Origin of the sequence: Sphingobacterium sp. R2, from assembly GCF_040760075.1 — a bacterium.
In the GTDB taxonomy this organism is placed as follows: domain Bacteria; phylum Bacteroidota; class Bacteroidia; order Sphingobacteriales; family Sphingobacteriaceae; genus Sphingobacterium.
The window spans coordinates 1845486-1903156 of sequence record NZ_CP142884.1 but is presented as its reverse complement, the minus strand read 5'-3'; the positions used below and the strand labels follow the sequence as shown (position 1 = coordinate 1903156).

Below are 57671 nucleotides of genomic sequence, written 5' to 3'. Positions count from 1 at the left end.
CTCCAACAATATTTATTTTGATTTTACAAAACTGGTCGATTTACATTTCCTAAGTTGGGTCGATCTTGGCGTCGTCGGCATCGGTATTCTGGCTTTAAGTATCTACATCGACCTTGTGCTATTTTTCCTTAAAAAATTAGAGTTAAAACCAACGCAGTTACTCAACATTCAACTGGCATGTGTCGTCTTTGTCATTTTGATCATTTCCTTTTATATAGAAAAAAATAGCCTAGTCAACTTACTGCTTGCGCTAATAATCCTTATTAAATCATTTGGTGAGAAGTATTTCAATCGGCATATACTTACAAACTACATCGCGGTACTGATACTTTGGGCAATCATAAGTGCTATTACGCACGCCCGTTTCTACCAGGAAAGAAACTTGATTGACATGAAGATATTGTTGGGCAACCTACAGTCCGAAGATGATGTGAATGCCGTTTCGTTATTCTCCGATATTGAAAGTAGTCTGGCAAACGATCAAGAATTAAAGCATCTATTTAATATCAGTCTACCCTACACAAACACTGAGGGCATCAACGACTTCATTAAGAAAAAATACTTCAGCGGCTATCTCTCCAAGTACGAATTCAAAGCCTATTATTATGATCAGAACAATAATCCACTTAATGCCACAAGCCAGAATAAGCTCAATGAGTATCGGGAAAAAGTGATCAATAAGTCGATAAAAGTAACTCAAAACTTCTATCGTGCTGGCGGAGAACTGGGTACACATGAATACTTTTCTATCATTCCCGTGGCGATTGACCAAAATAGAATCGTCAACGTTATTATCAATCTCTCCAATAAAGACTTCAGTTATACGGTCCCTTATCCCGAAATCCTTACCGATATGCGGATCAACAATTCACAGTACTATAATAAAGGAGATTATTCGATAGCCCTTTATAAAGCAGGTTCTCTAATAACACAGTTTGGAAAATACACTTATGAAAACAATTTAAGAGGTCTAAAAGGTACTCCTGGAGAATATATTGAGATTCTAGATAAAGATGCATATCTGCACATGGCCTACATCGCCAATAAATTTTCAACCTATATTATCAGTAAACAAAAACCTTCTTTTTGGGATTATTTAGCGACTACATCTTTTCTATTTCTGGTGTTCTTTATGATTTTTATGCTTTACCACTTCATAAAATCACTCTATATTTTTCTTAAAAACACCAAGCTTACTTTCCGGAATTTAAGGTATCAGTTCTACAGAATTGTGAATAAGATACAATATTCTACACGTATTCAAACATCTATTATCTCCTCGGTCATACTCGCTATTCTCATTTCAGGTGTAATTTCTTATATAAGTATCAATAAACAACTTTATAACAACAATAAAACAAGTAAAGAGCGTTTTATAATCGAACTTGGCAAACGGATGGAAAATATGCTGACCTATACGGATGAAATTTCCACCGAAACTCAACTCATCAGCATTCTGAAGACATTGTCCGAAACAATTTCCAAGGACTTCAATCTTTATTCAAAATCAGGTAGATTGCTGTATAGTTCACAGCGTAGAATTTACGATTTGGAGCTTTTCTCTACATTCATCAATCCCGCTGCACTGAAGAATCTATCGATATTAAAAAAGTCAGAGACAATTGAAGACGAGCGGATAGGTACTTTCCAATTTGAGACGAGCTACGCCACCATCAGGGACAAAAATTACAATACACTGGCGTATATTGGTATACCAAACTTCTCCCTTCAAAAAGAAGAAAATATCAATAAAAATCTTCTTTTAAATACGATAGTAAATATTTATTCACTGATCATTATTGGCTTTGGATTTTATGCCACGTTTGTTGCCAACAGTGTCACCAATCCACTGAGCATCATCAGTAAGAAAATTTCACAGCTGCGCTTGGGACAACCCAATGAGCCATTATTTTGGCAGCGAAATGATGAAATAGGCACATTGATCAAAGAATATAACCTCATGATCATAAAACTTGAAGACTATGCCAATAAAATCAAAGATACGGAGCGGGAATCCACCTGGCGTGAGATGGCTCAGCAGATAGCGCATGAAATTAAAAATCCACTGACACCAATGAAATTGGGTATTCAGCAACTACGCAGGTCTTACAAAGATGATGACCCTAAATTTCCAGACAGATTTAATAAATTCTCTATTTCATTTATCGAGCAAATCGATGCGCTGACGCATATTGCATCCGAATTTTCGCATTTTGCAAAATTTCCAAATACCATAATGGAGAATATCAATATCGTTGAAAAAATAATAAAGTCGATTTCGTTATACAATAATACACCGAGTGTTAGTATCCGTCTCATCAATAACGCTGATCATAAAACATTGATTGTAAAAGCTGATGGTAATGAACTCTTGCGGACATTCAATAATTTGATAAAAAATGCAATCGAGGGTGGCTATGGGCGAAAAAACATGAAAATCGAAATTTTCATTGAACGCTACTCGGATAATTTTGTTAAAATAGATATCAAAGACAATGGATATGGAATTCCGAAGGAAATGCAGGATAAAATTTTCCAGATAAATTTCACCACAAAAAGTTCGGGAAATGGTTTAGGATTGGTACTTGTCAAGAAAACAATCGAAGCAAGTAACGGCCAGATCTATTTTGAGACCGTAGAAGGCGAAGGCACGACATTTCATATCCTGCTTCCCTTACAGCTGACAGAATCTTAATAGTGATTAGAAACAACAGCGATAACAGAAATTGGAGAAACCAGGTATATCGAGCTTATAGCCTAATATTGATGGTATTCAATACATTAAAGTGACTTGATAGCCATGACCCTATTGTTTAAGGATCGATGTATTACGGATTTGTATTTCATTAAAAAAGCTCTTTACAACCATGTAAAGAGCTTTTCTATTCGTTTATCTCCTTTTAACGTAACACAATCGTTGATCGTCCCATGATTGCATTATCTTCATATAACAATACCGTATAGGCACCTTTAGAAAATCCCTGCTCTGCCGCCCAATAAATGATATAATCTTCACCCTTGTTGGTAAACAAAATATTATGTTTAAATGTATACTGCAATTTCTCGCCATGTACATAGAAAATATTATCGTCCTGCACGACTAGATTTCCTTGTGGATCGATAATTCTGACATATATATCACGTTCTCCATTTTTTGCTAAAGGATTATCAGCAATGGTAAAACTGACTTTTAACTTGTCAATTTTCTTAGCACGTTCTTCTACTAATTCCTTTCCATTTTTTTTGACTTCAAGGCCATTTATACTAATGCTTGAAACTTTCAGGGCAGAAGCTGTTGCAACCTTCTCTTTCAATTCAGAATTTGAAGTCACCAATGAAGTAATTTGCTTTTCCTTTTCGACTACAGATTCATTCAGATTAAGATTTTGTTTAGATAAAATTTGATTTTCCTGAATCAGCCTTTGAACATTTACACGATAAGTATCAACCTGTTTTTTAAGCCGATCGATCTTTAGCTGCGCGTCATCGATATCCTTAGGAGTAATACTTTTATTTTCGAGCTTCTTACGAAGCACCGCAATCTCCATTCTGGAATCCTGCTTTTGCAGTGTCATCTCTGGAGTCAATTGCACATTTTCTACATCGATTTTATCCAATTCAGCTTCAATACGATCTATCTGCACCTGAAGATTCTCTTTTTCAACTGTAAGCGTATAAACCTTTTCACCGTTGGTTTTAAACTTAACATAAAAATATATATTTGTTGCAAGTAATGCCGCTATCGCAATGATAAAGAAGTAAATCTTGGAAGAATCTTTCTTTTTTTCTTCTTCTTCTTTCTTACTCGAAACAACGTCTGAATTTATCATAATATACTGTCATATTCATAGTATAAATCTATACTATTGAATGTTTAAACAAAAATTATTCCAGTTTTATTTTCTGCTACAGATTGTAACTTATTCAAAATAATTTAAAGTTTCAAATCCTCCTTTTTTCAAGTATTCTTCCTTCCTCATCAAGTGAAGATCAGATTGTACCATATCTGTTACCAGCATTTGGAGATCATATTTTGGCTTCCATCCGAGTTTTGTATTTGCTTTTGTGGGATCACCAATAAGTAAGTCGACCTCAGTCGGCCTATAATATGTAGGATCAACTTTGACAACAGTCTGACCAAATTTAATCACTGACTGATCGATATTCAACTGCAGCAAACGCTCTTCATCAATATCAATAATAACCCCCTTTTCTTGTTCTCCTTTTCCACTAAATTCAATCTCAATACCCAATTCAGCAAAAGCCATCCGTACAAACTCTCTAACGGTAGTGGTCACACCTGTGGCTATTACAAAATCTTCCGGTGTTTCCTGTTGAAGAATCAACCACATCGCTTCCACATAATCCTTCGCATGCCCCCAGTCGCGCTGCGCAGACAGATTACCAAGGTATAGCTTATCCTGAAGTCCAAGAGCTATCTTTGCAACGGCTCTGGTGATTTTACGTGTCACGAAGGTTTCTCCCCTTACAGGGCTCTCATGATTAAACAAAATACCGTTACAGGCATACATCTTATAAGCTTCGCGGTAATTTACAGTAATCCAATAACCATACATTTTGGCGACAGCATAAGGACTACGGGGATAAAAAGGTGTTGTTTCGCTTTGTGGAACCGCTTGCACCAAACCATAAAGCTCAGAAGTAGACGCCTGATAAATCCGGGTTTTCTCAATCATTCCCAATAGCCTAACCGCTTCAAGAATACGTAATGTACCGATACCATCTGCATTTGCCGTATATTCTGGGGTGTCAAAACTAACTTTTACGTGAGACTGTGCAGCAAGATTATAGATCTCATCCGGTTGTGTTTCTTGTATAATACGAATTAAATTGGTTGAATCAGTCAAATCGCCAAAATGCAAAGTAAAATTTCTATTGTCAAGATGAGGATCTTGATAAAGGTGGTCAATACGATCTGTATTAAACAAAGAACTTCGACGTTTTAAACCGTGCACTTTGTACCCCTTTTTTAATAAGAATTCTGCTAGATAGGCACCATCTTGTCCTGTTATACCCGTTATTAAAGCAGTTTTGGTGTGTTGTTTAGCCATGTTTCTCTCTAGATTATGCAATACCCGACGAATCACCAGGTATTTGTCCCATCATCATACTTACGTTAAGCGTATCCATCCACAAGATTCTATGCATAAACTGCTTCAAAATGTTGTGATTCCCCCCAGCTATAGCGTAAATAATCATAATGAATTGGGAATGTAAAAGTATTAAATTTTAAACAAAAAAAGCCATAGGAAATCCTATAGCTTAATGTTTTTCTACTTTTATCGTTTAAGGTTAATTAGCGCGCGTGAAATTAAAGACTAAATACGCCTCTCCATTAGCAACGGTCAACGGCATACGCATAACTAATTTATTCCCATCCGAATAAGATAAATCCAAACGATAACCTGTCGTTACATTCTTCGCTTTGTCTCCTGCATAGATTTTTTTAAACTGAAACTGAGGTTCTCCCAGACCTTTTCCAGGATTATAGATCGACCAAAAGATCTCACGTGATGCACCTGGAGCGCACAGCGTTCCCTGAGCATTAAAGGTAATTGACCCCTTACCATTTCCTATAAAGTTCCATGTACTGCCTACAAAACATTCTGCAGGCGCCTCTTCAAAAACACTTTTGATTGTGAATGAAGATGGCAAATTCTCTCTATCGATTGTATTCAATGTCCAAGTTCCTTTAACGGCAGATTTCCAATCAGAAGCGCTTGGACCAGAAGCTGCACTCGTATTGGAAGAAGGATTTCCAGTGGATGTACCTTGCTTTTGTGCTCCACAAGAAAATAAGGTCACGGTAGCAAAAACAGTTGCTAATGATAAAACGAATCGATTCATATGTATAAATTTTAATTTCAAATTGTATTTTTGGAGTAAATTAAATCACAAATCATGCAGATTACAGCCAAAAATCATACCATAAGCAAAATAATAGCGAAAACGCTATTGCGGCTATTCGTCATTTTATTAGCCTTTGCTACTTATCCGCTATTTTTAGGACAGGAAGCAAAAAGCAAATTGGATCAGATAAGCCTTGCATTTACAAATAAGATAGCCCTTGTCGCTCCTATTTTATTATTTTGCATCATCATTGGATTAATGATTGCCGTACTCAAACACAAATATAACAGAATTGACCTAAATTGGCTATTTTCGCTCGCGACTATCTTTGGTATTTTGTATTTGATATTATTGTATTCAAGAATTTACCCAACGATTGCTTAAGCAAAATTGCACATCTCCGCAAAGTTTCTAACTTTGGATTCGCCAAATCGCCAATTAGCCGAGGAGGATTGAACGTATAACTTTATATGGATAGAAAAAAAGGGCTCAAAATAGCCAAAAATATAGCAAAGGTTGTTGTTACGGTGGGCGCCTTATATTGGGTATTCAGCAAGGTATCGGTAAAAGACCTCAAAGAAGCCATCATCCATTCCAACCCACTTTACCTATTCTTTGCTTTAGTCGCGTATAGTATCTCTATTTTTATTTCTTCTTCGCGCTTATTAACATTTTTAAAAGCAATCGGCCTGGATGTCACCGAAAAATATAACTTAAAATTGTATCAACTTGGTTTATTTTATAACCTTATCCTACCTGGTGGTGTGGGCGGAGATGGGTACAAGATATTCTTCCTCAGGAAACGATTTAATATTAAAGGAAGAAAATTATTCACGGCTCTATTTTTAGACAGATTAAGCGGTTTATGGGCATTATGCCTTATTATTGCAGCACTGGTTACCTATATGCCACAGCTGGGAATTCCAAACTATCTGACCATTATTTTATTTATTTTAGGGAGCATTCTCTATTATTTTATTGTCACCAAGTTCTTTAAGGAATACAAATCAACATTTTTAAAAGCTCATTTAAAAGCCATCGGCGTACAGTCGATGCAAGTGATCGCAGCAATCCTCATTCTTTATGCTTTAGGTTTTAGCGGCAAATTCTCCCCTTACCTGTTTTTATTTCTGGCATCTTCGCTCGTTTCAATCATTCCCTTTTCCGTTGGAGGCTTAGGCATGCGCGAACTTGTAATTATGTGGGGAGCGGGTATCTTTCATGTCGACTCACACAATGCGGTTTTAATCACATTGTTATTTTATATTATTTCTGCTCTCGTTGCGCTTTCGGGGATTTACTATATCTTCCATCCCAAAGCCATCGGAGAAGACAAATTGCCTACTGTCGAAGAAGTTGAACAAAGTCAAAAACTAGAAGAATAACATGGCAAATATTATTATTACAGGAGCCAGCAGTGGTGTTGGATTTGAAGCGGTATTGGATTTGACCTCTAAAAAGGACAACAACGTAATTGCATTGGCCAGATCAGCGGACAAACTAAGAAAGCTTCACGAAATTGCAGGCCAACTCAATTTTGACGGCGGAGCGTTGTATCCCGCCCAATTTGATATTGTCTACGACGACTATGCTACGTTAGTGCCCTTCATTCAGTCAAAATTTGATAAGGTTGATATTTTGATCAACAATGCGGGTGCACTTATCTATAAGCCATTTATGGAAACTGATGGACAAGATTTTGCTGAAATGTTACAGACCAATGTAATGGGGCACGTTAATATGATACAGCATGTTGTTCCCATGATGCACGCAGGATCACATATTGTAAATATCAGCAGCATGGGCGGTTTTCAAGGATCAATGAAGTTTTCTGGCCTTTCAGCATATTCAGCCAGTAAAGGAGCCTTATCGGTACTTACAGAGTGTTTGGCTGAAGAATTTAAGGAAAAGGGAATTAAGGTGAACTGTTTAGCGTTGGGATCTTCACAGACTGAAATGTTTGAAGCCGCTTTTCCTGGTGTTGAAGCCGGTACATTGGCCTTCGAAATGGGACGCTATATAGCGGATTTCGCTCAAAATGGACACCGCTATTTTAATGGAAAAATACTTCCTGTAGCAAATACAACACCTTAAGGCGAATAGATCTGGAAGAATTTAAATCCGTATAAAAAACAAAAAAAAGGTAATTTAATAAGCTATTAAATTACCTTTTTTTGTAGTAAAAACGAAAAGGATATACACTTAACTACTTGGTCTTCATCTGAAGCCACTTCGTTAAATCATCCATCAGTTGCTCATTAAAACTTTCTGAATTCTCAAAGTATTCTTCGATTTTACCTGTTTGAGTACTTTGAAAAAGGTGGTTTAAGTTTGGATAATCTTTAATTGTCACATCTGTTGTATTTAGGCGAAGACGCTGAAGGCTATAAATATTTTCATTTGCAGGTACCTGAACATCTTTCCCGCCAAAAGAAGCAAAAATAGGTACTTTCAGCTGCTTCAGATAATAAGCCGGATCAATGCTGAGAAAAGTCCTAAACCAAGGACTCATCATCGGACTGAGCTTAATTCTCATATCGGGAGTCAGTGGATTGTTGTTATTTTGACGAACAAGTTCCTTTTCCAAAATTTCAGCCAAAACCTTTGGTGGTTCATCCCTCATTAAAATAGTATATAATTTTCTGTTGTTTGCTTTATTAATCGTTAATGCAGCTTCTGACAAGCCACCCGCCTTCCCTAAAGCATAACTCTGTAAGATTAATAATGAGTCTCCTTTTAATACCGGTCCAGATAGAAGTGCAATATACTTTACATTATCATTCTCGGATGCGACTATTTCGGCAATTAAAGCACCCTCGCTATGGCCAATCATCCCGATTTTATCAACGTCAACGATGTTCTTTTTGCTCAAAAAATCAACTGCAGCATTTGCATCAGAAGCAAAATCGATCGTTGTCGCTAAATTCACTTCTCCTTTCGATCCTCCGATTTCACGGTCATCATAACGCAATACCGCAAAACCATTTTTAGTAAGATGGTCAGCGAGAACCTTAAATGGTCGGTGGCCAAACATTTCAGAATCTCTATTCTGTTGTCCACTACCATTGACCAATACTACTGCAGGAAATGGCCCCTTACCCTTTGGATAGGTTAAGGATCCAGTTAAAAAGGAATTACCTTTGTTATTTTTAAATGATACTTCCTCTTCCATATAGTTATAAGGAGGAAAAACATCCTGCTTACGAGACAGTCCACTTTGTTCATTTTCGCTCCTAACCAGAATCATCGCAGATTTAAAAGTTCCCTGCTTCATGCCGCCTTTCATCACATCTTTGTCCCGATCCAAAAAACCTGCATAAGCTAAACCGATATTTTTCACATCCATCCAAATAGAATCATGTTGGATCCGTATTTCGCTTATTGCAAATTTTTGTGAAGTTTGCATTGGACTTTCAAAGGTTCCATTCCATTTCCCTGTGCTATCTTGCTGTAGATTGAATACCAGTAGCAACTTCTGACCTGACACCTCAACCTCACCCTTCCAGGATCCATCAAATGTCTGCGCATGAGAACATGAAAAGTGGAAAAAAATGATAAATAAGTATAAAATTTTTCTCATTGTCTTCTTTACTAGAAATTAAACTGTATACATAGATCCAATATAAAATATAATGCCACAAATAGTATACTGATCTCCATTTTCTTATTGTTAACTGCAACATTCATACCCTTAATCAACAAATAGAATTGATAATACAGCAATACTAAACTGATGATTCCAAACATACCGAACAAGAGTAGCTCCATTTTTACCAGCTCCTTTCACTACATTATCGCCCTTTTGCACCACTTTCAACAGTTAATCGGTGAATTTTTCTAGGCCATTGTACTTGTAAGAGATTTCAATTTATAGATCAGATCATCGAGAATATTACGCACTGTCGGATAGGATTTTCCCATCTGATTGGCCATTTCCTTTAAACTTCCCGAATGCTTCAAAAAGTTCATGACAAATTCCTGTTCTTCGACAGTGAGCTGCATGAGTAAGGGTAACGAAAATTTACCAACTACTTCAGTCTCACAGGCGTCACAAACCAATTTAGAAACCTTTAACTTCGCTTCACAACAGGGACAATCACTGGGTATCTTTTTCATTAATCAATATTTACGTTAACATTATTAAATATAACATTAATAATGTTAAAATAAAACACTATAAAATCAATATCTTTCAAAAACCATTGCTTAATGATATATTTGTATCATTAAATAACGTTTATGAAGAAGTTTTTAGGCTATTTCCTATCTATAATATTTTGGTTCTGTTTTGGTTTATCCTTGATTATCTTCCACCCCATACAGTGGCTATGTTTGAAGCTTGGAGGATACAATGCCCACAAAAAGAGTGTAGATCTATTAAATGCCTGTCTTGTCGCGTCCTATTACACACTATTTAATCGCGTGACATTTATTGACAATGAAAATATTCCAACTGGACAGCCCGTTGTGTTTGTAGCAAACCACCAGAGTACGTTTGATATCCCCCCAATGATCTATTTCTTACGCAGATTTCATGGGAAGTTTATTTCCAAAATAGAACTTGCTAGTGGTATACCGAGTATATCTTTTAACTTAAAACATGGCGGCGCCGCAAATATCGATCGCAACGATCCCAAACAATCTATTGCCGAGATACTGAAACTCGCCAACAACATGAAAACAAAAAATTGGTCTGCATTTATTTTTCCAGAAGGAACAAGATCGAAAACTGGTAAAATGAAGGCGTTCCATGTGGGTGGAATTGCTACATTATTAAAGAAAAATCCAAAGGCACTCGTTGTTCCGGTTGCCATCACCGGGTCCTACGAAATGGTACAGTATGGAATGTACCCCCTGACACCGTTTCTACATATGACTTGGGAGGTACTTAATCCCTTAGATACAGAAGGTAAGACAATTGAGGAAATCGTAAAATCAGCTGAAGAAGCCATAAGATTGAAGGTCGAAAAATAGGAAAAAATTATTTGACCTGTCGACCTTTCCAGTCATACTTCCCAACATTCCCTAATATTCCGATATAAGTTAGGTAAAAGATGTGCGCTAAGCTCAGTAAAGGAAGATACCATAAAAGTTCTTTTCTGCTGGCGAATACAGTTAAAGGCCGAATAAAAAGCCATTCGACGATCATCTTTAATAGCAATGCAAAAAGTACGACCCAGGCAACGAAATTTACGCAAAAAAAAGCGAGAACCAAAGCAACTAAGATCAATAAATTAAAAAACCAAATGGAAATACCCAGGGCAATCACACCTTTATTTTTATATTTGGTACTTTTTGAAGCCCAGCGTCGGCGCTGACTGATAAATGACTTTAAATCTGGTTTGGCATCTGTATAAACAATAGCATCTTTTGATTTGCAAAACGTTATTTTATCGGGATACTGTTCTGCGACTTTATGTAAAAAAAGTTCATCATCTCCCGAGGCAAGCTCGTCGATTCCTTTAAATCCGCCCATCTGTTCAAAAATATCTTTCCGATACGCCAGATTTGCCCCATTACAAGTTGTTGGTTTCTTATTTCCAATACCCGCAGCGCCAAGGCCTATCAAGTAAAGGAATTCCAAGGTTTGGAGTCGTTCAAAAAAAACCTTTTCTTCTGAGTATACCACTGGAGAAGATTGTAAATAGGCCTTTTCTTTTTCGAATGAACCTACCACCGTCGCTAACCAATTTGGTCCCATACGGCAGTCTGCGTCAGTGGTTATAATAATCTCGCCCTTACAGCATGCTATAGCCCTTGAGATTGCCAGTTTTTTGTATGAATTTAAACGTCCATTTTCATTCAATTGAATTAGCCTAACCCCTTTTCCAGCATATTTCTTCACAATCAACGATGTATTGTCGTCTGAATGGTCGTCAATAATAATAAGTTCCAAGAGTGCTGCCGGATAATTCTGGGCCAAAATGCAGTCGATGGTACGGGCTATGTTGAGCTCCTCATTCCGTGCAGCAATGATCACAGAAATCGCTTTTGTTGGCTGATTAAGATTGCTGGGTACTGGGATTAAAGTCCAGCCTCTACGCATCCATAAAACCAGAATTGCGTAAATGCAGGCAAAACTGATCAATAAATAGTTAAGTATTTGTATCACCGAAAAAATTAATCTTAAAAACAAAAATAGAACCAAATACTGCCGGAAGAATCAAATTCACAAACCAAATACAGGAAACAATAGCCATAACAGCTATTTCCTGTGTCGTGATATAACTATAAAGATTACTTGCCACAAAACTTCTTACACTGAAATCAAAAATATCCAATGTTGGTAAGGCGGCCTGGACAAAAAACAGGATAAAAATCATCAGAATCATCGATAATAGCGGCAGTTCAGGCAATGTAAGCTTCATTAAGATGATATACTGAGAGGTAAAAATGATAAATCGTGCTAAGGAATTTAAAAGAACAATACTGAGTTCAGACATTGAATAATGCTCCAATACTTCAAAAAAGGGTTTAATCCGGGTCAAAAACTTTATTTTACCGACCAACAAGTCAATCCATTTTACGTTGAAATATAATATGACAAATCCAGCAGCATAGATAATAGCGAGCAGCCATACGCCAAATTGCACCGATAGAGGGGGCAAAAGAAATTTACAGACAAACCAAGCAATACTCAACGCGCCTGCAACGCTTGTCAAAACCAATTGCGCAAATAATCCTACTCCCATCGCCACAGCGCCCTTAGCCCTATGCTGAGGTTGTAAAAAAAGTACCCTCCCGCCGTACTCTCCAATCCTATTAGGTGTGAAAATGGCCCATGAGAGTCCGCAAAAAACAGATTGAAAGGCCCTCCAAAAAGAAATATTTTCCAATTTAGATGCGAGGTATCGCCATTTTACTACCTCAAGCAACCAATTGACGAGCATTAATACTACGATCAGGACAAGCGTCCATGCAACAGAATGCTGTTCCAATCCGGCAATTAGTGTCTTAAACTTCTCAATATTGCTTTTATCAGATACTTTCACGACGATATACCAGGTCGCTAAGGCGAACACCAATATCTTCAATAAAAGACTGACGTATTTTTTTTGTATTCCAGTCAACTTTTGATAATTAGAGAGCAATGTTACTAAATTTTAGCCAAATGATTAAGTTTTGTCGAAGGCAATCCACGAATAAAACGCAAAATTTGTATTATTGTATATGCAGAAGGAAAAGGCGAAAGAAAGAATAATTTTAGGAATCGACCCCGGAACAGTCGTCCTCGGGTATGGTATCATCAAAGAAGTGGGCAATAATATATCCCTGATCTCCATGGGTGTGATTAAAATGGGACATTTGGATGACCAGGCACTAAAACTACAACGTATTTTCAAAAAAACCTCTGCTTTGATGCAAGAATATAATCCCGACTGTGTAGCACTTGAGTCACCGTTTTATGGCAAAAACATACAGGTAATGCTTAAGTTAGGACGAGCACAGGGTGTCGCCATGGCGGCAGCGCTTGCCCAAGATATTCCGATTTTTGAATATTCCCCAAGAAAGATTAAACAATCTGTTACAGGGAATGGAAATGCCACGAAAGAGCAGGTTTCTGCGATGCTAAAGAATCTATTGAAATTTGAAGAAACACCTCAGTTTCTGGATGCTACCGACGGCTTGGCAATTGCTGTATGCCATTCTTTTCAGAAGAATGCTGTATCTGGCAGCAGTAAATCTTACTCAGGATGGTCATCCTTTATCAAAGACAATAAGGATCGAGTCAAGTAATTACATCTGCACCTGACGAATCACATTTTTTACGTTTAGCTCGACAATATCGGTCATCGTTTTACATTTGAGGTAGGAATTATTCTGATAGAATTCCGCATAGCCCTCGCGTAGCTGTCGAATATTTTCTAAAGTGGAAAGAACCTGCGTCTGCGAAGCATCCCTTAAATCAGCAATTCGGTGTCTTTCGCTTCGAACTCTGTGTACAATGGAAGAACGCTCCTCTTGTTGATATTGTAATACGGTCTTTTCATTCAAATGTTCCATGGCCAGCTTAACATAAGGAAGGTTTTCCTTAAAAAATTGAGGCATATAAACCTTCGGATTCCCTTCATAAAACTGCTGGTCGAAATCAATAGCTCTAATCCTAAATTGAAAATCATCAAAATCAGGGGTAATCTGCATGACGAAATTATAGGCCCGCATATCACCCAACAAGGTAATAATACATCGCTCATTGAATTTTACAAATTCCTTGGAAATTCGAGTCAAATTATAGTCCGGAGAAAACATCCGTGTTTTTGAAAATGTATCTCCAGGGATCCCAACAATATGTTCTTCGACCAGCGTATCATGGTCTACCATGTAATTTACCTGATTAGGAGACAATATTTCTTCCAGCTCCAATCCATATATTCTCGACGCGTCCGCCTGTTTGATGTAAAAATAATCGTAAACATCATTTAAACGATTTACGATCCGTATACGAAATGGCTTCGTATTACCAAAGCTGCAATATTCTACACGATCAATATATTTATGTTGAACGATGCGCGTATTACCCGATGCTTTCAATTTTGCATAGATCACCTTCAGCCCGTCATACAATTGATCCATAAAGTAGTGCGGATATAGTGGAGTCTCCCAAAAGGTGTCGTTGCCAAATTTATCCATGACGGGTACTGTTTCCGTGAAATTCAGAAGATCCTTATATCCTATTGGCAGCTTCTCATCGCGCTGATATAGCTTAAGATATTTATGAAGTCCCTCGCCAACTTCAAAAATTGGTTTCTTCTTCGAAATCTTTACGTCTTGAACTTCTTCCATCTCCTTTTCCTATTTATATTATTTACTGTACCAAGATATGGCCCCCGATTTTTTTTGATCATACAATATCACAAATTCACCAAATTTTTAGTACAGTAAATCGATATTCTTTACTTATTCGCAATATATGCTTCAATAATTTACTCCAATATTGCTATTGTCCATGCTCGCAATTACTTATCTAACAACAAATTCCGCGCAAAAATAAGTGTAAGCAGTTTCGACCAAAAACATATAACATTATCAATATCAATTCGTATTTTTTATTAAATTTACATCTATAAACCGAAAATTCTTAGTAATTTTGAAATAAATTTAATTGTTTTAGCTATTGGTCCGATTCTGATGCAACGGCCAGTTAATGAACACAAAACCCATTGTTAATGGAAAATCAATATGCAAACTATGATCTAGACAATTTGGATATCCAAATCTTGTCTATTCTAATGAACGATGCCTCAATTCCTTATACCGAAATAGCAAAAAAGCTAATCGTATCAGGTGGTACAATTCACGTTAGAATGAAGAAGATGGAAGAACTAGGTATCATTAGAGGATCAAATCTGATTATCAATCCTCAAAAAGTCGGATTTGATATTACGGCTTTTTTGGGTATCTATCTTGAAAAAGGTTCACAATATGCAGATGCAGTAGATAAATTGAAAGAAATCAAAGAAGTGGTCGAATTACATTATTGTACTGGCCAATACAGTATTTTTGCCAAAATAATCTGTAGAGATACAGTGCACCTCAGAAAAGTACTGAATGAAGATATTCAATCTGTGCCTGGCATCCAACGTACAGAGACTATTATCTCTCTCGAAGAGAGTATAAAACGTCAAATCAGCTTGGTCTAGTATAAAAAAAGCTTCCATCAAAAAAATGGAAGCTTTTTTTATACGATCTTTTCTAACATGCCGATATAGAGATCTATTCCTGCCCTAATCTCGTCAATATAAATAAATTCATCCGCCATATGGGAGCGGGCGCTATCGCCAGGTCCTAACTTCAAAGAAGGAACAGGGATAAGAGCCTGATCACTCATCGTAGGTGAGCCATATACTTTACGCCCAAGGGCAATACCTGCCTTGACAATTGGGTGTGATTCAGGAATAAAAGAAGACTTCAAACGTGTCGACCGCGCTGTGACTTCAGATTTTACATGAGACTTGATAATATCCAATGTCTCTTCATTCGAATAAGCATCTGTGGTTCTGACATCGACAACAAAGTTACAAGTAGCCGGTACCACATTGTGCTGCGATCCCGCCTGAATCACGGTTACCGACATCTTAATTGGGCCTAAAGTTGAAGAAGTTCTTTCAAATGCATAATGTTGAAACCATTCAATATCCTTGATCGCTTTATAGATCGCATTATCCCCCTCATTACGTGCGGCATGTCCAGCCGTTCCTAAAGCGGTACAATCCAACACCATCAGCCCCTTTTCGGCAATTGCCAAATCCAATAAGGTAGGTTCACCCACAATAGCAAAATCTATAGGACCAATTTCATCCAAAACAGATTCTATACCATTCCGACCTGAAATTTCTTCTTCGGCACTGGCAACGAGACAGAAGTTATATGTTAAATTCGATTGCTGGTAAAAATACAAGAAAGTTGCGATCAAAGAGACTAGACAGCCACCTGCATCGTTGCTTCCCAGCCCATACAATTTCCCGTCTTCTACCGTAGCCTGTAGCGGATCCCTTGTATAACCTGTATTTGGTTTTACTGTATCGTGATGAGAGTTGAGCAGTATTGTTGGTTTAGTACGATCATAATGGGCATTATACACCCAAATATTATTGCCTTTTCGATAGGTTTTGATGCCTCGTTCTTCAAAGAAACCATAAATAAGATTTGCTGTAAGGTCCTCTTCTCTACTCAAAGAGGACAATCCAATCAATTGTTTCAAAAGATTCAAGGCATCTTCAAACAGGCATTCCTTATCCTTCATGATACAATCCTCCTGCCTTATCCGCAGACAGTTTAATCCCTTTTATAAAGGCAGAACTAAAACCGTTATGTTCCATCTCATTTAGTCCCGCAATTGTACAGCCTTTTGGTGAAGTTACTTTATCAATCTCTCCTTCTGGGTGAGCATTGGTATGCAATAACAAATCAGCAGCACCTTTTGCTGTTTGAACTGCCATTTTTAACGCATCATGCGCATGAAATCCAATTTCAACTCCGCCCTGTGAGGCCGCTCGAATAGCACGGAGAAAGAAAGCGATACCGCACGCACATAATGCTGTTGCCGATGTCATGAGATCTTCATTAATGACAACTACTGACCCCACTGATTCAAACATATGTTCAATCTCTTTCAAACTATCATCGGAAGCATTATCACTGGCAATACAGGTCATTGACTGACCGATTGCAATTGCCGTATTTGGCATCGCACGTATTACCGTGGCATCCTCACCCAACTCCGCTTTTAAATCAGCACAGGAAACTCCCGATACAACGGACACAAAAATTTGATTTGTCTTTTCAATTACAGGGGCTACTTCTAGTAGCACCTTTTTAAGCTGTTGCGGTAAGATAGCAAAGACGACAATATCAGCCCCCTGAACTGCATTTTTATTATCATTGCTTACTGAAAAGCCACTACTGGCTTCATTGGCCAATGCATTGAGATTTCTCCTTGTCAGTGTAATATCAGCAGCATGCGCAAATTCGCTTTTTACAAGTCCCTTTGCCAAAGAAAGACCAATATTACCACTGCCGATAATGGTGACTTTTTTCATAGCAATCGTTAGGTTTAGATTAGATTTTTATTTTAATGTCAAACAGGTACCAAATTGCCCTTGTTGGAATAAATGCAAATTATTGGCATTTCCAATATAGACCTCTTGAACACCTTTATTTATAGCATTGAATGCATTTTGCAGCTTAGGAATCATTCCTTCATGAACGACACCGGATTCCTTAAGCTGTTCAAACTCTTCAGACTTAATGGTTGGAATGACAGAATTCTCATCTGTTACATCACGTAAAACACCGTTCTTCTCAAAACAGTAAACCAGAGAAGTTTCATACAACGAAGCCAAAGAAACCGCCAATGAAGAGGCAATAGTATCCGCGTTGGTATTAAGCAATTGACCGAGGCCATTGTGTGTAATCGCTGAAAATACAGGAACAAACCCAGCTTCTAGAAATTTTTTAATCGCAAGGGTGTTTACAGAGTCATGAAGCAAATCACCCACAAAACCGTAATCGACATCCTTAACAGGCCGTTTGATCGCTTTTATAACATCGCCATCAGCTCCTGTTAATCCAACAGCATCACATTTCAAATTTTGTAATTTGGCAACGATAGTCTTGTTTGTCAACCCAGCATATACCATTGTTACCACGCGTAACATTTCCTCATTTGTGACACGACGTCCCTCAATCATTTGGGCTTCAATCCCCAATTCATTGGCTAAACGAGTCGCAATTTTGCCCCCGCCGTGCACAAGAATCTTCTTTCCCGACAATGCGGAAAACTTTTCTAAAAAAGAATCTAATTGGTGCTCATCATCAATAATATTACCACCAATTTTAATTATATTTAATACACTATTAGCCATTACGCAACTTTTCCCAATAAAAATAGTTTTTCAATAATCAATAGGACTGGATTATACCAAATCCTCTAACATACGTTTCAAAACAACCTGAGCAGCCCATACACGGTTGCTAGCCTCTTTAATTACAAGTGAATTTGGACCGTCCAGAATCTCAGAAGATAATTCCAGATCTCTTCTTACAGGCAGACAATGCATAACTTTAGCATCATTCGTCAAATTGAGCTTCTCGTTATCCATCATCCAATTATCTTCAACACCATATACCTCACCATATTCCTGATAAGAAGACCAATTTTTTACATAAACAAAATCAGCATTATTTAAACTTTCCTCGAGATTATTTGATATAGTTGCACCAGCGGTAAACTCTTCACTTAACTCGTATCCCATAGGCTGAGCTATCGTAAAATCGACCAATCCCTCTTCTTGTGCTTTACACATCCACTCTGCAAAAGAATTAGGTACTGCCTGAGGTAAAGCCTTAACGTGAGGAGCCCAAGCTAACACTACCTTTGGTTTTTCAACCTTCTTGTACTCCGTGATGGTAATCATATCCGTTAAACTCTGTAGAGGGTGACGTGTTGCGCTCTCTAACGAAACAACAGGAACCCCACAGTACTTCATGAATTTGTTAAAAAGGTCTTCGCTATAATCTTCTTCACGGTCTTTCAGTTTTGGAAATGACCGTAGTCCCAAAATATCGCAATATTCACCCATTACAGCTGCGGCCTCACGGATATGCTCAACAGTTGTCCCGTTCATCACAACACCGTCCTGTGTCTCAAGAGCCCAGCCGTCTTTATCCATATTCATGACCATGACATTCATCCCCAAGTTCATCGCCGCTTTCTGAGTGCTTAAACGTGTACGCAAACTCGGATTCAAAAAAACAAGTCCCAACGTCTTATGCTGACCGAGTTCCTGATTATCATAGGGCGCAGCCTTCAATGCCAACGCTTCTTGAACAACGTCAGCTATACTAGGTACATCCTTAACAGAGAAAAATCTTTTCATCAATATTTATTTATTCGAGTGCACTTCAACGGACAATATTTAGACACGTCACACTCCGTATATATTTAAACTAATACAACACAATATAATCTGCTCAAGCTAATACCACAATGGATTAGCCCTCGCGGCAGTCTTATGCAACCGTTACTGCACTGATCTGCTTCTTCAATGCCACTAAAAATTGATCAGCATGCTCTTTTGTAATATTCAAAGCAGGCAGCAAGCGAATGACAAAAGGCTTAGCTTCTCCAGTAAATATACGATTCTTTAACAAGAGATCTTTCTTTACATGAGCCAAAGATTCCGGCAATTCTATACCGATCATTAAACCTCGGCCTCTCACTTCTATAATCTCTTCAATCTGCCTAAGTTCATCAATAAGATATTGTCCCACCTGAGCAGCATTTTCCATAAGCTTATCTTGTTGCATCACTTCCAACACAGCCAAAGCAGCTGCGCAGGCCAGATGATTCCCCCCAAATGTCGTTCCTAAACTGCCATAACTAGCCTCAAATTTGGGTGAAATGCTAATTGCGCCAATAGGAAAACCATTTCCCATACCCTTTGCCATGGTATAAATATCTGCGTCAACGCCAGAGTAATCTTGCGCATAAAACAAGCCAGTTCTTCCATACCCACATTGTACTTCGTCAGCAATAAATACAGCATTATATTGGTCACAAAGCGATCGGATCAATCGAAGAAAAGATACTGAGGCTTCTCTGATCCCTCCTACCCCTTGAATACTTTCAATAATCACAGACGAAATTTCATTACCATATGATTCGAAGGCGACCTTTAAAGCATCTTCATCATTAAAAGGAAGAAATACAACATGGTCTGTCTCATTAACGGGCGCCACGATACTTGGATTGTCTGTTGCTGCCACTGCAAGGGACGTTCTGCCATGAAAAGCTTTTGAAAACGCTATAACCTTTTTCCGTTTGTTATAAAAAGAAGCTAGCTTGAGCGCGTTTTCGTTCGCTTCCGCGCCCGAATTACAAAGGAATACCTCATAATCAACCTTACCGGAAACTTCCCCTAGTAATCGGGCAAGTTCACGCTGAATTGGAATTTCAACAGAGTTAGAATAGAAGCCAATACGGTTCAATTGTTCTGTGATACGTTGTACATAATGTGGGTGCGTGTGTCCGATCGATATCACCGCATGACCACCATACAAGTCCAAGTAAGCATTTCCTTCGGCATCCCACACCGTCGATCCATTAGCCTTTACAATGTTAATGGGATTAATGGGATAAACATTAAATGGTTTCATCTTAATGAATTATAGATTGATAAACGAAATAGCTAGTAATAGAAAAAGCTATCAGATTTTAGCAATACAAATATATTAGTTATAACGGTAGGAATGGTTATAAAATAAAAAAAGTCCCCTTAAAAAGAGGACTTTTTTATGCTATATCGGAAGAAGACTATTCTCCGTCAACTTTTTCTTCACCTTCTACTTCAGGTTTAACTTCTGCAGGAGCTTCAGTTTCGGCAACAGCAGCCTCAGTTTCGGCAGCAGCAGCTTTCTTAGCACCACCACGACGACGAGTAGCTTTTTTCTCAGAAGCAGCAGCTTTTTTACCGTAAATTTCGTTGTAGTCAACTAGCTCGATGAAAGCCATCTCTGCATTATCACCTAAACGGTTTTCCATTTTGATGATACGTGTATAACCACCTGGACGATTAGCCACTTTTTCAGATACTTCGCGGAATAAGATAGAAACTGCATCTTTATCTTTCAAGTAAGCGAATACTGTACGACGAGAGTGAGTCGTATCATTTTTAGATTTAGTAATCAATGGCTCAACATACGTACGCAACGCTTTTGCTTTAGCCAAAGTAGTTGTAATACGTTTGTGTTTGATCAATGACGTTGCCATGTTAGCCAACATTGCTTTTCTATGGCTATCCGTACGGCCTAAGTGATTTACTTTTTTTCCGTGTCTCATTTTGGATTTTATTATACTACATATACCGTTCTTGCATTCGCTAATCTACTAAACATTCGATGGTTTCTATTCCGTCAAATTCAGCCATCAGCACAAGAGGAATTATATATAGTGGTCGCTTATTAAATTATTATTCTTCGTCTAATTTGTATTTTGCCAAGTTCATTCCGAATGACAAACCTTTCGATTTCACCAACTCCTGAATTTCACTTAACGATTTTTTACCGAAGTTTCTGAATTTCAACATATCAGCTACGTCGTAAGTAACCAACTCAGCTAATGTGCGAATATCAGCAGCTTTCAAGCAGTTCAATGCACGCACAGAGAGATCAAGATCTACTAACTCTGTTTTCAAGATCTTACGCATGTGTAAGATTTCTTCATCAACAACTTTAGTTTCTTCTTTTGTTTGAGATTCAAGAAGCATATTCTCATCAGAGAATAAGATAAAATGTTGAATTAAGATTTTAGCAGCTTCTTTCAGCGCCTCCTCAGGGTGAATTGAGCCATCAGTAGAGATGTCTAACAATAATTTCTCATAGTCAGTTTTTTGCTCTACACGGTAATTCTCAATGGTATATTTAACATTCTTGATCGGAGTAAAGATCGAATCGATTGCGATAACACCTACTGGCGCATCAACGACTTTATTCTCATCAGCATTTACGTATCCACGACCTTTGGCAATACTCAATTCCAATTCAATTGTCACTGAATTATCCATGTTACAGATTACCATGTCAGGGTTTAAAACCGTAAAGTTATTAGAGAACTTGGTGATATCACCAGCTAAGAACTGTTCTTGACCATTGATTACTACAAATACCTTTTCGTTGTCGCCAATCTCACCTGTTTTTTTGAAACGGATTTGTTTCAAGTTCAAGATAATTTCAGTTACGTCTTCAACAACACCTTTGATCGTTGAAAATTCGTGCGAAACGCCAGAAAACCTTATCGACGTAATTGCATATCCTTCTAAAGAGGACAATAGAATACGGCGCAAAGCATTACCAATGGTTACACCAAAACCAGGCTCCAATGGACGAAATTCAAACGTACCATCAAAATCCGTAGATTTTTGCATGATAACTTTATCCGGTCTTTGAAATGCTAAAATTGCCATTTATTTTCTTTTAATTTTTTATTTGTAATAATAATAGTAATACAATAGAAGATGCATACCCCAAAATTGGACTATGCATTCCTCTATTTTATTTATTATTTAGAGTATAACTCAACGATTAAGTTCTCTTTAATGTTTTCAGGAATATCAGCTCTTTCTGGATAGCTTAAGAAAGTACCTTTCAATTCCTTCGCATTCCACTCTAACCAAGAAAATTTATTTACAGTGCGACCTGCAACTGAATTTGTAATGGCCTCAAGTGATTGAGAACGTTCACGAACTGCTACAACGTCACCAGGACGTAAGCTATATGATGGAATGTTAACAACTTCACCGTTAACAGTAATGTGTTTATGGGATACCAACTGACGAGCAGCGGCACGGGATGTAGCAATACCTAAACGGTAAACTACGTTGTCCAAGCGAGCTTCAAGTAATTTCAAGAAGATCTCACCTGTAATACCTTGTTTAGAGGAAGCTTTAGCAAATAGATTAGCGAATTGACGCTCCAATACACCATAAGTGTATTTCGCTTTTTGTTTTTCCAACAACTGAATAGCATATTCAGATTGCTTTCCTCTGCGTTTAGAAGCTCCATGTTGTCCAGGAGGGTAATTTTTCTTTTCTAACGCTTTATCCGGGCCGAAAATCGGCTCTCTAAATTTACGGGCAATTTTGGACTTAGGTCCTGTATATCTAGCCATTTTTTTTTACAATTAAAGTATCTATCAGCCTATAGCCAATGAATCTTATCTTTAAATTAATTAAACTCTTCTACGTTTTGGAGGACGACAACCGTTGTGAGGAAGTGGAGTGATATCTTTAATAGTAGTCACATCAATTCCCACAGTTTGTAATGTTCTGATGGCAGATTCACGACCAGCACCAGGACCTTTTACAAACACTTCAACTTTACGTAGACCCAAGTCGTGTGCAACTTTTCCACAGTCTTGTGCAGCTTGACCAGCAGCATATGGCGTGTTCTTTTTAGAACCACGGAAACCCATTTTACCAGCACTAGACCAAGAAATAGTTTGACCTTGATTATTCGTCAAAGTTACAATGATATTGTTAAACGTTGCGTTAATGTGAGCCTGACCTACAGGTTCGATAACAACGATACGCTTTTTTGCAGCTTTTTTAGTTTTAGCCATTTCTTATTTATTATTTAGTAGCTTTTTTCTTGTTTGCAACTGTCTTACGTTTACCTTTACGAGTACGTGAGTTATTTTTAGTACGTTGACCACGAACTGGTAAATGTTTACGGTGACGCAATCCGCGGTAACAACCGATATCCATTAAACGTTTGATGTTTAATTGAACTTCGGAACGCAATGCTCCTTCAACTTTCAATTCGTCGTTAATGATAGTACGAATTGCTGCCAATTGGTCATCATTCCATTCTTGTACCTTCACATCTTCGCTGATACCAGCCTTTTCCAAGATATATTCAGCTCTTGTACGACCGATACCAAAAATATAGGTAAGGCCGATCACACCTCTTTTGTTTTTAGGTAAATCAATACCTGCTATCCTTGCCATATAATATTAAGCTATTATTTTTTTAATGAATTAACCCTGACGTTGTTTAAACTTAGGGTTCTTTTTGTTGATTACAAAAACTTTACCTTTACGACGGATGATCTTACAGTCCGCGCTACGTTTTTTTATTGATGCTCTTACTTTCATGATATTTATTTTTTCAAAAGCTTGCGCTAATACAAGGGCTTACAGCTACTTATAGCGATAAGTAATCCTTCCTTTAGTCAAATCATACGGAGACATTTCCAATTTAACTTTATCACCAGGTAAAATTTTGATATAGTGCATGCGCATTTTACCAGAAATATGGGCAATGATTTCATGTCCATTTTCCAACTCTACCCTAAACATAGCATTAGAAAGTGCCTCTCTAATTATACCGTCTTGTTCTATTGAGGCTTGTTTAGCCATATATTCTCGATTAAATTTAATTTAAAAGCCTGCGAACAGGAGTGCAAAGATAAATAAAAATAATTGAAAACCAATTACTTTTTGTTCAAAACTTTCTCTACATGTTCGAATGTCAGCAACACATCTGGTTCTCCTTTTCGGATTGCAACCATCTGTTCGAAGTGCGCCGATAATTTCCCATCCACTGTACTTACTGTCCAACCATCATCCCAAAAACGAACGCCTGCACGCCCCGCATTGATCATCGGTTCGATACAAATAACCAAACCTTCTTCCAATTTAGGACCAGCACCTCGTTTTCCATAATTAGGAACCTCAGGTTTTTCATGTAAGTGATAACCAACTCCGTGTCCAACCAGCTCGCGAACAATTCCAAATCCGAATTTGCTCACATACTCCTGAACAGCTGAAGAGATATCCCCAACACGTTTACCAGCCACCGCCTGTTCAACACCTTTGTACAAAGACTCCTTTGTTACATCCAACAACAATTGTGCTTGCTCAGATATTTCACCCACACCAAAGGTATAAGCAGAATCACTGATAAAACCGTTCAAATTGACACCTCCATCGACTGAAACAAGATCTCCGTCTTTAATTTCGTAATCGCTGGGAAAACCGTGTACAATTTGATCGTTGACAGATATACACAAAGAATATGGAAATCCTTGATAATTTAAGAACGCTGGCGTCCCTCCGTTATCATGAATATACTCATAAGCTAATTTATCAAGAGATATAGTCTTTACCCCAGGCTTAATCACTTTTGCGATTTCACCAAGCAATTGCGAAAGCACATCTGCTGACTTTCGCAATTGCTCTATATCTTCTGCTGACTTATAAAATACTTTAGACATCTAAAGAAATTAAATTGCCGAATGATCCATTCCCTCAACAGACGCAGCCGAACGGCCTTTAATGCGACCTGTTTTCATTAATCCATCGTAATGACGCATCAACAAATGAGATTCAATCTGTTGCAAAGTATCCAACACCACACCTACTAAAATCAATAAAGACGTTCCTCCATAGAAGTGCGCAAATTGATTATTAATACCAAACAAACTTGCAATAGCAGGAAGAATAGCAATGATCGCTAAGAAAATCGCGCCAGGAAATGTAATATTTGATATTACGCGGTCTATAAAATTACTCGTCTCTAATCCCGGTTTAATACCCGGAACAAAACCTCCGTTCTTCTTCATGTCGTCCGACATCTGTTGTGGGTTCACCATGATTGCTGTATAGAAAAACGTAAATGCGATAATTAGCACCGCGAATGTTACGTTATACGCTACAGAAGTATAGTTACTCAACGAAGTCAAAAACTCCGACTGAAGATTTGGGAAGAACTGCCCCAAACTCATCGGCACAAACATAATCGCCTGTGCAAAAATGATAGGCATTACACCTGCAGCATTTACCTTTAAAGGAATATACTGACGTACCCCACCGACTTGCTTATTTCCAACAATTTTCTTCGCGTATTGCACAGGGATCTTACGAACTCCCTGTACGATCAAGATCGTAAAGATCACAACAAAGAACAAAGCCACAAATTCAAGCAACAATGGAATTGGACCACCACCACCTTTCGCCATTCTCGAAACCCATTCCGCAGTGATACCACTTGGCAATTGAGCGATAATACCAGTCATGATGATCAAAGAAATACCATTACCGATACCTTTATCTGTAATTTTTTCCCCTAACCACATCACAAATAAAGTACCGCCTGTCAAAACTATTGCAGTCAGAATAGTGAACAATGGATCTGCAATTGTCTTAGCACTTGGCTCGATCTGAGTACGCACATAGGCAAAAGCTTGAAGCAAAGTAATCCCTAAAGTTAAATAGCGAGTAATTTGGTTCATTTTTTGACGACCACTTTCCCCTTCTTTCTGCATCTTTTGGAAGTAAGGAACCGCGATGCCCAGCAATTGAACAACAATGGATGCCGAAATATATGGCATTACCCCTAAAGCAAAGATAGCTGAACGGGAGAATGACCCACCCGCAAACATATCCAGTAAGCCTAATAAACCCTCTTTCTGACCAGAAGCCAGCGCATGAGGATTTACACCTGGTAATACCACGTGACATCCAATACGGTAAATCAAAAGAAAAAGTAAGGTATTTAAAATACGCGTACGTAAATCATCGATTTTCCAAATATTGGTTAAGGTTGTGATTAGTTTCTTCATTTATTAAATTTTAACGATAGAACCGCCTGCAGCTTCAATAGCTTTTTGAGCAGAAGCAGTAAACGCGTGCGCAGTTACTTCAACTTTAGCTTTCAACTCACCGCGACCCAAGATTTTAACTTTGTCATTTTTAGACACTAAACCATGAGTTTTCAACGTATCGAAATCTACAGCTGTTAGATTGTATTTCTCGATCAACGTTTGCAAAGTATCCAAGTTTACGCCATTATACTCTACGCGGTTGATGTTTTTGAAACCAAATTTAGGCACACGACGTTGCAAAGGCATTTGACCACCTTCGAAACCGATTTTCGTAGAGTGACCTGAACGAGAACCAGCACCTTTGTGACCACGCGTTGAAGTACCACCACGACCAGAACCAGTACCACGGCCAATACGTTTGCTACTTTTTACTGCACCTTTTGCAGGTTTTAAATTACTTAAGTTCATTTTTAAACTAAATTGTGCTAGCCCTTCGCTCTCACTAAACAGGTACTAGCGATTAAAAAATAATGATTATTAATAACAAGTAATGGAAGAAGTCCAACGACCTCTTCCATATGCTAATATTAAATAGTTTCGATAGCTACTAAATGGTTTACTTTACGTACCATTCCAATAATTGATGGAGTAGCTTCAACTTCTACTGAGTGGTTGATTCTTTTCAAACCCAATGCCTCAATAGTTTTCTTTTGGCGCTCGCTTCTGTCGATAACGCTCTTTATCTGGGTGATTTTGATTTTTGCCATGATAATTAACCGTTAAATACTTTGTTCAAATCGACACCGCGGTGTTGTGCTACTGTATATGCATCACGCATATCTGATAAAGCTGCTACAGTTGCTTTTACCACGTTGTGTGGGTTAGAAGAACCTAATGATTTAGCCAATACATCTTTGATACCAGCAGACTCCAATACTGCACGCATTGCACCACCAGCTAAAACTCCTGTACCACCTACTGCTGGTTTGATCAACACTGAACCACCAGAATATTTACCATATTGTGCGTGAGGAACAGTACCTTTGATAATAGGAACTTTTACCAAGTTTTTCTTTGCGTCATCGATACCTTTGGTGATTGCTTCAGTTACTTCTTTAGCTTTACCTAAACCATAACCAACAATGCCGTTTTCATCACCTACTACAACAATTGCAGAGAAGCTGAAAGTACGACCACCTTTAGTAACTTTTGCTACACGTTGGATACTTACTAAGCGATCTTTTAATTCAATTTCGCTTGATTTTACTCTTTTTATATTGCTTAATGCCATTTTTTCTATGATTAAAAGTCTAAACCGCCTTCGCGAGCACCTTCAGCCAAAGATTTGATACGGCCATGGTATAAGTACCCATTACGGTCAAAAACTACTTTATTAATACCTGCTGCTACTGCTTTTTCAGCAACCAATTTACCGACAGCTTTAGACTGTTCCACTTTGTTACCCGATGCAGCAAACTCTTTTGATAAGCTAGATGCAGCAACTAATGTTTTACCTGCATTGTCATCAATGATCTGTGCATAGATACCTTTGTTACTTCTAAAAACCGATAAACGTGGACGTTCAGACGTTCCAGCAAGGTTTTTTCTGATTCCTTTTTTGATTCTCTCTCTACGAGATGCTTTTTGTCCTGCCATGATTATTATTTTTTAGCTGATTTACCTGCTTTTCTTCTCAATACTTCACCTGCAAACTTCACACCTTTTCCTTTGTAAGGTTCTGGTTTACGGAAGCCACGGATTTTTGCCGCTACTTGTCCGATCAATTGTTTATCGGCGCACTCTAAAGTGATTGTAGGGTTTTTACCTTTATCAGCAGTAGTTGATACTTTAACCTCTTTTGGCAATACAAAAACAATCTGGTGAGAGAAACCTAAAGTTAACTCTAATACATTACCAGTACTTGAAGCACGGTAACCTACACCGACTAACTCTTGCGTAGTTTTGTAACCTTCAGTCACACCGTGAACCATGTTAGCCAACAGGGAACGGTATAGACCGTGTAATGCTTTGTGTTTCTTTTGATCAGTTGGACGTGTTACAACGATATTGCCTTCTTCTTGAGCAATCGTGATGTCACGGTCAACTTGTTGTGTTAATTCGCCTTTAGGACCTTTTACTGAAACTAAGTTTTTGTCCGAAATAGTAACAGTTACCCCAGCAGGGATAGCGATAGGCGCTTTTCCAATTCTTGACATTTCTTTGTGCTTTTACCTAGATTAATAAACGTAACATAAAACTTCACCACCAACATTTTGAAGTCTAGCTTCTTTATCTGTCATTACACCTTTAGATGTTGACAAGATAGCAATACCTAAACCATTCAAAACACGGGGCATAGTATCAACGCTTGCATACTTTCTTAAACCAGGTTTACTCACACGTGTCAACGTACGAATAGCCGGAATTTTGCTAATTGGGTTATATTTCAATGCGATTTTGATCGTACCCTGTACGCCATTCTCATCGAATTTGTAATTAGCAATGTAACCTTTATCAAAAAGAACTTTTGTGATTTCTTTTTTTAGGTTCGATGCAGGAATTTCAACAACCCTGTGGTTGGCCTTGATGGCATTCCTTACTCGTGTAAGGTAATCCGCAATTGGATCTGTAGTCATTATATATGAAAATTTGTGACAGCGGTTTCCCTCCCAACCGTTGGTATGGGACCTTCTATCTGTTAAACGATTTTAAAATGCAAAAAACCCGGCAATCCTAAATTGAATTGCCCGGGCAAAATTAAGTATTTTTTTTAAATTACCAAGAAGCTTTTTTCACCCCTGGGATTTTGCCATCCAAAGCCATCTCACGGAATGTTACACGAGAGATACCGAATTGACGCATATATCCTTTAGGACGGCCAGTCAATTTACAACGATTGTGTAAACGTACTGGAGAAGCATTTTTAGGTAATTTATCTAATGCAACGTAATCGCCAGCAGCTTTTAATTCTGCACGTTTTGCTGCATATTTAGCTACCAATTTAGCGCGTTTTACTTCGCGTGCTTTTAATCCTTCTTTAGCCATTGTTATTAGTATTTTGATTTTTAAATGGTAAACCGAATTGTTTCAACAATTCTAAAGCCTCAACATCATTTTGAGCAGAAGTCACGAAAGTGATGTCCATACCTTGGATCTTATTGATTTTGTCAATGTTGATCTCAGGGAAAATGATCTGTTCAGTGATACCTAAGTTGTAGTTACCACGTCCGTCAAAGCCTTTATCGTTGATACCGCGGAAGTCACGAATACGTGGAAGCGATACGGCTACCAAACGATCCAAGAATTCAAACATATTGTTGTCACGTAAAGTAACACGTGCCCCTACAGGCATACCTTTACGTAATTTAAAGTTTGAAATATCTTTTTTCGATTTTGTAGCCACAGCTTGTTGACCTGTAATTAAAGTCAACTCAGCGATAGCGTTATCGATTAATTTTTTGTCAGCTGTTGCAGCTCCTACGCCTTGTGAAACAACGATTTTCTCAAGTTTAGGAACCTGCATAATACTTTTATACTGAAATTTTTCTTGAAGTGCTTTACGGATTTCCTCCGCATATTTCACTTTTAATCTTGGTACGTAAGTCATTATTTAATTTCCTCCCCTGATTTTTTAGCGTAACGAACTAATTTACCATCTGCATTTAACTTACGACCTACACGTGTAGTTGCACCTGTTTTAGGATCGATAACAGCTAAATTAGAGATGTGAATACCAGCTTCTTTCTCAATGATACCACCATTAGGATTAGCTGCACTTGGTTTAGTGTGTTTTTTTACGATGTTAGCGCCCTCAACGATAGCTCTATTTTTATCCACTAAAACAGTTAATACTTTTCCTTGAACACCTTTAGAGTTACCAGCGATAACTTTCACTAAATCACCTTTTTTAATTTTGATTTTGTGCGTAGTTGTTTTTGTTTTCTGTGCCATAATTATAAAACCTCCGGTGCTAATGATACAATTTTCATGAACTGTTTCTCACGCAACTCTCTAGCCACAGGGCCAAAGATACGTGTACCACGTGGTTCATCATTATTATTTAATAATACAGCGGCGTTGTCATCGAAACGGATATATGAACCATCTTTACGACGGATTTCCTTTTTCGTTCTAACGACTACTGCTTTAGAAACGGAACCTTTTTTCACGTTTCCTGAAGGCATAGCGCTTTTCACCGATACAACAATCTTATCTCCGATTGATGCATAACGCTTGCGCGTACCGCCCAATACACGGATTACTAAAACTTGTTTAGCACCGCTATTGTCAGCTACATTAAGTCTTGATTCTTGTTGTACCATGTTATTTAGCTCTTTCTATAATTTCAACTAATCTCCAGTTTTTTGTTTTACTCAGCGGACGAGTTTCCATAATTAATACCGTATCGCCGATACCGCAGGTATTAGTTTCGTCATGAGCTTTAAATTTAGTAGTTTTTTTAACGAACTTACCATAAATCGGGTGTTTCACTTTACGCTCTACAGATACCACGATAGATTTGTCCATCTTGTTGCTAACTACTAAGCCGATTCTTGTTTTTCTTAAATTTCTTTCCATTTCGACTTTAAATTTATGCCTCAGAGGCTGTTTCATTTTTAGCTGCAGCGTTGCGTGCACTGATCTCTGTACTGATACGAGCAATAGTTCTGCGTGCTGCTTTGATCACGTTAGGGTTCTCAATAGCTGAAACAGCATGTGCAAATTTCAATTTTGTAAGGGCTGTTTTCTCTTCTACAAGACGAGCTTTTAAGTCCTCATTAGATAATTCTAAAATTTCTGAATTTTTCATGTTTTTTCAGTTGTTATTTGGGTTATCATCGGTTTATATATAGCGTTAGGGGTAACGGCCCTAACGCTTAAATGATGACATTACCAAGATTTTATGCTTCAACGTAGTCTCTACGAATCACAAACTTAGTTTGAACCGGAAGTTTTTGAGCGGCAAGGCGTAAAGCTTCTTTGGCAATTTCCAAAGGCACACCTTCTGCTTCAAATAACATACGGCCTGGGCGTACTACTGCTACCCAGTATTCTGGAGCACCCTTACCTTTACCCATACGTACCTCTGCAGGTTTTTTCGTAACCGGTTTGTCAGGGAAAATACGAATCCAAACTTGACCTTCACGTTTCATATAACGTGTAACCGCAATACGAGCTGCCTCGATTTGACGACTAGTGATCCATGCTTGCTCCATTGTTTTGATACCGAAAGAACCGAAAGCTAACTCCGCTCCACGAGAAGCGTTACCTTTCATGCGGCCTTTCTGCATCTTTCTGAACTTCGTTCTTTTTGGCTGTAACATGTTCGTATACTTTTTAAATCTGCTTCTTCAGCAGGTTTTTGTTGTAATCTAAATAAAACTATTAATCTTTTTTCGGACCACGGTTGCTTCCACCACGGTTGTTTCCACCACGGTTATTTCCACCGCGACCACCTTTGTTATTACGGTTGTCACGACGTTCGCCACCACCTTCGTGGTTGCCACGTGATTTTACACCAGATGCTTGACCAATGTTTGGAGATAAGTCACGTTTACCGTAAACTTCACCTTTACATATCCAAACTTTGATACCAATTTTACCGTATGTAGTCAATGCTTCAGCTAAAGCGTAGTCGATATCAGCACGCAATGTGTGCAAAGGAGTTCTTCCTTCTTTGTATTGTTCAGTACGCGCCATTTCAGCACCACCCAAACGACCAGAACACATGATTTTGATACCTTCTGCACCCATACGCATGGTAGAAGCAATTGAAGTTTTCATTGCACGACGGAATGAAATACGTGCCTCTAATTGTTTAGCGACACCTTCTGCTACTAATTTCGCATCTAACTCAGGGCGTTTGATCTCGAAAATATTGATTTGAACATCCTTTTTAGTCAGTTTCTTCAACTCTTCTTTGATCTTGTCAACTTCTTGACCACCTTTTCCGATAACGATACCTGGACGAGCAGTGTGAATTGTAACAGTGATACGTTTTAACGTTCTTTCGATAACAACTTTAGCTACACCACCTTTTGCGATACGAACAGAAAGATATTTTCTGATTTTTTCGTCTTCAACTAATTTATCGGAATAGTTTTTACCTCCGAACCAGTTAGAATCCCAACCTTTGATGATTCCTAATCTGCTACCTATTGGATTTGCTTTTTGTCCCATTTCTCAATAAATTAGTTTTGTTCAACGTTTAATTTGCTATCAACTACCAACGTAACGTGATTTGAACGTTTACGAACTCTGTATCCGCGACCTTGAGGAGCCGGACGTAATCTTTTCAATTGACGACCACCACCTACTGATACTTCTTTTACAATTAGTTCGCTTTCTTCCACTGATTTACCTTCGTTTTTGGCTTCCCAGTTTTTGATTGCAGATAATAATAATTTTTCTACACGAGCAGCAGCTTCTTTACTTGAGTGTTTTAAAATGTATAATGCATTTTCAACACGTTGACCACGAATTAGATCTACCACTAAGCGCATCTTACGAGGCGAAGTCGGGCAGTTCAATAATTTGGCATCCGAAGCTCCTCCTTGTTGAGCTTTCTCTTGCTCTTTGCGTTGTCTAATTAAGACAGACTTTTTAAGTTTTTTTGTTGCTTCCATTACCTATTATTTTTTCTTTTCTGCGTGGCCTCTGAATGTACGCGTAGGAGCGAATTCACCAAGCTTGTGACCTACCATATTCTCTGTTACATAAACAGGGATAAATTTATTCCCGTTGTGCACTGCGAAGGTATGGCCAACAAAATCAGGGGAAATCATTGATCTACGAGACCATGTTTTGATAACTGACTTTTTGTTAGTTTCATTCATAGAAAGAACTTTTCTTTCTAAGTTGTGATCGATATAAGGACCTTTTTTAATTGAACGAGCCATTATTTTTTCCTTCTCTCAATGATGTAACGATTCGATGTTTTCTTCTTGTAACGTGTTTTGAAGCCTTTAGCTAATACACCTGTACGTGAGCGTGGGTGACCTCCTGAAGTACGGCCTTCACCACCACCCATAGGGTGATCTACTGGGTTCATCGCAACACCACGAACTCTTGGACGACGACCTAACCAACGTTTGCGACCTGCTTTACCTAACACTTGGTTAGATCTTTCATGGTTCGATACTGAACCAATCGTAGCAACACAAGTCAACAAGATCATACGTGTTTCGCTCGAAGGTAATTTGATGATGGCATATTTACCATCACGAGCAGACAATTGAGCATAAGTACCAGCCGAACGAGCAATTGAACCACCTTGACCAGGATTTAATTCAATGTTGTGGATGATAGAACCCAATGGAATGTTTGCTAATGGTAATGTATTACCAACTTCTGGGGCAACTTTATCACCTGCAATTACAGTTTGACCAACTACTAAACCAGCTGGAGCAATGATGTAACGTTTTTCACCATCTGCATAATGCAACAATGCAATACGAGCAGTACGATTTGGATCGTACTCAATAGTAGCTACTTTTGCAGGGATATCTTTTTTATCGCGTTTGAAATCAATTAATCGGTATACTTTTTTATGTCCCCCACCGAGATAACGCATAGTCATTTTACCGGAGTTATTACGACCGCCTGATTTCTTGTTGATTTTAACTACTAACGATTTTTCAGGAACGTTTGTAGTAACATCAGAGTAGTCTGCGCCTACTCTGAAACGAGTACCAGGGGTTACCGGTTTGAATCTTTTAACTGCCATTTTTTATTATATAGTACTGTAAAAGTCAATAGTTTCGCCGTCTTTAATTGTAATGACAGCCTTTTTATACTTAGGAGCTCTACCAGATACGAAACCTGCTTTTGTGTAACGGCTTTTTGCTTTACCAGCTACTACTGCAGTATTTACAGCAAGAACTGTAACACCAAACATAGCCTCAACAGCTGCTTTGATCTGGATTTTGTTTGCTCTGTGATCTACTTTGAAAGCGTAACGGTTTAATTTTTCCGTTAACAAAGAAGCTTTCTCAGTCAAGATAGGTTTTTTAATAATCTCCATATTACTTAGCTAATGCTTCCTCCAAAGATTTAACAGAATCTGTAGTCAACAATAATTTTGTTGCGTTCAATACATCATATGTATTTAAATCAGATGCAACAATAACTTTTGCTTTTTTCAAGTTTCTGCTTGATTTATAAACAATTTCATCGTAAGCTGGCAATACCAACAATGTTTTCTCATCAGCTACATTCAACGCATCGATTAAAGCAACATAGTTTTTAGTTTTGATAGCATCGAATTTCACTTCGTCCAATACCACAATGTTATTATCTTTTGCTTTGTAAGATAACGCTGATTTACGTGCCACTTGTTTCAATTTTTTGTTCAATTTGAACGAGTAGTCACGAGGTTGAGGACCGAATACACGACCACCACCATTAAACAATGGAGATTTGATAGAACCCGCACGAGCACCACCTGTACCTTTTTGTTTGTGTAATTTACGAGTAGAACCCGCGATTTCGTTACGTTGTTTAGATTTGTGAGTTCCTTGGCGTTGGTTCGCTAAGTATTGTTTCACATCCAAATAGATCGCATGATCGTTAGGCTCTAACCCAAATACCGACTCAGGAAGTTGCACCTTGGCACCTGTTTCTTTACCTGATAAATTTAAAACTTTAACTTCCATCTCTACTATTTGTCTACGATTACATAAGAACCTTTAGCTCCTGGAATGGAACCACTAACAACGATAAGGTTTTGCTCAGCGTAAACTTTCAACACCTGTAAGTTTTGAACTTTAACTCTGTCACCACCTGTACGACCTGCCATGCGCATACCTTTGAATACGCGTGAAGGCCATGATGAAGCACCTAATGAACCTGGAGCACGTAATCTGTTGTGCTGACCGTGAGTCGCACCACCTACACCACCAAATCCATGACGTTTCATGACACCTTGGAAACCTTTACCTTTTGAAGTACCGACTACATCTACGTACTCACCTTCTTCAAAAAGAGTAACGTCAACTACGTCACCAAGTTGTTTTGCATCTGGGAAAGTTTTAAACTCTACCAACTTACGCTTAGGCGTTGTATTTGCTTTCGCAAAGTGCCCTTTCAAAGGAGCTGTCGTGTTTTTCTCCTTAGCCTCGTCGAAACCAAGTTGAATTGCCGAGTAGCCATCCTTTTCTTCCGTACGTATCTGCGTAACCACGCACGGCCCGGCCTGAATCACTGTACAAGGAATATTTTTCCCATCAGCGTTAAACAGGCTCGTCATTCCTACTTTTTTTCCAATAATACCTGACATGTTGTAAATTAATTAATTAAAAGTCCTTCGAAGCAGTAGGGCTTCGCTCAAGACATACTTTCCCCTTTAAGGGACTGCAAAGTTACAAACATTTTTATAACTGTCAAATAATTAATGAATTATTTTTTTTATTTTATCCTGTAACAGGAAAACTGCCTTACCCCCCTGCCCCCTTCTCGTATCAGCAACGACCACGAGGTTCGAAGAAAAAGAAATAAAAAATGAGTATAAAAATTCATACTGCCATACTGCTGTCATTGGACCGCCTAAATTTGTGGCATATTACAACGCAAGAGGCGATGTAAATTTTTAAATTTTAAATACGAAAAAAATGAGTACAGCGATCATTTCTAAACAAGAATTACTTGAACACTGGTTGGGCCATAGAAAACTGACCCGCCAAACTATTGAAAAATTTCCCGAAGAAGAATTGTTCCATTATAAAGTAGAAGGCATGCGAACTTTTGCGGATATGTTGAAAGAATTATTGGCACTTGCCGTACCCGGCCTACAGGAGATCGTAGATAACAAAAGCGGTGAGCTAAACGAAAATCTAAACTATTCAACCAAAGCCCAGCTTTTACAAGCCTGGGACGAGGCTACTCCAATACTCATCGATCTATTTAACAAGATACCGGAGGAACGCTTTGCTGAAGAATTTAACTTGTTTGGACAATACAAATCGCCAGTCGTCCACAGCATTCTTTATTTTATAGATAATGAAATCCATCACCGCGGGCAGGGATTTGTCTACCTACGCATGCTTGGCATTCAACCACCGTTTTTTTGGGAAAGGGGATAATTTCGGGCAAACCCGACAAGAATACTTGCGTGGACTCAACAGAAAGAACTAGCAAGTATTCTTGCCCTCTTCAATACAGCTGAAGCCTGCCTGCACCTTGTCTTGATTAAGCTGTTCTAATGCTGATGACAGCAATCGTTTTACCACTCCTTTCAACGACTCGGGCTCGATAATATTTCCTTTGTCAGCAAACATCAAATACCAACGCGCAAACCCACTTTCCATATTTACACATTCGAAATGCATTTCAACATAATCGTCAGCAATCACTTCCTGCTGGAAGCCGAAATAATGACGGTCCCATTCCATATACCTTGCCATTTCTTTATCCACCCGTACCACGACTTTAGTTGTCGGATCTTCATGTCGTTTGTTGAGAAAGAAAGATAGCTCAGGATGTTCTTTCCCAAAATCATCTGTAAGCATTCGGATATTATTTATACGGTCCAATCGAAATTGCCTATAATCCTTTCGTAGTTTACAGAATGCGAGGATATACCAGAATTTACTTTCAACAAAGATACCAACAGCTTCAATTTCCCTTTTCTCAGGATTTTTGTCCGAAGGTTTGGTGTAATAAATTTCTACGCACTTCTTTGCAGCGATACTTTCGATCAATATGTTGGTACCATGCGTTAACTTTTCGTTGAACTGGTGTCGCCCACCCCGCACAAGAAATTTATCTCCTACTAAGGCAACTTGCTCTTTTTCGTTACCCCTCAGTATCGCCTTCATTTTAAGCAATGCTGTGGCAAAATGATGGGCTAGGTTGCGATCCGTATATTTTTCAACCAGTTTCTCCGCTGCGACAAAACTTAATGCCTCTTCTTTTGTAAATTGCAGGGGCGGCATCTTATACCCCTCCACTAAAGAGTATCCGCTTCCGGCTTCACCATAGATGGGGACTCCAGCCTGCATCAAAGAGCGGATATCACGGTAAATCGTACGCTGGCTCACTTCATAGCGTTCTGCCAAAGCCCCCGCTGTCACAACAGGTTTGGCCTGTAGATGCATATAAATAGCGAGTATACGATCAAATCTTTTCTGGATATCCGTCATTGGGATAAAGGTACGAGTTATTCTATTTTCTTCAACGAATATAAAGATATGTTTTCACAGGTATAGTGCTTAATACTTTCTCAATTCATCACTCAAATCTCGCACAAATTCCCTTCTATTAACAACGAACCCAACCTTGGAATCGACAGAAAACAACTATACAACCCCACAATAAATGGAATTCGAAAAGTCGTCGTTGAGTGTATCCCAAACACCGACATAAACATGGTAATCGAACGCTTTCTTGCTTATCCCCTCAACTTCAAATGAGCAGAAGCCTTGATTCACATTGGCAACAGATATTTTCAACCGCGACTCGCCCTCTATGTCGATCAATCCCACATTGATTTTATATATACTACTTTTATATTCATCATCTACAGTCCAGCTAAGATCAATCCGATCGCCATCCAAACTGACTTGACAGTTAGCTAATGAGGTAAGCGGACCTGAAAACAGGAGGAGTTTTTCAGGGTTAACAAAAGGCTTGTTGTCTTCACCTAATTCAAGAGTTTCTTTAAAAATGTGGCGCTGCGCCAATTGGAAAGCTCCTACACGACTTTCTTTTGTCGCGAGTGATTGATAACCAAACTCTAGAATTACTTTATTGGCGCCAGCAAACTTACCTGCAACTTTTTGTTTTTCTCTATTTAAAAGTTCGGCCTCACTCGGCGGAGATGTTCGTTTTTTTTTGCCGCCACGTACGACATTTTGGCCTTTCAATAGATAAGCACTCACCGAGCCAAATTTCCCAACAATAGCGCCGTTCGGACCATTTTGTAAAATTGCCATAAAATTTTTCTCCTTTTGTCTATAATTGATGGTATATAACTTATTACTAATATAATATCAAACACCCCATTAAAAGAGTAGTAACAGTACTTTTACAAAGTATTAACAGGGGGTTAACAGGGGTAATACCCCTGTTAACCCCCTGTTATACCCCTGTTAACCCCCTATAAATCCCTTGTCAATATAGAAATTGGTGTTAAATAGGTATTTATTTGAGCGAACGAGATGGCTGTACGAGATAAGTACTTCACTTTTTCCACAATATGTTAACAACTTTGTTGAAAACTCAAGAATCCTCTCGTCAGGGCTTGATAACCTTCTCTCCACGGAGCAATCGGTCATACCGCACCAATGCCTCTACATAATAGTAATCCGCATAGGTTAACGGAACATCAACTTCTGTTTTATGCGGGATAGAACCGACACTATGTTTTAAAATATATCCCCCCGCTTCTTTGAAATCTGCTTTATAAGGTTTAGCAGAAAGCGACCGCAGCATTTGTTCAGCCTTTGAGATATACAGCTGGCTTTCACTACCTGTTATGTATTGTGCCAGTTCCAGCAAAGCCGACGCTGTCACCGAAGCGGTCGATACATCACGAAGGTCTTTCTGGCTATAATATTTACTATCTGGAGTAAGCTTGTTCTGGTCCATATCCCAATAAGGTATCAGATCTTTTGGAAGATTGGGATGATTCAGGTAAAACTGTGCAATATGCCTAGCATGCTCCAAATATCTCCTGTCTCCCGTCTCGCGGTACATCATCGTATAACCATAAAGCCCCCAGGATTGCCCTCTGGCCCATGCAGACGCGTCAAAAGCTCCTTGCGCAGTCTTTCTCGAAATAATACTTCCATCTTGCGGATTGTAATCCACGACATGGTAGGAACTATAATCTTTTCGGTAATGGTTGACCATCGTTGTATTGGCATGCTGCACCGCAATATCACGATAACGCTGGTCACCTGTCATTTTGGAAACTTCCGTCAGAAATTCCAAATTCATCATGTTGTCGATGATCACCGGATAAGTCCAAGGCTGGCCATCCCAGTTTTTTCCGCCGTCCCATGAACGAATCGTTTTCGTTGCTTCATGGAAGCGCGTTGCCAACGACGCTGCACCAGTGCTTAAAATTTCTTTATAGGACGCCGAATCACCGGTCAAGCGTAATGCATTCCCAAAGCTACAATACAGCATGAAGCCCAAATCATGTGTTCCTTTGTTATATTTTTCTTTCTGCAGTTGCTTCAATTTACTTTTAGCTTCCGTCAAAAGTTTCCCATCCTTTGTATACTCATATAGATAGAGCACGGTGCCGGGATAGAACCCAGAACACCACCAGCTCGAACCCCAATTGACATATTTGCCATCTTTATAGGTTGTAGGCATATCCGATTCACCAATCGATGCGGCAAGGTAGGCGATTTGCTTGTGTGCATCTTCTAAATTGGAGCGGACAAATTCTTTATCGAGCCCCAATTTCACCGCTGTCAGGTTTCGCTGACTGGAACAGGAGATTCCCTGCATTCCTAGCCCAATTATCAAAGCTCCCGTAATATAGTGTTGTATCTTCATTTATCCAGTCCTTAATCTTTTTGCTTTTTTATTCTTTTTCACTTTAATAACTTACATAATAGTCTTTGGGAAATTGCTCTGCCTTCCAGCATTTTTGGGAAGTCCATGGTTGTGGAGCGCAGGTCCAGAACTCATCTTCTGCTGGTAATCCCAAGGGCAAGAAGGACAGGGAGGCCACATACATAGAACCCGCATTTGTATAGTAATCTGCAAGATTGGATTGTTGGTCACCTACGACTCCCATACGCAGCCAACCCGAAGGTGCAAAGGTTTTGTCAATATAAATATGACGGAGTATTGTGGTTAATGCAGCCCTGACCTGTCCTTTCGAAATGTCTTCGGGCAACTTATTTTCCAAAGCAACTTTTGCCAGCGGCTGGAATGCGGCATTCTTATAGGTTGACGAACGACCGACAACGACATAATGGCCTTCCGGAGAGATCATGCGCTCGAGATGATGCGCATAACGCTGCATGCGTTTATATGCCCGCTCATACATTTCCTTGTATTTTCCACCTGCAGGGATATTATGACGCAGCGACTCCACCTGCATACAATGGATCACATAACCATTGTAATGATCAAAACTAAAATGGGCACCATCACTATACCAGCCATCTCCAACATACCATTCCTGATCAAATTTATTGACCGCATAATCGATACTTTCCCGTATACATTCCTCTCCTATGCTGTAAAGAAACGTCTCTGTCATTGCGGCAAACAGCAGCCAATTACTCTCATTGGGTTTGATCTTGCGCAGCAATTTGAATTCTTCAACGACTCTTTTTTTAGTCACTTGGTTTAAAGGTTCCCATAAAGTGTTTGGGGCCCGCAAAAAAGCCTGCGCAAGATGCGCTGCATCCACAAGAGTCTGAGAGGAAGGTCCTCGCCAAGTAAAATAATCCGGAGATTTGGGGTCTACCCCATACTGTATACCGAGCAGCGCCTGTTCTCTCAATTTTTTTCGCAGTTTTCCTTCCTCAGTTAGGTCATCCCGTAGTGCCAACCAAGGTGCCATTCCAGCCAACAAGCGTCCAAAGGCTTCCAGATATCCCACTCCGGGATCTCTGCTATCAAAAGTTGGACTCACCTCCATCGGCATATTTTTACGCCATTGCTGTTTACTGATATTGCTCAATATGGGGGCTGCCATCTTATGCAAGATAGATAGCCAATAAGCCCGATCATTTTCAATAAAATTTATTTTTCCGTCTAAAGTGCTTGCTTTTGCTTCCATTGGTAAAGACGCCGTTAATGCGCCTACTCCAGCTCCGCCTAACAATTTTAATAAGGATCTTCTCTTCATCGATAAGGGTTTATAAATAAAAATATCTATTTTACATAAAAATACTGGCCGAAGTAAACCAATTGCTCCAGCAAACGACTGCATGAGCGATTGAAATAAAACTTCCCCCTTAATAAATCCATCCTGGTGTCGGTTTCAGATTTTTATTTAATTCTATTTCAGCCTTTGGTACTGGCCAGGTGTACCATTGATCACCTATCCATTCATAAGTAGTGCCTCCCGTGTTCTCACTACCTCCCCATGCATGTTGCGAAAATTTTTGATCAAACTTTGTCTCTTTCAGCGTCTTCCAACGCATCTCATCAAAAAAGTTAACGCCTTCACCAATTAATTCACGACGCCGTTCGTCTCGTACATAATTACGTGCTTTAGTTTGATCTGAAAAAGAGGAGCCCATTGTTGGAATTCCAACTCGATCTCTGACTTGTTTTACTTTTGCCATAGCACCAGATAAGTCATTCATCTCGACTAACGCCTCGGCCCACATCAACAAAACATCAGCATACCGAATAATAGGCTCGTCTACTGGATTTTGCTCACGACGAGCATATTCTAACCCTTCGCCAACAAACTTCCGATGGATATACTTAAACTCAGCCTGCGCATTGGCACTTCCTGATGTATAATAAGTGCTTGGTAAACTACTATTCAAATTGGGTTCAGCGCCAGATTGGTCCACATAGTACTTACCAGTGACGGGAAATCTATAGGTATACATACCTACAGTCGTGGAATTGCTATTTACTCCCTGGAAAGACGCATAAGGAGTGACCACATTATAAGCTAACCTTGGATCTCTATTCGCGTAGGCTGCTTTAAGCCGTGCCTCATTCCCCTCTGGTAGATAAAACGCCCGCGCAGTACTACTTAATTTATTTAATTCTGTATTGATGACTGTGGTCACCGTTGGGTGAACATCATTTCCATTAACTTTTTGATCTCGTATAAAAAAGACTTTTCTATTGGGAGCGCCTAAAGCATTTACTGTATTCCATTCAGGAATGTAATCCGACCAACTAAATGGACGGACAGTAGTTCCGTCAATAATTTCTTCATATAAATTGACCAAAGCTGGAGTAACTTGTAAATCTGTCCAACATCCTCGACTATCTTTTGCTCCTTGTTGAAATGCCCCCGTGTATTTCTGTACAGCTGAACCATATCCCGATGGTTCCTCGATATACTGAACGCTCAAAATCATCTCTTCACAACGTTCATTGGCAACTTTAAATAATTGCTTATAATTTGAGAAGAGTTTGTAGCCGCTCTCGCCAACTTTGGCAAAATCAGCAACTGCCTGATCGTATTTCTTGGTCATAAGATAAGCACGGCCACGTAGCGCATAAGCAGCACCTTTACTCACACGTCCTTCACCTTGAATTTGGTTATTTGGCAAAGCGCTCTCATTGATTGCATCAGTCAAATCCTTAATGATAAGCGCCCAAACCTCTTCTTCTGAACTCTGTCCTTTGTTACCTTCTGCAGGACTGATAGGCTCGGTGTAAATAGGAACACCTAAACCATTCCGGCCATACAGTTCATTAAGCCGCATGTAAAAGAATGCCCGCAAGACTTTGCATTCAGCTACCAGCTTATTCTTTTTTCCCTGATCCATCGCTGCATCTGGTATATGAACTATAGCATCATTAGCGCGATGTACACCATCATACAACCATTTCCATTGGAATGAAAAATAGGAATTGCTTGGATTAACGGCACTGGAAAAAAGGTTGTTTAAATTATATTCTCCTTGTCCAGTCATACCAAAGGCCTCATACGCATAATACCCAATATTGGCAGAGGTACCTACAATTCCGTCACTTCTTACCGGACGTTGTAACGAATAGTATACACCTATTACCCCTTGATCAACCAATGTTTCAGATGACCACATTGTTCCCGACGATATTTTGTCATTTGGCGCAAGGTCCAATATTTTGGTACAAGACGATAAAGAGCTTGCTATACCAATGGCTATGACAGATTTTAATATTTTTTTCATCTCTATTTTTATTTTATTTGACTAACCAGCGTTTAAGACGAAGACGTCAGTCTAGTCTTACTCTATTGAAAACTCAAATTAATTCATCCTTCTGTTCGGAGATTAAGTTAAAAAGTTACCGATACCCCAGCGGAATATAGCTTCGCGATGGGATAAACAATCAATGAACCGCCCAGTTCCGGATCCACTCCCGGAAAATCTTTATGTTTAAAAGTCAACAGGTTTTCTCCTGTTACAAATACCCTTAAGTCTTTCATTTTAGCTTGATTAATCCATTTTTTAGGAAATGTATAGCCTAACTGCAGAGACTTTAACTTTAAATACGAGGTATTGTACAAATAGAATGTATTAGCCTGCATGATTGAACTTGAAGAAAGCAAACGTGGGTATTTACCATTGATATTTGCATTTGGATCCGTAGCAGGATCATAATTATCATAATCGCTATTTGCTCTTACGGCATCATAGGAATAGTATTTTGTCCAAGCGTCTGCTGGCAATTGGTCACCTGTATTCGCCAATATCGATCCATTTGATCCACGCTCATTAATATAATGATAAGAGCCAACCCGACCAGCCAATAACATATTTAGATCAAATCCTTTGTATGCGGCTGTCAGATTTAAGCCAAACACAAATTTGGCAACAGAAGACTTTCCGGTGAATTCACGGTCATCATCATTACCGTACTTACCATCACCATTCGCATCTGCCATAAGCATTTGTCCATACCAAATGTTTGCTGCTCCCGGGCCCACTGTATTGTTATTGAAAGAATAATTTGCAGCAATCATGGATTTTACCCATTCCAGGTCGGCTTTGGTACGAATCATCCCATCTGTTGGCCCTCCATTGGGATCTACACTTCCGTCAGATTTTATATAGGTTCCAGTTCCCGCATAAGGCCTTCTTAGAAACCACTCGTCAAGCATATGTTGTTCCACACGACGTTCGTTTCCTCCTGTAGATACATCGGCTAAATTCGTATAGCGCCAAGTCGGATTACCCCAAATATCGAGGGTGGATGGATCTTGTTCATACTTTAATGTTCCTTTAAATCCGGAGACTCTGTTCATGTTGTAAGAAATATTACCACTAACTCCATACCTCAAATCTCCGATTTTGTCGTTCCATCCCAGATTAAGCTCTATCCCTTTATTATTCATTGAAGCAGTATTGGACATCGGGGCATTGATATTACCCATTGTCAAATAAATAATCGCTGCCGTTAAGATATCAGAAGTCTTTCGAGAATACATATCGGCCTCGACACTCAAACGACGATCTAAGAAACTGGCCTCTAACCCCAAATTATAGGTGGTCAGTTTTTCCCATGATAAACTAAGATTTTGGATAGTTTGCTGAATAACCCCATTCGCAACCGACTCGTTAAATACATTATTCACTTTTTGATAAAGAGTCTGCCAATCGTAATTCCCACTTATTGTATTCCCTAAGGTTCCATAGGACCCTCTAAGCTTTAAGTAATTAACCGTTGTTTTGGCTGGGTCAAAAAAACGTTCGTTACTGATTACCCAACCTGCTGAGAAAGAAGGAAAAAATCCTGTGCGATGTCCTGGAGCAAACTTAGATGACGCGTCCGAACGAAAGTTTCCTTCGAACAAATATTTACCATCATAGGCATAGTTTACACGGCCAAAATAAGAAATCATTGCGTTCTCCGCTTTAGCGTCACCTCCAATTGATTCCATTGTCGCACCTGAAGTTATATCCGTTACGTCCCAGTCTAATAAGCCCCTTTTTGTAGCGTTAAACCCACTTGTCTTTGAATAATATTGCTCGTATCCTACTAATCCGCCAACATCATGTTTCCCAAAAGTATGCGCGTAACGCAATAATGCATTCGCTGTATAACTGGAAGATTTATAAGCGTATCTATATGTCGTTGCCTGGTCTAAATTCCCTATCCCCTCTTTAGGCTTCTCAAAGCTTTCTCTAAAACTATATCTCGGCAAGTTTTGGGAATAATTTTCATCCTCACGCATATATTCACTGTAGTTAAACCGTGCTTCCGCGACAATTCCTTTCCAAAGATCCGCGTTAGCATACCATGTGCTATTGATACGTGTGAAGTTGTTTTCCCCACCATTCGAAGCCACCTGTTGGAGAATATTATCCTTATTTGTTGTGTTGGGATCTTCACTTGAGCCATATTTCCCCTGATAAATTGGTGTCATTCCAGGAAAAGCCTGAAGCAAATAGGTCATTGAAGTGCTACCGGGCTGCTTATACTCCTTCGTTGCATAAGTTTGTGTTCCAAAAGTAATTCTATCCGCAATTTTTGTTTCTAAGTTGGTCCGAATGTTGAATCTTTTCATTCCAGTATTTGCCAACGTTCCAGGATTATTTTGATACCCTGCTGACAGGAGATAAGAAGATTTATCACTACCTCCAGTTACTGAAACACCATATCGCTGATAATATTGGGGCTGGAAGAGAACCTGAGCCCAGTCTGTGTTTGGATATGCCAACCAATTAGGAATGCTATTCCCGGTAATCGGATTAGTATAAATACCATTAGGATCAGCATTTGCTTTGCGCCAGTCTTCAATCGTTGAAAGTGTATAATCAGGAGATGTCGAAGTCGGATTAGCATTCACCTTAGCGATGTTGTGTAGTTCCATCCAATCAGCTGTACTCGACATAAATTTCAAATCAGTCTGCGCTTTCTCACGTGCATACAATGCATTGAATGTTATTTTAGGCGCTTCACCTTTCCGTCCTTTTTTAGTAGTCACGAGAATGACGCCATTAGCGGCACGAGATCCATAAATTGCTGCCGAAGCCGCATCTTTCAAAATAGAAATGCTCTCGATATCATCTGTATTTAATGGAACCATATCGGCCACAGCGCCATCAACGAGAATTAGTGGATCATTATTATTAAATGATCCCGTACCACGCACTCGAATAGAAACGGATTCACTACCAGGATTTCCATTTCCTTGTGTAACTCGTATACCAGGAGCAGTTCCACCTAAAGCCGCGGCAAGGTTCATAATTGGCCTATTGGTAAGCTTATCTGCACCAACGGTAGCGACAGATCCTGTCAAATTGACTTTTTTCTGTGTGCCATAACCTACAACGACAACCTCATCAAGCGCCGAAGTACTTCTTTCTAGCGTAACATTAATGATTGAACGTCCTTTAGGATTGATTTCCTGATCCTGATATCCTATGTATGATATCAGGATTGTAGCATTTTCTGAAGCAGCGAGGGTATATTGACCCGCCTCATTTGTCGAAGTAGAAACACTTCCACCCTTCTCCCGAATCGTTACACCCGCTAAAGGTGCTCCTTGACTGTCTGTAATCCGCCCCGTAATCGAAATTTTCTGCTGTGCCATACTCGCACCCACAGTAAACAGCATCATAGCAGACAGTCCAACTTTGTAAAACTTTGCCATACTTTAGGAAATTAGTTTTATAAAAAAATTGGTTGTTTAATAAGCCAAAGATGGTTCTACGAGCAAATTAAGGCGGGGAAAATTCATAAATATTTAGGGGTAAAATCTTAAATTTGATCCAAAGACCCCATAACCATGAACATATTGCCTATTTTATCGCGACAATTTCTGCTGTTGATATCTATCATTTCCCTTTGTCATGCCCAGGATCTTAAGTTTGAGACGCTAAGCCAGGATAATGTATTGGATAAACAGGCGGTATTAACAATTGCGCAGGATAAACTGGGTAAACTTTGGTTTGGCGGCGGCCCCAACCTATTTGTATATGACTCCCAGCATATCACCAATATTTTAGTACAGGATACCGTCTTTAAAAAGGTAGATTATATTAATAAGATTGGCATCAATGCAAAGAATCATCTCTTCATCGCGACTGCAACTCAATTATTCATTTTCGACATCGACAAACGTAAAGCTGTATTGAAACAAGGAAAACCTTTTCAGGAAAAAATTGCCGTCACCGACATCCAATTTTTATCAGACCAAATATTTCTATGCACAGACAAGGGGCTTTACCAGGTAATCCCGACCGCCGGGACCTACAGTCTCAAAAAAATTCTGGACCGTCCCAATGTACAATCCATTGTTCAAACTAGCCCTACTACCTATATAATAGCAAGTTACAAGGGCATTGAGTCTTTTTCACTGCAAAAGGATCAGATCTCCACTATCCGAGATCTAATGCTGCCCCCCCTCCCCTTAAGAGAACGTATTTTCAGTGCGCTATATCTTCATCAAAATATACTTTGGGTTGGGACAAAATTGCATGGAATATTCCAATTTAACTTTACGGATAAAACATGGAATAATATAAACGAAACCAATAGTAATCTATTGAGCAATAACGTCCGGAAAATTGTGCCGGCAAAAAATGGCGAACTACTGATTGGCACCTTAAAAGGACTCTCAATCTTTAATGGATCGGCGCAGTTCTTAAACTATAAACATAATACTTCCGTAAAAAACTCATTGAGCCAAAATTCGATATATGATATTTTTATCGATCGGCAACAAATCACTTGGATAGGAACCTATTTTGGAGGAATAAATGCTATTTACCCCGATCTTATCCCCATACAACATTATTCAACCCGTTCGCTTTCTGGTTTTCGACTCAATAGCGATATTGCCGGTAGTTTCACAGAATCAGAAAACGCGTATTGGATCGGAACGGAGGAAGAAGGAATCAATAAAATTGACAAGAGAACAGGAGCCACCTCTCCATTATCACAATTGACCCAGTCGAATCTGATTAAGGACTTATTCACAAAAGATAACAAAATCTACGCCGCACAATATGGTGGCGGTTATTCCATTATCGATGCCCAATCTGGAAATGCGCGACACTTTTATCTGGAAAAGGATCGTCTAAATCTCAAAAATAACATCTACAGTATTTACGTTGATCCTGCGCATCGTATTTACCTCGGCACCAATAAAGGACTCTACACCGTAGACCCAGGGAAACAGCCACAATATAATCCCGTTTTAAAAACAGCTACAATCGATGATATACAAGCTGATGCTAAACAGTACATTTATTTCCTAAGCGGAGGTTCCCTTTTTCGAAGAAAACCTAATGACTCAAACATAAGAGCGATACAACAATTGGATACATTGACGGTGGGAGGATTTTATGTTCATCCAAATGGGGATGTTTGGTTAACATCCAACCAATATTTATATCATTTTGATCAGCATGATCACTTAACCAAGGTCTCTCGCTTTCCGAACAATTCGCTAGGATGGCCCATCTATGTGAACGATAAGGTATGGCTTACCAGTAAAGATGGTCTCATATGCTTTAATCCCGAGACAAAACATAGCTATCTTCTCAATCAGTATGATGGTTTACCGGTAAAAAATCTTCTTGGAGCTAAAGTCTTTGCCAGCAAAACAGGAACATTATTCGTCACCACACTCAACGGTGTAATTTCCCTAGATACTCGAAAAATAACCTTCAATCAAAACATCCCCAATGTCCTCTTCCGAAATATCTTCCTCGAAGAGACTCCACTAAACTACGGACGGATTCATAAAACGGAAGATCCAAACAGCTATCAGCTCAGCCTCCGACACGATGAAAACTTTCTTACTATTAATTTTTCAGGTTCTAATTTCATAAAACCGCAAAAGAATAGGTATCGATACAAGCTCGACGGTTTTGACAAGGATTGGATTGAAACAAGTAATCCTTCAATACGATATACGAATGTTCCAGTAGGTATACATAGACTGACCATATTCGCGAGTAACAATGATGGTATGTGGAGCAGTATACCGCTACGGATTAATATCGACATTCAACCTCCATTTTGGAGAACGTGGTGGGCCTATTTAATGTATGCAGGATTATTTGCTCTGGGCGTACATCTGGTTATTAAGTTTGTTGTCGAAAGGAAGATGCTAATCAATTCAGAACGGGAGCAGGAAAAGAAAATAAAATTCTTCACACAGATATCGCACGAAATTCGTACTCCTCTGACTTTGATTACCGCTCCGTTAGATGAAATTATATCAGAAACAGCTAATCTTACCGCTACCCAAAATAAAGTAAAACGAATAAAAAAGAATGCCAACAAACTCCTAGGAGTCATCAACGAATTACTCGATTTTAAAAAGTTCGACGACAAGCATTTTGTGCTGAAAAAAACAGACATCTCTTTTAGGGAATATATAGAAGATACCTTCTACCTATTAAATGATCTTGCCAAAGCAAAACACCTCAACTACTATATCCGGCAGCTGGATACTGTGGGGCTACAATCCATAGATACCGTACAATTTGATAAAGTCATGTTTAATCTCTTGTCAAATGCTATCAAGTATACCCCAGAACATGGTACAGTTTATCTGGATCTTATCGAAACTGATCACACAATAGCTATTAGCATTGTCGATAATGGAATCGGCATCGCAATCGATAACCAATTCAAAATATTTGAAGAGTACTATCGCGAAGAGCAAGTTCAAGATGCGATAGGCACTGGAATCGGACTTGCGTTAACCAAACATATTGTACAACAGCACAGGGGGGATATCTGTTGCCTTACACAGGACGATGAAAAAGGAAAATGGACAGTATTTACGGTAACCTTACCGAAACAAGCTGGCGAGAAAGTAGAGCCGCAAGCAGTAGATCTCCTTGCAAAGGAAACAGAAGACATTAGCATACCCAGTCCAGGCACGTTCGACACTTCCTTGCAACAAACGATCTTAATTGTGGAAGACAATAAAGAATTATTAGCAACAGTGGTCAATCTGTTTCAGGATACCTACACGATCATTACAGCAAATAATGGTGAAGAGGCTCTTTCCAAAGCATTGGAATATATCCCTGATCTTATTATTTCAGACCTAATGATGCCTTACATGGACGGTGCTCAACTGTGTGAAGCCATAAAAAAAAATATAATCACTAGTCATATCCCGTTCATCTTGTTGACCGCAGTTACCGATAGCAACACGCAAACTTTAGCTTTGGAAAGCGGCGCAAATATTTATTTGACAAAGCCCTTTGATAATAAACAACTCTTTCTTTCTGCCCAAAATCTCCTAGCTATCAGTCAGGCGAAAAGTAAGGCGTTTCATGTCAAGACAGCTACTTTCGACAATGAACTTGATGCACAATTTATTTCCTCCTTAAATCAATTGATCGAAAAAAATCTTCAATCGGACGGTTTTGATGTCAATTTTATTTCTAGAACAATGGGAATGAGTGCGCCAATCCTCTATCGTAAGTTGAAAGCTATATCTAATTTATCTCTCAATAACTATGTGAAAATGTACAGGCTAAACAAAGCGAAAGAATTACTGAATTCGGCCATGAACATTAGTGAGATAGCCTACGCTGTGGGGTTTTCCGATAGAAAATACTTCAGTAAGGAATTTAAAAAACAGTTTGGACATAATCCATCAGAACAAACAGCAAATTCCAGCCAGACCGCTAAATCTTAGCTATTTGTTCAATGTAGTTTATATCCTGTTCTTTTTCATCTATTCCGGTGTCGTTAAAACGAGTTCATCTCCCAAGAATTTGCCTTATTTTTTTAACACTTTATTTAGCAATCGCTTTAATCATTGGTTCACCATCCAACAAACGCTGATACCGCACCAAAGCCTCCACATAATAATAATCTGCATAGGTCAATGGGACATCGATTTCCGAATTCAACGGTAGCGCGCCAACACTATGTTGTAATATATAGCCTCCATTTTGACCATAAGAAGCCAGATAGGGTGCCTTAGACAAATTCTTAAGAATCGTTTCTGCTTTATCAAAATAATTCAAAGCTTCACTTCCCTTTGTGTATTGTGAGAGCTCTAACAAAGCAGATGCATATAATGCCGCCGCAGATACATCCCGCAGATCCTTATTCGGATACATTTTATCTGACTGCGCAATTTTATCTTTATCAAAATCCCAGTAGGGAATCAGATCAGCAGGCAGATTCGGATTGCTTAGGATATACTTTGCGATTTGCTGGGCCTGCTTCAAAAATTCTTTCTTCTTTGTCTCGCGGTACATCATGGTATAACCATACAACGCCCATCCTTGTCCTCTTGACCAGGCCGATTCATCAAATGCGCCCTGATGGGTCTTTTTACCAATGGCCTTACCTGTGTTTTTGTCATAATCGATCACATGGTATGAACTATAATCTTTTCTAAAGTGATTTTTCAAGGTTGTTTCAGCGTGAGATACCGCAATATCATAGAATTTCTTGTCTCCTGTCATTTTAGACACCTGTGTCAAAAACTCCAGGTTCATCATATTATCGATTATAACCGGATACTGCCATGATCCGTGATCCCAAGAACGGATTGTTTTGGTAATCGGGCTATAACGAGACGCCAGGGAATTGGCGCCGGTGCTGAGTACTGGACCATACTTTTGGTTATCACCCGTGAGACGCAGTGCGTTTCCAAAACTACAGAATAACATAAACCCTAAATCATGTGTACCCTTGTTGTTCTTTTCTTTTTCTAGATAGGTCAATTTCTCGGTTGCTTTCTTTAATAATCCTTCATCTTTGGTGCCCTCATATAAATACAACAATGTCCCCGGATAGAAGCCCGAACACCACCAGCTCGAAGAAGAAAATACCTCTTTGCCATTTTCGAAAGTTTTTGGAAACTTTTCTGTCGGAGTTTCTGCCGCAAGAACCTTTATCTGATTCGCAGCAGCGTCCAGTTGCTCCTGAATAAAGGCTTTGGACAAATTCGGTTTCACTATTTGCGCCTGGACAACGGGGCATATGCCCAATATGGCTAATACCCATACAAAAGATTGCTTTAGTTTCATTATCTATTAGATTTTTAGTCAGTCAATGCCGGCGAATCAATTTGATCGCTCCTAATTACGTTTCTCCTTAACACAAATTGAAATTAATTAACAATGCGTAGAAGTGCAGTTTCTAGCTACATCCATGTGATTTTACAACATATTCTACGATCCAAAAAATTGCTATCTTAAATTCATCTTTTAGGATTTGCGATCAGAGTGACAATAAAGATGCTGCAATATTTTGCCGGAATCAAGCCCATTTTACGAAAACGATTAAGTATAATTGAAATTTACTGTACCATCACATTGTCTCGGCGGTTTGCCACTGTATTGAACTGTAACAATTCACACACAAAAATAGAATCATAGGTATACAATCGTCTATTATCTTTGAAAGAAACGGATTCACATCTATTCTTTTATCATTTTTTAATAAAACTTAAATAAACAATACGTAAAATTTTAGTTATCAGTTTACATTCATCAGTTTTTTGTCTATTTTTAAGACTAAATATCCAATGCGGTTAATTTTAACAGCCTAATAGAGGATCAATTATACAACAACTAATCCAACCAAAATGAAAGAACAGAATTCATCAAGGCGTGATTTCATAAAAAAATCCGTGGTCGGTGCTGCGGCATTTTCTATTGTACCTCGCTTTGTACTCGGAGGACAGGGATATCTTGCTCCGAGCGACCATCTAACCAAAGGTGTCATTGGTGTCGGCAATATGGGCCGAGGGCACTTTGGCTACGCCGGAACTAAAACAGTAGCTATTTGTGATGTAGACAAAACCCATCTGGCGGCAGCACAAGCAGACTTAGGCGGTGGTGTGAAGGAATACCATGACTTTAGGGAGTTGATTAAATCTCTAGAAGTAGATATTGTGCATATTGCCACTCCCCCACATTGGCACGGATTGATGTCTATTGAAGCGGCAAAAGCAGGAAAGGATATCTGGTGTGAAAAACCGATGACTCGAACGATTGGTGAAGGTAAAAAAGTAAAAGAAGCCATTGCTCAGCACGGCAATATCTTTCGTCTAAATACCTGGTTTCGTTTCAAGGACGACTTTTATGGAATGAACGTTCCCGTAAGCAAAATCAAAAAATTAGTCGACACAGGTATGTTGGGTTGGCCGTTGAAAGTCACGATAAGCAAGCATACGGGTTTTGACTGGAAATTCTATTGGGTAGGAAAGGAAAATTTACCAGAGGAAAAGGTTCCAGCAGAACTTGATTACGATTTATGGTTAGGTCCAGCGCCATATAAACCTTACAACAAGCACCGTGTACACACGACCTTTAGGGGATATTGGGATTATGATGGCGGTGGCCTTGGAGATATGGGACAACATTATATGGATCCTGTTCAATACTTTTTAGGTAAAGACAACGAAAGTCCCATTACTGTCGACGTGGATGCTCCGCAGCAACATCCGGATGCTGTGGGTACATGGCGACGCATTACATTTACTTATGCCGATGGTTGTCAGATCATTCTAGACGGTGAAGCGAAAGATGAAAAGGCCGCTTATATTGAAGGTCCAAAAGGTAAATTATATCGAGGGTTTCAGTCAGATATACCAGATTTGGAAAGAAAACTTGCACAATACCCTGAACCTGCACCACAGATTGTCGACTTCTTGGAATCTGTTCGCACAAGAGAAAAGTTTGCACTGAATGAAATCAACGGACATCGTTCTTGTACTTTGGTCAACATGGGATTAGCAGCATTGCGACTAAACCGATCACTAAAATATGACTCCCAAAATGAGCTATTTATTAATGATGAGGCCGCAAATAGATTAATTCACCAACCAATGAGAGGCCCTTGGTCTATTTAAAAAGATATCCTAATGAAAAGAATATTAAATTCGCTGACTGTATTGCTTCTTATATCTGGTGCAACCTACGCTCAGCAACCACAAAATAGAACGACTGCAACCAAAATAGCTGACGTATTGGCACAGCAGCCTGCCGAAGAAAAAGAAAAATTTTTGCTTGCCATGCATGAGCTGGAAGGCTTTTCGTCTGATGACGTCGTTACCTTCCTCAAAGGACTTAAAGCACCGGGAAGCAATAATGCTCCAATAGAATTTGCAGCAAACAGCTATTCATTCTATGTAAATCAGCCCGGCAAACAACAACAAAAAAGAGTTTTTGTTGAAGGTTTGGCGAAGGCCATATCACAATTGAACGAACCGACAAATCAAGTCTTTGCCTTACGGCTATTACGTCAATGCGCAGATAATACCGCTATACTTGCTGTCGCAAATTGCTTGGCAAACGATTACCTTGCCGACGCGGCAGCGAGAACGCTGGTATCTATTCGTACTCCTGAGTCGACAGCAGCATTAGAAAATGCTTTGGCTGCTTCGACGACAGAGAAAACGGCTATTGCTTTAGTTACTGCACTCGGAGATTTAAAGGATAAAAATGCTGAAAATGCTATTTTGGGATTGACCAAAAAATATAATTCGGACGGTTTTCAACGAACAGCTTTAATTGCATTGAGCAAAATTGGAGGCACAGCTTCCGAATCGCTATTCCAGGAAAAACTAACTGCTGCAGGTTACGGTTACGACAAATTTGATGCGGTTGGACTTGGTATTGACTATGCCCAAGCATTGATCGACAATAAGCACGACCAAGATGCGGTTAAGTTCCTCAACAAATTTTTCCAGGAATCGCAAAAAGCAAAATCGATCAACGGTCAGATTGCATCACTCAAATTATTGACAACCATTGACCCGGCGAAACAGCGAAAGAACTTATTGGCAGCAGTAAAGAGCGATAATGGTGCCTACCGTAACATTGCTTTGCAATTACTCGGAAAATACGGCAAAGGCAGTGACGCAAAAAGCTTGCTTGCTTTAGCGAGCAAAAGCACACCTGAAGTGCAAGAAAGTGTATTGAACTATTTAGCGCACAATGGTTCTGCAAGCAGCTTAAAGCTAATCCATGGGTTAGTCAATAAGACGGAGTCTTCGGCAACTAAATTGGCTGGATTAAGTGCATTAAATACGCTTTCACAGGGAAAAGAGACCAATACTCTGATCCAAGCGCTTAATACCGACCAACAATTCAACAATTCGGTAAAAGCATTGATCCTCTCATCGAAAGATGCAAATGTCGTTACCGATGTCAACAATGCCCTTGCACATGTAGACGACGAAAAAAAGATTCAATTGCTGGACATTTTGAGTAAGCGTTCCGATAATGAGTCATCCAAAGCTGTATTAGCAATAAAGAGTTCAAACCCCGCTGTCGAAGAAGCCATTAACAAAGCGCTTCCAAATGTAGCGCAGGAAGCAGATTTAGAAGAATTATTCAATAGATTAAACAATACCACAGATAGTAAATCTGCAGCCCTGTTGAAACGTGCCCTAGTCAACGTGATTCGGTCGAGCGCAAATTCAAAAGGATTAACTGAAAAAATCGCCGCTCGCCTATCGAACTCAGCAGCGACAAATACCGCTAAATATTTCCCTATTTTTGCTGGACTTGGCGACCCACATTCATTGAAAGCTGTAACCTCATATCTTGACAACACAAACACAAGTCTACGGTCAGCAGCAATCGAGTCGTTGGCTACCTGGTCATCCGCAAACGCGTTACCGGAATTAATAACACTATCCAGAACAGAAAAAGACGATAATCTTTTCAATACAGTATACAGAGGAGTGATCAAATCAATCTCTTCTTCTTCAAATACACCTGACCAGAAAACCTTATTGCTGCGAGATGCATTCAGTGTCGCCAAAACAGCAGAACAGAAAAGAGCTGCGCTATCGGCATTGCAACCAACAGGAACATATCAGTCTTTCGTTTTCGCAGCTGACCTGATGAACGATCCCCAACTTGCCGGAACAGCAACTAATGTGGCGATGAACATTGCCATGGACAATAAATTCTACGGTAAGAAGGTCAGAGAAGTTCTCGAACAGGTCATCGGTAAATTGTCCGGTAGCGAAAGTGGATATCTCAAAGAAGCTGTCGTTCGTTATCTTGCTGAAATGCCCATGAAAGAGGGTTACGTTTCGATGTTCAATGGTAAAGACCTCAGTGGCTGGAAAGGTTTGGTCGCGGATCCGATCAAACGCAGTAAGATGAACGAAAAAACCTTAGCCGCAGAACAAGCTAAAGCTGATGATATCATGCGCAAAGGCTGGTCTGTATCTAATGGTGAAATCGTATTTAATGGTAAAGGCGACAATCTAGCAACCGTAAAACAATACGGCGACTTCGAAATGCTCGTAGACTGGAAATTGGAGAACTACGGTGGCATAGAAGGTGATGCTGGCATTTACCTCAGAGGCACGCCACAAGTACAAATTTGGGATATCGCCAATACAAGAGTAGGCGCACAAGTGGGATCTGGCGGATTATATAACAATCAAAAAAATGAAAGCAAACCATTGAAGGTTGCCGACAACGCTACTGGCGAATGGAATACGTTTAAAATCAAAATGGTAGACGACAAAGTCACGGTTTGGTTAAATGGACAATTAGTAACCGATAACATTCCGCTTGAAAACTATTGGGATAGAAACCAATCCATTTTCCCTACCGAACAAATTGAGTTACAGGCGCATGGTTCTGTTGTTTATTATAGAGATCTTTTTATCAAGGAATTCCCAAGAAAGCAAATCTTTAAGTTGAGCGATCAAGAGAAAAAAGAAGGTTTTGAAGTACTTTTTGATGGAACAAACCTCGACAAGTGGACAGAAAACCAAGCTTATGTGATCAATGATGAAGGTTATATCTGGGTGTATCCAAATGCAAAATTTGGGGGAAACCTCTACACAAAAGAAGAATACGCAGACTTCATTTATCGCTTTGACTTCAAATTAACCCCAGGTGCCAACAATGGGGTGGGAATCCGGGCTCCTCTGGAGGGAGACGCCGCATATGAAGCCATGGAGATCCAGGTGCTGGATGATGATGCAGATGTCTATAAAGACTTGAAACAATATCAGTATCACGGTTCAATTTATGGCGTTGTTCCTGCCAAAAAGGGTCATTTAAAACCTCTTGGTGAATGGAACTCTGAGGAAATAATGGTGAAAGGGAATCGCATCAAAGTTACCCTCAATGGTACTGTGATTGTGGATGCAGATATTGCAGAGGCAAGTAAAAACGGTACCCTGGACGGAAAACAACATCCTGGACTTAAACGTACGTCTGGTCATATCGGATTTTTGGGGCACGGTACTGAAGTATTCTTCAAAGACATTCGGGTAAAAAAACTCAAATAGTATAGATGTATAAGTAGCGGGGGGATAAGGTATCTTATCCCCTTTTTGTTAAATAGCCAACTTACTTACCAATTAAGAAAATAACCAAATGATTCCAAAACTTTTGCTAAATTAAAGCCCTGAGGATTCTATTTCAAAATATGATGTTTTATGACTAAAGCCGTAAATTTACTGATTAACAAAAAATTGGAGAGTAAACCTGAAAAGAAAAATGTATTCAACAAACTTTCCATTATAAAATTAATAGCCGAATTAGGATCTGTATCGGTAAATGACATTGTTAAAAACCTTTATTTAAGCCTGCCGACAGTAAATAGCTTGATCGCAGAATTACTGGAAGATGAT

Annotated in this window: 60 protein-coding genes (2 of these 60 cut by a window edge); 11 read left to right on the top strand and 49 right to left on the bottom strand. The window is 39.1% G+C overall.

Annotated features, from left to right (window positions below):
• Positions 1-2695, top strand: the 3' portion of a protein-coding gene (locus VXM68_RS07930) for an ATP-binding protein (protein WP_367210953.1). It extends 1058 nt beyond the left edge of the window; 2695 of the gene's 3753 nt are visible here — the last part of the coding sequence; its start codon lies beyond the left edge, outside the window; it ends in the stop codon at positions 2693-2695.
• A 205-nt stretch (positions 2696-2900) separates the two neighbouring features.
• Here VXM68_RS07930 and VXM68_RS07925 read toward each other — a convergent pair whose 3' ends face one another.
• The 3 genes from VXM68_RS07925 to VXM68_RS07915 all read right to left on the bottom strand — a co-directional run bounded on the left by VXM68_RS07925 (position 2901) and on the right by VXM68_RS07915 (position 5868).
• A complete protein-coding gene (locus VXM68_RS07925) occupies positions 2901-3830 on the bottom strand; it encodes a hypothetical protein (RefSeq protein WP_294185942.1) in 930 nt (309 codons plus the stop codon).
• Positions 3831-3920: 90 nt separating this feature from the next.
• Entirely contained in the window at positions 3921-5072 is a 1152-nt protein-coding gene (gene gmd / locus VXM68_RS07920) for a GDP-mannose 4,6-dehydratase (RefSeq protein ID WP_367210952.1), read from the bottom strand.
• A gap of 241 nt (positions 5073-5313) precedes the next feature.
• Positions 5314-5868: a lipocalin family protein gene (locus tag VXM68_RS07915; protein ID WP_294185947.1), complete on the bottom strand. Its 555-nt coding sequence runs from the start codon at positions 5866-5868 to the stop codon at positions 5314-5316.
• A 473-nt stretch (positions 5869-6341) separates the two neighbouring features.
• On the opposite strand from VXM68_RS07915, the gene VXM68_RS07910 reads away from it, so the two are divergent.
• Both VXM68_RS07910 and VXM68_RS07905 read left to right on the top strand, forming a co-directional pair.
• Positions 6342-7256, top strand: a complete 915-nt coding sequence (locus VXM68_RS07910; RefSeq protein WP_293952950.1) for a lysylphosphatidylglycerol synthase transmembrane domain-containing protein — start codon at positions 6342-6344, stop codon at positions 7254-7256.
• Position 7257: 1 nt separating this feature from the next.
• Positions 7258-7965 carry an SDR family oxidoreductase gene (locus VXM68_RS07905; protein ID WP_293952952.1) on the top strand — a complete coding sequence of 236 codons (708 nt, stop codon included), beginning with the start codon at positions 7258-7260 and terminating at the stop codon, positions 7963-7965.
• A gap of 112 nt (positions 7966-8077) precedes the next feature.
• Here VXM68_RS07905 and VXM68_RS07900 read toward each other — a convergent pair whose 3' ends face one another.
• Positions 8078-9451: an alpha/beta hydrolase family protein gene (locus tag VXM68_RS07900; protein ID WP_367210951.1), complete on the bottom strand. Its 1374-nt coding sequence runs from the start codon at positions 9449-9451 to the stop codon at positions 8078-8080.
• A 257-nt stretch (positions 9452-9708) separates the two neighbouring features.
• On the bottom strand, positions 9709-9987 hold the full coding sequence (locus VXM68_RS07895) for a DUF2089 family protein (RefSeq protein ID WP_286777478.1): 279 nt from the start codon (positions 9985-9987) through the stop codon (positions 9709-9711).
• 123 nt (positions 9988-10110) lie between these two features.
• On the opposite strand from VXM68_RS07895, the gene VXM68_RS07890 reads away from it, so the two are divergent.
• Positions 10111-10845, top strand: a complete 735-nt coding sequence (locus VXM68_RS07890) for a lysophospholipid acyltransferase family protein (protein ID WP_367210950.1) — start codon at positions 10111-10113, stop codon at positions 10843-10845.
• A 7-nt stretch (positions 10846-10852) separates the two neighbouring features.
• Here the strand turns inward: VXM68_RS07890 and VXM68_RS07885 are convergent, their stop codons facing one another.
• A complete protein-coding gene (locus VXM68_RS07885) occupies positions 10853-11983 on the bottom strand; it encodes a glycosyltransferase (RefSeq protein WP_367210949.1) in 1131 nt (376 codons plus the stop codon).
• Complete coding sequence (locus VXM68_RS07880; protein ID WP_293952961.1) at positions 11967-12941, bottom strand: lysylphosphatidylglycerol synthase domain-containing protein; 975 nt, start codon at positions 12939-12941, stop codon at positions 11967-11969. Before VXM68_RS07880 ends, VXM68_RS07885 begins: the two co-directional genes overlap by 17 nt.
• Positions 12942-13041: 100 nt before the next feature.
• On the opposite strand from VXM68_RS07880, the gene ruvC reads away from it, so the two are divergent.
• Positions 13042-13608 carry a crossover junction endodeoxyribonuclease RuvC gene (gene ruvC / locus VXM68_RS07875; protein ID WP_209577727.1) on the top strand — a complete coding sequence of 189 codons (567 nt, stop codon included), beginning with the start codon at positions 13042-13044 and terminating at the stop codon, positions 13606-13608.
• Here the strand turns inward: ruvC and VXM68_RS07870 are convergent, their stop codons facing one another.
• Complete coding sequence (locus VXM68_RS07870; protein WP_293952963.1) at positions 13609-14655, bottom strand: hypothetical protein; 1047 nt, start codon at positions 14653-14655, stop codon at positions 13609-13611.
• A gap of 383 nt (positions 14656-15038) precedes the next feature.
• On the opposite strand from VXM68_RS07870, the gene VXM68_RS07865 reads away from it, so the two are divergent.
• Positions 15039-15512 (top strand): Lrp/AsnC ligand binding domain-containing protein, encoded by a 474-nt coding sequence (locus VXM68_RS07865; protein WP_046674894.1) that lies wholly within the window; start codon positions 15039-15041, stop codon positions 15510-15512.
• A 38-nt stretch (positions 15513-15550) separates the two neighbouring features.
• Here VXM68_RS07865 and VXM68_RS07860 read toward each other — a convergent pair whose 3' ends face one another.
• The 34 genes from VXM68_RS07860 to rplC form a co-directional block, all read right to left on the bottom strand.
• A complete protein-coding gene (locus VXM68_RS07860; protein ID WP_294187255.1) occupies positions 15551-16615 on the bottom strand; it encodes a M20 family metallo-hydrolase in 1065 nt (354 codons plus the stop codon).
• Positions 16605-17411 (bottom strand): pyrroline-5-carboxylate reductase, encoded by an 807-nt coding sequence (gene proC / locus VXM68_RS07855; RefSeq protein WP_293952967.1) that lies wholly within the window; start codon positions 17409-17411, stop codon positions 16605-16607. The genes VXM68_RS07860 and proC overlap by 11 nt, the downstream gene beginning before the upstream one ends.
• A 27-nt stretch (positions 17412-17438) precedes the next feature.
• The gene (argB, locus tag VXM68_RS07850; RefSeq protein WP_294187253.1) at positions 17439-18236 is read right to left on the bottom strand and encodes an acetylglutamate kinase; all 798 of its coding nucleotides are present in this window, start codon (positions 18234-18236) and stop codon (positions 17439-17441) included.
• Between the two features lie 51 nt (positions 18237-18287).
• Positions 18288-19250 (bottom strand): acetylornithine carbamoyltransferase, encoded by a 963-nt coding sequence (locus tag VXM68_RS07845; RefSeq protein WP_294187251.1) that lies wholly within the window; start codon positions 19248-19250, stop codon positions 18288-18290.
• A gap of 133 nt (positions 19251-19383) precedes the next feature.
• Positions 19384-20529 carry an aminotransferase class III-fold pyridoxal phosphate-dependent enzyme gene (locus VXM68_RS07840; RefSeq protein WP_293952972.1) on the bottom strand — a complete coding sequence of 382 codons (1146 nt, stop codon included), beginning with the start codon at positions 20527-20529 and terminating at the stop codon, positions 19384-19386.
• 157 nt (positions 20530-20686) lie between these two features.
• Positions 20687-21211 (bottom strand): 50S ribosomal protein L17, encoded by a 525-nt coding sequence (gene rplQ, locus VXM68_RS07835; RefSeq protein WP_294187247.1) that lies wholly within the window; start codon positions 21209-21211, stop codon positions 20687-20689.
• A 130-nt stretch (positions 21212-21341) separates the two neighbouring features.
• On the bottom strand, positions 21342-22334 hold the full coding sequence (locus VXM68_RS07830) for a DNA-directed RNA polymerase subunit alpha (RefSeq protein WP_046674887.1): 993 nt from the start codon (positions 22332-22334) through the stop codon (positions 21342-21344).
• Positions 22335-22429: 95 nt separating this feature from the next.
• Positions 22430-23038: a 30S ribosomal protein S4 gene (gene rpsD / locus VXM68_RS07825; protein ID WP_293952976.1), complete on the bottom strand. Its 609-nt coding sequence runs from the start codon at positions 23036-23038 to the stop codon at positions 22430-22432.
• 60 nt (positions 23039-23098) lie between these two features.
• The gene (gene rpsK / locus VXM68_RS07820; RefSeq protein WP_046674885.1) at positions 23099-23488 is read right to left on the bottom strand and encodes a 30S ribosomal protein S11; all 390 of its coding nucleotides are present in this window, start codon (positions 23486-23488) and stop codon (positions 23099-23101) included.
• A 10-nt stretch (positions 23489-23498) separates the two neighbouring features.
• The gene (rpsM, locus tag VXM68_RS07815; RefSeq protein ID WP_209577713.1) at positions 23499-23876 is read right to left on the bottom strand and encodes a 30S ribosomal protein S13; all 378 of its coding nucleotides are present in this window, start codon (positions 23874-23876) and stop codon (positions 23499-23501) included.
• 30 nt (positions 23877-23906) lie between these two features.
• Positions 23907-24023: a type B 50S ribosomal protein L36 gene (gene ykgO, locus VXM68_RS07810; RefSeq protein ID WP_013665024.1), complete on the bottom strand. Its 117-nt coding sequence runs from the start codon at positions 24021-24023 to the stop codon at positions 23907-23909.
• Positions 24024-24068: 45 nt separating this feature from the next.
• Positions 24069-24287, bottom strand: a complete 219-nt coding sequence (gene infA / locus VXM68_RS07805; RefSeq protein WP_002997456.1) for a translation initiation factor IF-1 — start codon at positions 24285-24287, stop codon at positions 24069-24071.
• 74 nt (positions 24288-24361) lie between these two features.
• Positions 24362-25144, bottom strand: a complete 783-nt coding sequence (gene map, locus VXM68_RS07800; RefSeq protein ID WP_288065432.1) for a type I methionyl aminopeptidase — start codon at positions 25142-25144, stop codon at positions 24362-24364.
• A gap of 9 nt (positions 25145-25153) precedes the next feature.
• Complete coding sequence (gene secY / locus VXM68_RS07795) at positions 25154-26491, bottom strand: preprotein translocase subunit SecY (protein ID WP_046674882.1); 1338 nt, start codon at positions 26489-26491, stop codon at positions 25154-25156.
• A 3-nt stretch (positions 26492-26494) separates the two neighbouring features.
• Positions 26495-26941, bottom strand: a complete 447-nt coding sequence (gene rplO, locus VXM68_RS07790; protein WP_293952979.1) for a 50S ribosomal protein L15 — start codon at positions 26939-26941, stop codon at positions 26495-26497.
• Between the two features lie 119 nt (positions 26942-27060).
• Positions 27061-27240: a 50S ribosomal protein L30 gene (rpmD, locus tag VXM68_RS07785; RefSeq protein WP_046674880.1), complete on the bottom strand. Its 180-nt coding sequence runs from the start codon at positions 27238-27240 to the stop codon at positions 27061-27063.
• A 5-nt stretch (positions 27241-27245) separates the two neighbouring features.
• Positions 27246-27764 carry a 30S ribosomal protein S5 gene (rpsE, locus tag VXM68_RS07780; RefSeq protein WP_209577706.1) on the bottom strand — a complete coding sequence of 173 codons (519 nt, stop codon included), beginning with the start codon at positions 27762-27764 and terminating at the stop codon, positions 27246-27248.
• Positions 27765-27775: 11 nt separating this feature from the next.
• Positions 27776-28129 (bottom strand): 50S ribosomal protein L18, encoded by a 354-nt coding sequence (gene rplR, locus VXM68_RS07775; RefSeq protein ID WP_209577704.1) that lies wholly within the window; start codon positions 28127-28129, stop codon positions 27776-27778.
• 5 nt (positions 28130-28134) lie between these two features.
• The gene (rplF, locus tag VXM68_RS07770; protein WP_070570404.1) at positions 28135-28689 is read right to left on the bottom strand and encodes a 50S ribosomal protein L6; all 555 of its coding nucleotides are present in this window, start codon (positions 28687-28689) and stop codon (positions 28135-28137) included.
• 21 nt (positions 28690-28710) lie between these two features.
• The gene (gene rpsH / locus VXM68_RS07765; protein WP_223584601.1) at positions 28711-29112 is read right to left on the bottom strand and encodes a 30S ribosomal protein S8; all 402 of its coding nucleotides are present in this window, start codon (positions 29110-29112) and stop codon (positions 28711-28713) included.
• Between the two features lie 136 nt (positions 29113-29248).
• Positions 29249-29518, bottom strand: coding sequence for a 30S ribosomal protein S14 (gene rpsN / locus VXM68_RS07760; RefSeq protein WP_028071569.1), 270 nt, complete (start codon positions 29516-29518; stop codon positions 29249-29251).
• Complete coding sequence (rplE, locus tag VXM68_RS07755) at positions 29511-30080, bottom strand: 50S ribosomal protein L5 (protein ID WP_046674875.1); 570 nt, start codon at positions 30078-30080, stop codon at positions 29511-29513. Before rplE ends, rpsN begins: the two co-directional genes overlap by 8 nt.
• The gene (gene rplX, locus VXM68_RS07750; RefSeq protein WP_172462328.1) at positions 30080-30391 is read right to left on the bottom strand and encodes a 50S ribosomal protein L24; all 312 of its coding nucleotides are present in this window, start codon (positions 30389-30391) and stop codon (positions 30080-30082) included. Before rplX ends, rplE begins: the two co-directional genes overlap by 1 nt.
• 35 nt (positions 30392-30426) lie before the next feature.
• Positions 30427-30795, bottom strand: coding sequence for a 50S ribosomal protein L14 (gene rplN / locus VXM68_RS07745; RefSeq protein ID WP_046674873.1), 369 nt, complete (start codon positions 30793-30795; stop codon positions 30427-30429).
• 1 nt (position 30796) lies between these two features.
• Positions 30797-31051 (bottom strand): 30S ribosomal protein S17, encoded by a 255-nt coding sequence (rpsQ, locus tag VXM68_RS07740; RefSeq protein WP_046674872.1) that lies wholly within the window; start codon positions 31049-31051, stop codon positions 30797-30799.
• A 13-nt stretch (positions 31052-31064) separates the two neighbouring features.
• Positions 31065-31283, bottom strand: coding sequence for a 50S ribosomal protein L29 (gene rpmC, locus VXM68_RS07735; RefSeq protein WP_293952983.1), 219 nt, complete (start codon positions 31281-31283; stop codon positions 31065-31067).
• Between the two features lie 91 nt (positions 31284-31374).
• On the bottom strand, positions 31375-31797 hold the full coding sequence (rplP, locus tag VXM68_RS07730; protein WP_046674870.1) for a 50S ribosomal protein L16: 423 nt from the start codon (positions 31795-31797) through the stop codon (positions 31375-31377).
• 61 nt (positions 31798-31858) lie between these two features.
• Entirely contained in the window at positions 31859-32653 is a 795-nt protein-coding gene (rpsC, locus tag VXM68_RS07725; RefSeq protein WP_046674869.1) for a 30S ribosomal protein S3, read from the bottom strand.
• 11 nt (positions 32654-32664) lie between these two features.
• A complete protein-coding gene (gene rplV, locus VXM68_RS07720) occupies positions 32665-33099 on the bottom strand; it encodes a 50S ribosomal protein L22 (RefSeq protein WP_077438121.1) in 435 nt (144 codons plus the stop codon).
• 6 nt (positions 33100-33105) lie between these two features.
• The gene (gene rpsS, locus VXM68_RS07715) at positions 33106-33372 is read right to left on the bottom strand and encodes a 30S ribosomal protein S19 (protein ID WP_002997495.1); all 267 of its coding nucleotides are present in this window, start codon (positions 33370-33372) and stop codon (positions 33106-33108) included.
• On the bottom strand, positions 33372-34199 hold the full coding sequence (gene rplB / locus VXM68_RS07710; protein ID WP_293952985.1) for a 50S ribosomal protein L2: 828 nt from the start codon (positions 34197-34199) through the stop codon (positions 33372-33374). The genes rpsS and rplB overlap by 1 nt, the downstream gene beginning before the upstream one ends.
• A 6-nt stretch (positions 34200-34205) precedes the next feature.
• Positions 34206-34496 (bottom strand): 50S ribosomal protein L23, encoded by a 291-nt coding sequence (gene rplW, locus VXM68_RS07705; protein WP_046674866.1) that lies wholly within the window; start codon positions 34494-34496, stop codon positions 34206-34208.
• 1 nt (position 34497) lies between these two features.
• Positions 34498-35127 (bottom strand): 50S ribosomal protein L4, encoded by a 630-nt coding sequence (gene rplD / locus VXM68_RS07700; protein WP_209577699.1) that lies wholly within the window; start codon positions 35125-35127, stop codon positions 34498-34500.
• A gap of 5 nt (positions 35128-35132) precedes the next feature.
• Positions 35133-35750 (bottom strand): 50S ribosomal protein L3, encoded by a 618-nt coding sequence (gene rplC / locus VXM68_RS07695; protein WP_046674864.1) that lies wholly within the window; start codon positions 35748-35750, stop codon positions 35133-35135.
• Positions 35751-36081: 331 nt separating this feature from the next.
• Here rplC and VXM68_RS07690 point away from each other — a divergent pair, with 331 nt between their 5' ends.
• Positions 36082-36552, top strand: coding sequence for a DinB family protein (locus tag VXM68_RS07690; RefSeq protein WP_367210947.1), 471 nt, complete (start codon positions 36082-36084; stop codon positions 36550-36552).
• Positions 36553-36600: 48 nt separating this feature from the next.
• On the opposite strand, the gene VXM68_RS07685 is transcribed toward VXM68_RS07690, so the two are convergent.
• From VXM68_RS07685 to VXM68_RS07660, 6 genes are all read right to left on the bottom strand, one after another.
• Positions 36601-37611: a helix-turn-helix transcriptional regulator gene (locus VXM68_RS07685; RefSeq protein WP_367210946.1), complete on the bottom strand. Its 1011-nt coding sequence runs from the start codon at positions 37609-37611 to the stop codon at positions 36601-36603.
• Positions 37612-37767: 156 nt separating this feature from the next.
• Complete coding sequence (locus tag VXM68_RS07680; protein WP_367210945.1) at positions 37768-38403, bottom strand: hypothetical protein; 636 nt, start codon at positions 38401-38403, stop codon at positions 37768-37770.
• 301 nt (positions 38404-38704) lie between these two features.
• Positions 38705-39979 (bottom strand): glycoside hydrolase family 88 protein, encoded by a 1275-nt coding sequence (locus VXM68_RS07675; RefSeq protein ID WP_367210944.1) that lies wholly within the window; start codon positions 39977-39979, stop codon positions 38705-38707.
• A gap of 43 nt (positions 39980-40022) precedes the next feature.
• Positions 40023-41288 carry a DUF2264 domain-containing protein gene (locus VXM68_RS07670; protein ID WP_367210943.1) on the bottom strand — a complete coding sequence of 422 codons (1266 nt, stop codon included), beginning with the start codon at positions 41286-41288 and terminating at the stop codon, positions 40023-40025.
• 109 nt (positions 41289-41397) lie between these two features.
• Positions 41398-43290 carry a RagB/SusD family nutrient uptake outer membrane protein gene (locus VXM68_RS07665; RefSeq protein ID WP_294345608.1) on the bottom strand — a complete coding sequence of 631 codons (1893 nt, stop codon included), beginning with the start codon at positions 43288-43290 and terminating at the stop codon, positions 41398-41400.
• A gap of 107 nt (positions 43291-43397) precedes the next feature.
• Complete coding sequence (locus VXM68_RS07660) at positions 43398-46718, bottom strand: SusC/RagA family TonB-linked outer membrane protein (protein WP_367210942.1); 3321 nt, start codon at positions 46716-46718, stop codon at positions 43398-43400.
• A gap of 135 nt (positions 46719-46853) precedes the next feature.
• On the opposite strand from VXM68_RS07660, the gene VXM68_RS07655 reads away from it, so the two are divergent.
• On the top strand, positions 46854-50735 hold the full coding sequence (locus VXM68_RS07655; protein ID WP_367210941.1) for a response regulator: 3882 nt from the start codon (positions 46854-46856) through the stop codon (positions 50733-50735).
• Positions 50736-50835: 100 nt separating this feature from the next.
• Here the strand turns inward: VXM68_RS07655 and VXM68_RS07650 are convergent, their stop codons facing one another.
• The gene (locus tag VXM68_RS07650; protein WP_367210940.1) at positions 50836-52083 is read right to left on the bottom strand and encodes a glycoside hydrolase family 88 protein; all 1248 of its coding nucleotides are present in this window, start codon (positions 52081-52083) and stop codon (positions 50836-50838) included.
• 560 nt (positions 52084-52643) lie between these two features.
• On the opposite strand from VXM68_RS07650, the gene VXM68_RS07645 reads away from it, so the two are divergent.
• The 3 genes from VXM68_RS07645 to VXM68_RS07635 form a co-directional block, all read left to right on the top strand.
• Positions 52644-53912, top strand: coding sequence for a Gfo/Idh/MocA family oxidoreductase (locus tag VXM68_RS07645; RefSeq protein ID WP_367210939.1), 1269 nt, complete (start codon positions 52644-52646; stop codon positions 53910-53912).
• A gap of 12 nt (positions 53913-53924) precedes the next feature.
• Positions 53925-57326 (top strand): DUF1080 domain-containing protein, encoded by a 3402-nt coding sequence (locus VXM68_RS07640; protein WP_367210938.1) that lies wholly within the window; start codon positions 53925-53927, stop codon positions 57324-57326.
• A gap of 150 nt (positions 57327-57476) precedes the next feature.
• On the top strand, positions 57477-57671 hold the beginning of the coding sequence (locus tag VXM68_RS07635) for an ROK family transcriptional regulator (protein WP_293953000.1). The gene runs 1056 nt beyond the window's last position; the window shows 195 of its 1251 coding nt (coding positions 1-195); it begins with the start codon at positions 57477-57479; its stop codon lies off the right edge, out of view.

Bases quoted from the DNA above. Each gene is read 5' to 3' on its own strand.
- VXM68_RS07645 (WP_367210939.1), top strand. From the start codon at position 52,644: ATGAAAGAACAGAATTCATCAAGGCGTGATTTCATAAAAAAATCCGTG.
- rplB (WP_293952985.1), bottom strand. From the start codon at position 34,199: ATGGCAGTTAAAAGATTCAAACCGGTAACCCCTGGTACTCGTTTCAGA.
- VXM68_RS07690 (WP_367210947.1), top strand. From the start codon at position 36,082: ATGAGTACAGCGATCATTTCTAAACAAGAATTACTTGAACACTGGTTG.
- rplE (WP_046674875.1), bottom strand. From the start codon at position 30,080: ATGACTTACGTACCAAGATTAAAAGTGAAATATGCGGAGGAAATCCGT.
- VXM68_RS07905 (WP_293952952.1), top strand. From the start codon at position 7,258: ATGGCAAATATTATTATTACAGGAGCCAGCAGTGGTGTTGGATTTGAA.
- VXM68_RS07675 (WP_367210944.1), bottom strand. From the start codon at position 39,979: ATGAAGATACAACACTATATTACGGGAGCTTTGATAATTGGGCTAGGA.
- VXM68_RS07660 (WP_367210942.1), bottom strand. From the start codon at position 46,718: ATGGCAAAGTTTTACAAAGTTGGACTGTCTGCTATGATGCTGTTTACT.
- VXM68_RS07870 (WP_293952963.1), bottom strand. From the start codon at position 14,655: ATGGAAGAAGTTCAAGACGTAAAGATTTCGAAGAAGAAACCAATTTTT.
- infA (WP_002997456.1), bottom strand. From the start codon at position 24,287: ATGGCTAAACAAGCCTCAATAGAACAAGACGGTATAATTAGAGAGGCA.
- rpsC (WP_046674869.1), bottom strand. From the start codon at position 32,653: ATGGGACAAAAAGCAAATCCAATAGGTAGCAGATTAGGAATCATCAAA.
- gmd (WP_367210952.1), bottom strand. From the start codon at position 5,072: ATGGCTAAACAACACACCAAAACTGCTTTAATAACGGGTATAACAGGA.
- rplC (WP_046674864.1), bottom strand. From the start codon at position 35,750: ATGTCAGGTATTATTGGAAAAAAAGTAGGAATGACGAGCCTGTTTAAC.
- rpsQ (WP_046674872.1), bottom strand. From the start codon at position 31,051: ATGGAAAGAAATTTAAGAAAAACAAGAATCGGCTTAGTAGTTAGCAAC.
- rpsS (WP_002997495.1), bottom strand. From the start codon at position 33,372: ATGGCTCGTTCAATTAAAAAAGGTCCTTATATCGATCACAACTTAGAA.
- VXM68_RS07840 (WP_293952972.1), bottom strand. From the start codon at position 20,529: ATGAAACCATTTAATGTTTATCCCATTAATCCCATTAACATTGTAAAG.
- VXM68_RS07865 (WP_046674894.1), top strand. From the start codon at position 15,039: ATGGAAAATCAATATGCAAACTATGATCTAGACAATTTGGATATCCAA.
- rpsN (WP_028071569.1), bottom strand. From the start codon at position 29,518: ATGGCTAAAGAAGGATTAAAAGCACGCGAAGTAAAACGCGCTAAATTG.
- VXM68_RS07910 (WP_293952950.1), top strand. From the start codon at position 6,342: ATGGATAGAAAAAAAGGGCTCAAAATAGCCAAAAATATAGCAAAGGTT.
- rplQ (WP_294187247.1), bottom strand. From the start codon at position 21,211: ATGAGACACGGAAAAAAAGTAAATCACTTAGGCCGTACGGATAGCCAT.
- VXM68_RS07665 (WP_294345608.1), bottom strand. From the start codon at position 43,290: ATGAAAAAAATATTAAAATCTGTCATAGCCATTGGTATAGCAAGCTCT.
- VXM68_RS07900 (WP_367210951.1), bottom strand. From the start codon at position 9,451: ATGAGAAAAATTTTATACTTATTTATCATTTTTTTCCACTTTTCATGT.
- rpsK (WP_046674885.1), bottom strand. From the start codon at position 23,488: ATGGCTAAAACTAAAAAAGCTGCAAAAAAGCGTATCGTTGTTATCGAA.
- proC (WP_293952967.1), bottom strand. From the start codon at position 17,411: ATGAAAAAAGTCACCATTATCGGCAGTGGTAATATTGGTCTTTCTTTG.
- VXM68_RS07640 (WP_367210938.1), top strand. From the start codon at position 53,925: ATGAAAAGAATATTAAATTCGCTGACTGTATTGCTTCTTATATCTGGT.
- rplD (WP_209577699.1), bottom strand. From the start codon at position 35,127: ATGGAAGTTAAAGTTTTAAATTTATCAGGTAAAGAAACAGGTGCCAAG.
- VXM68_RS07680 (WP_367210945.1), bottom strand. From the start codon at position 38,403: ATGGCAATTTTACAAAATGGTCCGAACGGCGCTATTGTTGGGAAATTT.
- VXM68_RS07890 (WP_367210950.1), top strand. From the start codon at position 10,111: ATGAAGAAGTTTTTAGGCTATTTCCTATCTATAATATTTTGGTTCTGT.
- rplR (WP_209577704.1), bottom strand. From the start codon at position 28,129: ATGGCAGGACAAAAAGCATCTCGTAGAGAGAGAATCAAAAAAGGAATC.
- secY (WP_046674882.1), bottom strand. From the start codon at position 26,491: ATGAAGAAACTAATCACAACCTTAACCAATATTTGGAAAATCGATGAT.
- VXM68_RS07915 (WP_294185947.1), bottom strand. From the start codon at position 5,868: ATGAATCGATTCGTTTTATCATTAGCAACTGTTTTTGCTACCGTGACC.
- VXM68_RS07925 (WP_294185942.1), bottom strand. From the start codon at position 3,830: ATGATAAATTCAGACGTTGTTTCGAGTAAGAAAGAAGAAGAAGAAAAA.
- VXM68_RS07830 (WP_046674887.1), bottom strand. From the start codon at position 22,334: ATGGCAATTTTAGCATTTCAAAGACCGGATAAAGTTATCATGCAAAAA.
- rpmC (WP_293952983.1), bottom strand. From the start codon at position 31,283: ATGAAAAATTCAGAAATTTTAGAATTATCTAATGAGGACTTAAAAGCT.
- argB (WP_294187253.1), bottom strand. From the start codon at position 18,236: ATGGCTAATAGTGTATTAAATATAATTAAAATTGGTGGTAATATTATT.
- rplF (WP_070570404.1), bottom strand. From the start codon at position 28,689: ATGTCAAGAATTGGAAAAGCGCCTATCGCTATCCCTGCTGGGGTAACT.
- VXM68_RS07685 (WP_367210946.1), bottom strand. From the start codon at position 37,611: ATGACGGATATCCAGAAAAGATTTGATCGTATACTCGCTATTTATATG.
- ruvC (WP_209577727.1), top strand. From the start codon at position 13,042: ATGCAGAAGGAAAAGGCGAAAGAAAGAATAATTTTAGGAATCGACCCC.
- rplO (WP_293952979.1), bottom strand. From the start codon at position 26,941: ATGAACTTAAGTAATTTAAAACCTGCAAAAGGTGCAGTAAAAAGTAGC.
- VXM68_RS07655 (WP_367210941.1), top strand. From the start codon at position 46,854: ATGAACATATTGCCTATTTTATCGCGACAATTTCTGCTGTTGATATCT.
- VXM68_RS07650 (WP_367210940.1), bottom strand. From the start codon at position 52,083: ATGAAACTAAAGCAATCTTTTGTATGGGTATTAGCCATATTGGGCATA.
- VXM68_RS07845 (WP_294187251.1), bottom strand. From the start codon at position 19,250: ATGAAAAGATTTTTCTCTGTTAAGGATGTACCTAGTATAGCTGACGTT.
- rpsD (WP_293952976.1), bottom strand. From the start codon at position 23,038: ATGGCTAGATATACAGGACCTAAGTCCAAAATTGCCCGTAAATTTAGA.
- rplV (WP_077438121.1), bottom strand. From the start codon at position 33,099: ATGGAAGCAACAAAAAAACTTAAAAAGTCTGTCTTAATTAGACAACGC.
- rplN (WP_046674873.1), bottom strand. From the start codon at position 30,795: ATGGTACAACAAGAATCAAGACTTAATGTAGCTGACAATAGCGGTGCT.
- rpsE (WP_209577706.1), bottom strand. From the start codon at position 27,764: ATGGCATTAAGCAATATAAAAAGAGTAAAATCAAGCGAAATTGAATTA.
- ykgO (WP_013665024.1), bottom strand. From the start codon at position 24,023: ATGAAAGTAAGAGCATCAATAAAAAAACGTAGCGCGGACTGTAAGATC.
- rpsM (WP_209577713.1), bottom strand. From the start codon at position 23,876: ATGGCAAGGATAGCAGGTATTGATTTACCTAAAAACAAAAGAGGTGTG.
- rplP (WP_046674870.1), bottom strand. From the start codon at position 31,797: ATGTTACAGCCAAAAAGAACGAAGTTCAGAAAGATGCAGAAAGGCCGC.
- VXM68_RS07670 (WP_367210943.1), bottom strand. From the start codon at position 41,288: ATGAAGAGAAGATCCTTATTAAAATTGTTAGGCGGAGCTGGAGTAGGC.
- VXM68_RS07895 (WP_286777478.1), bottom strand. From the start codon at position 9,987: ATGAAAAAGATACCCAGTGATTGTCCCTGTTGTGAAGCGAAGTTAAAG.
- rplW (WP_046674866.1), bottom strand. From the start codon at position 34,496: ATGGAGATTATTAAAAAACCTATCTTGACTGAGAAAGCTTCTTTGTTA.
- VXM68_RS07860 (WP_294187255.1), bottom strand. From the start codon at position 16,615: ATGAAGGATAAGGAATGCCTGTTTGAAGATGCCTTGAATCTTTTGAAA.
- map (WP_288065432.1), bottom strand. From the start codon at position 25,144: ATGTCTAAAGTATTTTATAAGTCAGCAGAAGATATAGAGCAATTGCGA.
- rpmD (WP_046674880.1), bottom strand. From the start codon at position 27,240: ATGGCAAAAATCAAAATCACCCAGATAAAGAGCGTTATCGACAGAAGC.